Annotated in this window: 32 protein-coding genes and 1 pseudogene (2 of these 33 only partly in view); 17 read left to right on the top strand and 16 right to left on the bottom strand. The window is 60.8% G+C overall.

Annotated features, from left to right (window positions below):
* The 3 genes in view from QSV77_RS18690 to QSV77_RS18680 are tightly spaced (at most 2 nt apart) and all read left to right on the top strand, a layout consistent with a single transcriptional unit that may run on beyond the window.
* Window positions 1-300: the end of an ABC transporter ATP-binding protein gene (locus tag QSV77_RS18690; protein WP_302734626.1), read on the top strand. The gene continues 735 nt to the left of window position 1, outside the view; only the last 300 of its 1,035 coding nucleotides appear in the window; the start codon falls outside the window, past its left edge; it ends in the stop codon at window positions 298-300.
* 2 nt (window positions 301-302) lie between these two features.
* The gene (locus tag QSV77_RS18685) at window positions 303-1,139 is read left to right on the top strand and encodes a glycerophosphodiester phosphodiesterase family protein (RefSeq protein WP_302734625.1); all 837 of its coding nucleotides are present in this window, start codon (window positions 303-305) and stop codon (window positions 1,137-1,139) included.
* Window positions 1,136-1,942, top strand: coding sequence for an inositol monophosphatase (locus tag QSV77_RS18680; protein WP_142843101.1), 807 nt, complete (start codon window positions 1,136-1,138; stop codon window positions 1,940-1,942). The genes QSV77_RS18685 and QSV77_RS18680 overlap by 4 nt, the downstream gene beginning before the upstream one ends.
* A 76-nt stretch (window positions 1,943-2,018) precedes the next feature.
* Here QSV77_RS18680 and QSV77_RS18675 read toward each other — a convergent pair whose 3' ends face one another.
* The 9 genes from QSV77_RS18675 to QSV77_RS18635 all read right to left on the bottom strand — a co-directional run bounded on the left by QSV77_RS18675 (window position 2,019) and on the right by QSV77_RS18635 (window position 11,749).
* Window positions 2,019-2,780: an SDR family NAD(P)-dependent oxidoreductase gene (locus tag QSV77_RS18675; RefSeq protein WP_302734624.1), complete on the bottom strand. Its 762-nt coding sequence runs from the start codon at window positions 2,778-2,780 to the stop codon at window positions 2,019-2,021.
* Window positions 2,781-2,783: 3 nt separating this feature from the next.
* Complete coding sequence (locus QSV77_RS18670; protein ID WP_302734623.1) at window positions 2,784-4,466, bottom strand: SMP-30/gluconolactonase/LRE family protein; 1,683 nt, start codon at window positions 4,464-4,466, stop codon at window positions 2,784-2,786.
* The gene (locus tag QSV77_RS18665; protein WP_302734622.1) at window positions 4,463-5,446 is read right to left on the bottom strand and encodes an NAD(P)-dependent oxidoreductase; all 984 of its coding nucleotides are present in this window, start codon (window positions 5,444-5,446) and stop codon (window positions 4,463-4,465) included. The genes QSV77_RS18670 and QSV77_RS18665 overlap by 4 nt, the downstream gene beginning before the upstream one ends.
* Complete coding sequence (locus tag QSV77_RS18660) at window positions 5,443-6,525, bottom strand: ABC transporter ATP-binding protein (RefSeq protein WP_302734621.1); 1,083 nt, start codon at window positions 6,523-6,525, stop codon at window positions 5,443-5,445. The genes QSV77_RS18665 and QSV77_RS18660 overlap by 4 nt, the downstream gene beginning before the upstream one ends.
* A 2-nt stretch (window positions 6,526-6,527) precedes the next feature.
* Window positions 6,528-7,358 (bottom strand): carbohydrate ABC transporter permease, encoded by an 831-nt coding sequence (locus QSV77_RS18655; RefSeq protein WP_302734620.1) that lies wholly within the window; start codon window positions 7,356-7,358, stop codon window positions 6,528-6,530.
* Window positions 7,359-7,368: 10 nt separating this feature from the next.
* The gene (locus QSV77_RS18650) at window positions 7,369-8,295 is read right to left on the bottom strand and encodes a carbohydrate ABC transporter permease (RefSeq protein ID WP_302734619.1); all 927 of its coding nucleotides are present in this window, start codon (window positions 8,293-8,295) and stop codon (window positions 7,369-7,371) included.
* 83 nt (window positions 8,296-8,378) lie between these two features.
* A complete protein-coding gene (locus QSV77_RS18645) occupies window positions 8,379-9,650 on the bottom strand; it encodes a sugar ABC transporter substrate-binding protein (RefSeq protein ID WP_302734618.1) in 1,272 nt (423 codons plus the stop codon).
* A 24-nt stretch (window positions 9,651-9,674) separates the two neighbouring features.
* Window positions 9,675-10,841, bottom strand: coding sequence for a mandelate racemase/muconate lactonizing enzyme family protein (locus QSV77_RS18640; protein WP_302735271.1), 1,167 nt, complete (start codon window positions 10,839-10,841; stop codon window positions 9,675-9,677).
* On the bottom strand, window positions 10,841-11,749 hold the full coding sequence (locus QSV77_RS18635; protein ID WP_302734617.1) for a dihydrodipicolinate synthase family protein: 909 nt from the start codon (window positions 11,747-11,749) through the stop codon (window positions 10,841-10,843). Before QSV77_RS18635 ends, QSV77_RS18640 begins: the two co-directional genes overlap by 1 nt.
* Before the next feature lie 115 nt (window positions 11,750-11,864).
* Here QSV77_RS18635 and QSV77_RS18630 point away from each other — a divergent pair, with 115 nt between their 5' ends.
* Window positions 11,865-12,776 carry a 2-dehydro-3-deoxygalactonokinase gene (locus tag QSV77_RS18630; RefSeq protein ID WP_302734615.1) on the top strand — a complete coding sequence of 304 codons (912 nt, stop codon included), beginning with the start codon at window positions 11,865-11,867 and terminating at the stop codon, window positions 12,774-12,776.
* A gap of 116 nt (window positions 12,777-12,892) precedes the next feature.
* Here the strand turns inward: QSV77_RS18630 and QSV77_RS18625 are convergent.
* Window positions 12,893-12,994, bottom strand: a pseudogene (locus QSV77_RS18625) (ABC transporter permease); the annotation flags it as partial.
* 198 nt (window positions 12,995-13,192) lie between these two features.
* On the opposite strand from QSV77_RS18625, the gene QSV77_RS18620 reads away from it, so the two are divergent.
* Entirely contained in the window at window positions 13,193-13,681 is a 489-nt protein-coding gene (locus QSV77_RS18620) for an Rrf2 family transcriptional regulator (protein WP_302734614.1), read from the top strand.
* 23 nt (window positions 13,682-13,704) lie between these two features.
* On the top strand, window positions 13,705-14,172 hold the full coding sequence (gene panD, locus QSV77_RS18615) for an aspartate 1-decarboxylase (protein WP_110760109.1): 468 nt from the start codon (window positions 13,705-13,707) through the stop codon (window positions 14,170-14,172).
* A 31-nt stretch (window positions 14,173-14,203) separates the two neighbouring features.
* Here the strand turns inward: panD and QSV77_RS18610 are convergent, their stop codons facing one another.
* The 6 genes from QSV77_RS18610 to QSV77_RS18585 form a co-directional block, all read right to left on the bottom strand.
* A complete protein-coding gene (locus QSV77_RS18610; RefSeq protein WP_110760108.1) occupies window positions 14,204-14,725 on the bottom strand; it encodes an Rrf2 family transcriptional regulator in 522 nt (173 codons plus the stop codon).
* 131 nt (window positions 14,726-14,856) lie between these two features.
* A complete protein-coding gene (locus QSV77_RS18605) occupies window positions 14,857-16,209 on the bottom strand; it encodes an MATE family efflux transporter (protein WP_302734613.1) in 1,353 nt (450 codons plus the stop codon).
* A 31-nt stretch (window positions 16,210-16,240) separates the two neighbouring features.
* Window positions 16,241-19,621 carry an amino acid adenylation domain-containing protein gene (locus tag QSV77_RS18600; RefSeq protein ID WP_302734612.1) on the bottom strand — a complete coding sequence of 1,127 codons (3,381 nt, stop codon included), beginning with the start codon at window positions 19,619-19,621 and terminating at the stop codon, window positions 16,241-16,243.
* A 13-nt stretch (window positions 19,622-19,634) separates the two neighbouring features.
* On the bottom strand, window positions 19,635-20,702 hold the full coding sequence (locus QSV77_RS18595) for an LLM class flavin-dependent oxidoreductase (protein ID WP_302734611.1): 1,068 nt from the start codon (window positions 20,700-20,702) through the stop codon (window positions 19,635-19,637).
* A gap of 39 nt (window positions 20,703-20,741) precedes the next feature.
* The gene (locus tag QSV77_RS18590) at window positions 20,742-25,301 is read right to left on the bottom strand and encodes a type I polyketide synthase (protein WP_302734610.1); all 4,560 of its coding nucleotides are present in this window, start codon (window positions 25,299-25,301) and stop codon (window positions 20,742-20,744) included.
* Between the two features lie 41 nt (window positions 25,302-25,342).
* Window positions 25,343-27,580 carry an AMP-binding protein gene (locus tag QSV77_RS18585; protein ID WP_302735270.1) on the bottom strand — a complete coding sequence of 746 codons (2,238 nt, stop codon included), beginning with the start codon at window positions 27,578-27,580 and terminating at the stop codon, window positions 25,343-25,345.
* A 337-nt stretch (window positions 27,581-27,917) separates the two neighbouring features.
* Between QSV77_RS18585 and QSV77_RS18580 the strand changes: the two genes are divergently transcribed.
* The 11 genes in view from QSV77_RS18580 to QSV77_RS18530 are tightly spaced (at most 37 nt apart) and all read left to right on the top strand, a layout consistent with a single transcriptional unit that may run on beyond the window.
* Window positions 27,918-32,486 carry a non-ribosomal peptide synthetase gene (locus QSV77_RS18580; protein WP_302734609.1) on the top strand — a complete coding sequence of 1,523 codons (4,569 nt, stop codon included), beginning with the start codon at window positions 27,918-27,920 and terminating at the stop codon, window positions 32,484-32,486.
* Window positions 32,483-33,379, top strand: coding sequence for a class I SAM-dependent methyltransferase (locus QSV77_RS18575; protein ID WP_302734607.1), 897 nt, complete (start codon window positions 32,483-32,485; stop codon window positions 33,377-33,379). Before QSV77_RS18580 ends, QSV77_RS18575 begins: the two co-directional genes overlap by 4 nt.
* Window positions 33,376-34,851: an aspartate aminotransferase family protein gene (locus QSV77_RS18570; protein WP_302734606.1), complete on the top strand. Its 1,476-nt coding sequence runs from the start codon at window positions 33,376-33,378 to the stop codon at window positions 34,849-34,851. Before QSV77_RS18575 ends, QSV77_RS18570 begins: the two co-directional genes overlap by 4 nt.
* Window positions 34,852-34,865: 14 nt before the next feature.
* Window positions 34,866-35,105, top strand: a complete 240-nt coding sequence (locus tag QSV77_RS18565; protein WP_110760101.1) for an MbtH family protein — start codon at window positions 34,866-34,868, stop codon at window positions 35,103-35,105.
* Window positions 35,106-35,116: 11 nt separating this feature from the next.
* Entirely contained in the window at window positions 35,117-35,635 is a 519-nt protein-coding gene (locus QSV77_RS18560; protein WP_302734605.1) for a siderophore biosynthesis protein, read from the top strand.
* Entirely contained in the window at window positions 35,632-36,195 is a 564-nt protein-coding gene (locus tag QSV77_RS18555) for a siderophore biosynthesis protein (RefSeq protein ID WP_110760099.1), read from the top strand. The genes QSV77_RS18560 and QSV77_RS18555 overlap by 4 nt, the downstream gene beginning before the upstream one ends.
* Window positions 36,196-36,232: 37 nt before the next feature.
* Entirely contained in the window at window positions 36,233-40,666 is a 4,434-nt protein-coding gene (locus QSV77_RS18550; protein WP_302734603.1) for a type I polyketide synthase, read from the top strand.
* Complete coding sequence (locus tag QSV77_RS18545) at window positions 40,663-47,862, top strand: non-ribosomal peptide synthetase (RefSeq protein WP_302734602.1); 7,200 nt, start codon at window positions 40,663-40,665, stop codon at window positions 47,860-47,862. Before QSV77_RS18550 ends, QSV77_RS18545 begins: the two co-directional genes overlap by 4 nt.
* An 11-nt stretch (window positions 47,863-47,873) precedes the next feature.
* A complete protein-coding gene (locus tag QSV77_RS18540; RefSeq protein WP_302735269.1) occupies window positions 47,874-55,577 on the top strand; it encodes a non-ribosomal peptide synthetase in 7,704 nt (2,567 codons plus the stop codon).
* 4 nt (window positions 55,578-55,581) lie between these two features.
* Window positions 55,582-57,258, top strand: coding sequence for a condensation domain-containing protein (locus tag QSV77_RS18535; protein ID WP_302734601.1), 1,677 nt, complete (start codon window positions 55,582-55,584; stop codon window positions 57,256-57,258).
* Between the two features lie 14 nt (window positions 57,259-57,272).
* Window positions 57,273-57,671, top strand: partial view of a thioesterase II family protein gene (locus tag QSV77_RS18530; protein ID WP_302734600.1) — the 5' portion only. The gene runs 345 nt beyond the window's last position; the window shows 399 of its 744 coding nt (coding positions 1-399); its start codon is at window positions 57,273-57,275; its stop codon lies beyond the right edge, outside the window.

Here is a 57,671-nt window from a genome sequence, read left to right as displayed (position 1 = left end):
TCGGGCGGAACCTTCACCCATGCCGGCCTGACCGTGCCACTGCCCGTCTCCGACGGTCCCGCCATTCTCGCCATCCGCCCCGAGGCCGTTGATCTGACGGCATCCGAGACGCCGCAGGCAAGCGTTCACCGGGTGACCGATTATGGCACCCATGGCCTTGTCGATCTCGATCTTCCCGATGGTGTCAGGATCAAATCGATGGTCGCCCATCCCGATCTCTTCCGGGCCGGACAGGGGGTCGATATCCTGCCCCGCGCCGTCACGGCCTTTCGCGACAACCGGCAAATCTACCGGAGCTGACCATGAACATGCCTATCCTCCTCGAACGTGACGGCCACCGCACCTGGCTCAAATGGCATCGTGGCCGCCGCCGCGCCGCCGATACCGCCTTCACCGGCGAGCGCATCATCGAGGCCATGTGCCTTGGCGCGAGCATCGAAGTCGATCTCGTCATTCACGCCGACCACGGCTGCGCCGTGCTGCATGATCTGACGCTGGAGCGGGAAACCACCGGCGCCGGAAGAGTGCGAGACGCCTCCGCCGCCAACCTGCGCCAGCTGCATCTGCGCGACAATCAGGGTCAGCCCGTATCCTCAAGGGTGATGCTGCTCGAAGACCTCTGCGCCCTGCTCGCCCGCGAGATCATCCATCCCGATGCCCTGCTGCAGCTCGATTTCAAGGAAGACCGGCATGCCCTCACCCCGCAGGTCATCGCCGGTTTCAGCGCAAGCATCGCGCCATTGGCGGGCTCCATGATCCTGTCCGGCGGGGATTTCGACGCCATCGCCGCGCTTGCCGCATCGGTACCCGACCTCAAGACGGGATATGACCCGTGTGAGGACGACACACTCGCAAGGCTGCAGAGGGGCGAAGACTTTTCCAACTTCATCGAACAGGCGCTCGCCACGGCACCGGCTGCCGGAATGATCTATCTCGATTATCGGATCATCCTTGCTGCAGAGGATGCCGGCATTGATATCATCGCCCCCGTCCACGCCGCCGGCCGCCGTGTCGATGCATGGACCATCAACAGCATCACGCCGCAATCGATCACCGATGTCGTGCGGCTGTTGCGGCTCAAGGTCGACCAGATCACCACCGATGACCCGGAAGGGCTAACCGAGGCATTCAGCCGATGACCGTCAACTACACCGCCATTCTGGAAGACATGATCGCCACCACCCGCGAGGCCGGCGCATTGACGCTCCAGCATTTCAGGCGCTTCCGCGACATCGAGATCGGCGTCAAGGGACCGGGCGACTTCGTGTCCGATGCGGACCGGCAGTCCGAAACGCTGATCCGCGAACGCCTGCTCGGCCGGTATCCCTGGGGGTTGACCGGCGAGGAATTCGCTCCGGTTGACGGTTCGGATGCCGAACATCGCTGGCTGGTCGATCCCATCGATGGCACTACAAATTTCATCTATGGCCAGCACTACACCATCACCATTGCGCTGCGCCGCGGCAACGAGACGATCTGCGGGCTTGTCTATAATCCAGTCGCCGACGAGATGTTCACGACGATCAAGGGCGAAGGCGCATATCTCAACGGCGAACGCCTGCGCGTCAATGCCAGCAGCGATATCGCGCTCATGTGCGTCGGCACCGGCCTGCCAACACCCAATCTTTCGCTTTATCCCGGCGCCTACCAGCGTCTGGACGATATTCGGGGCCCAATCGGCGCGGTGCGGGTCGTCGGCAGCGCCGCCAATTCCTGCGCTTACGTGGCCTGCGGCCGGCTTACCGGTTATTACGAGGAGACAGGGTTTGTCGATACCGCAGCCGGTATCCTGCTCGTTGAGGAAGCCGGCGGCATTGTGACGGACTGGTGGGGGCGCGGGCCTGAAATCTATGAGCGGACCGGCACGCTGATCGTCGCCAATGCCGCAACCCACGCCTATCTTCTCGAGCGGCTTCGCGGCGTTCCGCCCAAGGATCCGTGAGCGGCACAGCGCGCGTGGTCAGTACATCCGCCGGCACGTATCCGCCAATATGCGGGTCCTGCGAAGGATAGCGTGATCAGTAACCGCCCGTCATCAGCACGGTTTCACCGGTCATGAAACTGCAGGCCTGCGACGACAGGAAGATGGCGGCACCCACGATTTCTTCCGGCTGCCCGGCACGCCCCATCCAGTTCAGCGTCCGGACGTATTCCGCCCAGCCTTCGGGGTCCTCATCACGACGGTGGGCATTGCGGTCGGTGTCGATGAGGCCGGGCGCGAGTGTGTTGAGCAAGACATTGTCGCGCGCATAATCCCGCGCCTGACTCTGGATCAGATTGTGCTGCGCAGCCTTGGTGGCGGCATAGGCGGTGACGATGCCCTTCGGACGCAGCTGATTGATCGACCCGATGGAAACCACCCTGCCCCATTTGCGGGCCGCCATGCGCGGCAGGGCCGCCTGCAGCATATCCACCGTCGAGCCCAGATTGACCGCCAGCTGAAACGTCAGATCGTCGGGTGTCAGTTCCGAAAGCACGGCGTTGATCTGGGCGCTGGCATTGATGACAAGAATATCGACCGGTGCTATCGCCTCGGCCCGTTCGATGAGATCACGACCGGCACCGGGTTCGGAGAGATCGCCCGCCAGTTCCTGTGCCGTGCCGCCGCTTGCGACGATCCGGTGCTGCACGGGCGCGGCAGCGCCCGGCTTTACGCCATGCAGGATGACGTGGGCGCCCGCGCCCGCCAGCCCCTCGGCAATGGCGGCGCCTATGCCACGGCTGGAACCGGTGACGAGCGCCGTGCGGCCCTTCAATCCAAAGACGCTTTCGAGACGCATCCTTTATCCTTCAAACAGCGAGATGCGCGCGCCGGCAATTCCCGGGCGGCAGGAAAACAGGCCGCCGGAGAGCGGCGCATCGGCGAGTGTGGAGGCAGGCAGGCGCGTGCGGGCGCTGGTGATGAACAGCGTCGACAAGTCCGGCCCGCCAAAGGCGATGCTGGAAGGGCGCGGCACCGGCATGTCGATCACCTGGTCGAGCTTGCCGTTCGGAAGGTAGCGGCGCACGCACCAGCCATCCCAGATGGCGCACCAGACACCGCCTTCCGCATCCACGGCCAGACCATCCGGCCGGCCATCGGCCACCGGAATGCGGGCGAATTCGCGGCGCTGCGACAGCGCGCCCGTCGCCGGATCGCAATCATAGGCATGGATGAGGCCGGGCACGGTATCGACGAAATAGAAGGTCCGGCCATCGGGGCTCCAGCCGAGACCGTTGGAGACGATGATGCCGCCTTCCTTGCGCTCGGATGCGCCATTGGCATTGATGCGATAAAGCGCACCCGTGGGCTTGGAAGCATCGATGCGCATCGAGCCGACCCAGATCGCGCCGTCCGGCCCGCATTTGGCATCGTTCAGGCGGTTATCGGCAATGCCAGCCTCCGGGCTGACGAAGGGGGTCAGCCGGCCGGAGGCGAAATCCAGCCATTCGACGCCATCCTGCGACGCCACCAGCAACCGCCCGCCGGTGACCGGAATGACGGCGCTGACCAGCTTGCCAGTCTCGCAGGTTTCGTTGCGGCCGGTGGCGGGATCGAAGCGGTGCACCGCCGGATGCAGGATATCCACCCAGTAGAGCGCGTTTTCCCCCTCGTGCCAGGCCGGGCTTTCCCCCAGCTGCGCACCCCACGGCAGAATACAGCTGAGTTCGGCGCTGGGGCGGCCCGTTGCCGAACGCGGGCGTGGCCGCGAGCTGATCGCCACGGCCCCGGCTGCACCGGTAATGCGGCGGGCTGCGGCAATCAATTCACGCCCGGCGGGATGGATATTGGAAGAATCCAGCCGCGACGACGGCCCGAGTGCAACGAGCACGCCCATCGGCGTATTGTCACGGCCCATGACAGGGGCCGCGACCGAATTCACGCCCGGCAGATGCTCCTCGTAGGAAATCGAATAACCCCGCGCCCGGGTCAGCGTCAGATCGGCCTGCAGCGCATCGAGGCTGGTAATGGTTTTGGGTGTCTGCAGATCGAGCGTCAGGCGATCCAGCAGCGCACGGCCAACGGCGGGGTCCTGAAAGGCGAGCAGCGCCTTGCCCGGTGCGGTGCAATGCAGGGGAACACGACGCCCCACCTCGACGCGCACCGAAAGACCGTTCGGCGAACGTTCGGCGAGATATTGCGTCATGGTGCCGTCAAGCCGGCACAGCGCAACCGTCTCACCCAGTTCAGCCGCCAGCCGCTCAAGTTCCGGCGTCGCCGCCGAGACGAGATCGAAGCTCTCCCAGACCTTATGGGACATTTCCAGAAAACGCTGGCCCAGCACATAGGTGCCACGGGCCTCATCCTGACGGACGAGGCCATAAGCGATAAGGGTGCGCAGGATGCGCGCGAATGTCGGCTTCGGCAGACCGGAGGCGCGCAGCAGCTCGGCAAAACGCTGCGGTTCCGGCGCATCGGCGACCATGTCGAGCAGGGTCAGGCCCTTGGCCAGCGCCGCCGTGCCGCCCGGCGTCTCCGGTTTCATTGCCTCTGCTCCTTCACGAGTCGCTGCCGCCTTGCGGCCGCCGCGTCGTCCAGCATCCGGTCCATCGTCCATTCCGCTTCAAACCCCAAAGTGTTTCTGATCCGCTCGTTGGACGTATGGTAATAAACGCCGTCGCCGGGAAAATCGACTGTCACGATGGGCAGGCCGGTCAGCGCCGCAATTTTCGGCAGAAGCGCGGCGAAATCGGCCGGCTCATCGGCGCCGAGATTGAAGGTGCCGCCCGCCGCCCCGGGGTGATCGAGAGCAAGCAGAATGCCCGCCACCATGTCGCGCGTATCGGTTATATGCATGCGGAACGGCCGGCCTTTTTCATTGCGCGCCAGAATGTGCGACGGCTCACCGATATCGCGGGACTGGAGCAATTCGGCGATGGCAGTGTTTCCAAAATTCTGCTGCTGGCGAATGCGCGGCCGCAGGAAAAATCGGGGACCGGAAAAGAAACTCTCTTCATCCAGCAGTTCCGCCGCATCCTGCGTATGCGAAAACCGCAGGATCACCGTTTCCATGGTGCCGCTTCGCTGGTGAAAGCGCACCAGCTCTTCGCCCAGAAGCTTGGTCAGACCATAGGGCGAATTGGGGCAAAGCGGATGGTCCTCGGTGACTGGCAGGAACTCCGGCCGGTTTTCCGGATAGACCTCACCCGACGAAGCGAAAACGAACCGCCGCACGCCAGCTGCTGACGCCGCATCCAGAAGCCGGCGCGTGCCCTCGACATTGACGGCGAACATGCGGTCGCGATCCGCCGGAGCCCATGACATGAAGGCGCCAAGATGCAGGACGGCGCTGACGCCCCTGATGGCCTCGGACAATGCCTGCGCATCCTCCAGCGACCCGACGACTTCCTCGCCGCCGGTTGCCGATGGCCTCAAATCAAAACCGCGAACGGCGCGGCCCTGTGCGCGCAAGGCTGCGACAACGGCACGGCCGACACGGCCTGCCGATCCGGTAACGAGAATCATAGCCGTGCTCCGGTCTTTGCATCGAAGAGATAAAGCTGGGCCGGATCGAAACCGAGCCGGAGCGCCTCATTGCCGGGAAGGCTGCCGGTATGCGAGACGCGGGCGATCAGCCCCTTGGACTTGCCCTCCTCGCCATCGGCGACCCTTGCACCTTCCGCATCGAAATAGACGTATTTTTCCGATCCCAGGCTCTCCACCAGCGTCGGACGGACATCGAAGGTAACAGGCGCATCGCCCAGAACGAGATGTTCCGGCCGCAGACCGACAATCACGCTGCCTTGGCGGCCGACGGCACCCGGCAGGGAGACCTGTTGCCCAAACAGGGTAACAGTGCCGTCACGCAGTTCCGCATTGAGGAAATTCATGCCCGGCGAGCCGATGAAACCGGCAACGAAAAGATTGGCCGGATTGTTGAAAAGCTCGTCGGGTGCGGCGATCTGCTGGATGATGCCGCCCTGCATGATGACGACGCGGTCCGCCATCGTCATCGCCTCGACCTGATCATGCGTCACATAAACGGTGGTGACACCGATGCGCTTGTGCAACGCGCCGATTTCGGCACGCATGTGGACGCGCAGCTTGGCATCGAGATTGGACAGCGGCTCATCCATCAGGAAGGCCTGCGGCTGGCGCACGATGGCACGGCCAAGTGCCACGCGCTGGCGCTGGCCGCCCGAGAGATCCTTGGGCTTGCGATCGAGATAGGGTGTCACTTCCAGAATGCGCGCCGCATCATCAACCCGGCGGTCGATCTCGGTCTTGTCGGTGCCGCGCATCTTCAGACCGAAGCCGATATTCTGGCGAACGGTGAGGTGCGGATAAAGCGCATAGTTCTGGAAAACCATGGCGATGTCGCGGTGACCCGGCGCCAGATCCGTCACTTCGTTGTCGCCGATGAAGATCTGGCCTTCGCTTGCCGGTTCGAGGCCGGCGAGGATTTTCAGCATCGTCGACTTGCCGCAGCCGGAAGGCCCGACCAGCACCACGAACTCGCCGTTCTCGATCTCAAGCGAAAACGGCCTGAGCACGTTGAGCGCGCCATAGGACTTGCTGACGTTGCGAATGGAAATATTGGCCATGCTTATTTCTCCGCGCCAGCGGTAAGGCCGCCGACCAAATAACGTTCCAGGAACAGGTAGATTGCGATGATCGGCAGTGCGATGAACACGGATGCGGCGGAAATGTCGTTCCAGTAGGTGACATATTCGCCCTGCATCGTGGTGATGCCGAGATTGGCCGTCCAGTTGTCCGGCGAGTTGACGAGGAAGGTGCGCGCATAGGCATAGTCTGCCCAGCTGAGCACGAAGGCATAAAGTGCGGTGGCGGCAAGCCCCGGCGTGGCGATGGGAAGCACGACGCGCACCATCGCGCCGATCGGCGAGCAGCCGTCGACCATGGCAGCCTGTTCCAGTTCCTTTGGAATGGTGTCGAAATAGCCTTTCAGCATCCATGTGGCGAAAGGAATGATCATTGTCGAATGCGCCAGAACCAGCGTCCACAGGCTGCCGATCAGGCCGAAGCTGGAAAAGATCGAAAACAGCGGAATGACCAGCAGCGTCGCGGGCAGCATCTTCGCCGTCAGCACGAAGAGGCCCATGGTCGCGCCACCCCGCATGGAATAACGCGACAGCGCATAACCGGCGCTGACCGAGACCAGCATCGACAGCGCCACCGAGCCAATGGCCGCCAGCATCGAATTCCAAAGCCACAACAGGATCGGTTTTGCCGCCCAGACGCGGGCGAAGATGTCCCACTGCGGATCGTCCGGCCAGAAGGTCGGCGGCAGGCGGTAAAGCTCATCGGTGCTGGAAAGTGCCGTGACCAGCAGCCAGTAGACCGGAAACAGGATCATCACCAGCGTGAAGATCACAGTCGCGTAAAGGGCAAGGCTCTGTAAAAATGTCCGTTTCATCAAAGCCTCCTCAATAGATCGATTTCGAACGCCGGCCGAGCATCAGGAGGCTCGCGACGATGCAGATCACCAGCGTCAGCACGCCGACGGCGGCGGCACGACCGAAATTGTGATACTGGAAGGCTTGGTCATAGGTCATGATCGACAGCGTCTGGGTTGAACGCAGCGGCCCGCCACCGGTCAGAACCTTGATGATGGAAAAGTCGCGGAATACCCACAGCAGCGTCAGCACCAGCGTCACGCCCAGCACCGGCATCAAAAGCGGCATGGTGATCCAGCGGAAACGCTGCCACACACTCGCGCCATCGACCTTGGCCGCCGCATAATAATCGGCGGGGATGGACTGCAGGCCAGCCAGACACATGATCGAGACGAAAGGAAAACCCTTCCACACCATGGTGATCGCCACGGCCCAGAATGCGGCCGTGGAACTGCTGACCCACGGGATCATCTGATCGGTAAAACCGAGCTTGATCGCCAGCCAGCCGAACAGGCCGAAGGAAGTGTCGAACATCCACGCAAAGATGACGACCGCGATGATTTCCGGCACCGCCCAGGGTAGCGCCATTCCCAGCCGCGCGACGGTGCGGCCCTTGAAACGGTTATTGGCGAGAAGCGCCGTGCTGAGGCCAACCGCGACGCTGCCGGCGGTAACGACGATGACCAGTTTCAGCGTTACCCAGCAGGCCAGCCAGAATTCCGGCGACGAGAACAGCCAGGCGTAATTGCTCAGCGAAAACGGCCGGCTGGCGCCGCCAAGCCTTGGTATCTTGACCTGCTGAAACGAAAGGTCAACGGCCAGCACGAGCGGCCAGACGATGATGGCGGCAACCATCAGGACCGCGGGCGCGATCAGAATATAGCCGAGGAGATGTTGCCGGCTGGGACGCGCAAGATCGAAGAACTTGCGACGCCCAGCCCGAACGGGTTCGGTCATGGATGGTCCTCCTGCCGGATGCGAATGATGGCCATGGCCCTTTACGGGCCATGGCAGGACAACAAGATCAGGACAATGGGGGATCAACCCTTGATGGCTTCGGCCTTTGCCTGCATGGTTTTCGCCACCTCCGCCGGATCGAGATCCTGAATGATCATCCGCTGGCTTTCTTCCATCACCATCTTGCTGAACTCGTTGTAGAAAAGCTCAAGCCCGGTCGGGATGCGGTCGATACCGGCTTCCGACGCGGCCTTCATTGTTTCGATCAGCACCGGAAAATGCGGGATGGTCTTTTCAACACCCGAGACATCCGCCTTCGGGCTTGGTGGGGTGTTGCCGCCAAGGGTGGCGTAACTGCGCTGGAATTCCGGCGTCATCGTCAGCTTGATGAAATCCCAGACCAATGCCTTCTGGTCGTCGGGAATATCGGCAGGCATCGCCAGTACGTTGGACGAGCCGCCAAGCGGCGGATGAAGCGGCGGCGCGACATAAACGATGTCGCTCTTGGCCGAACCCTTTTCAGTCGTGCCATAAAGCCACGGTCCATCGAGCCGCATGGCCATCTTGCCATCGGCAAACAGCTTGCGCACGTCGCTGGCGCTCATGTCCACCGGGCTGATGCCGCTCTTCATCACCGTTTTCCAGCGTGAAAGGCCCTCGACCATCTGGGGCGTGTCGATGGTGATGTTGCCGTCCTTGTCGGTCCAGTAGGCGCCGGCATCGATGATGTAGTTCAGCATTTCCGTCAGATATTGCCCCGGACCACCCTTGGTTTCGTGGCCGGTGCCGAACTGGTCGATGATGCCGTCGCCGTTCAGATCCTTGGTCGTGGCTTTTGCAGCGGCCAGAAACTCGTCATAGGTTTTCGGAACCGCAACGCCGGCTTCTTCCAGCAGCTTCTTGTTATAGGCCATGACGAAACCGAAATAGTTGGTCATGATGCAGACGGTTTCGCCGTTCCATTCGCATTTCTGCTGGCCAGCCCAGCCGGTCATGTCGATGCCATCCTTCTTCAGCCACGGGTCGAGCGGTTCCAGCCAGCCGCTATCGGCAAACATCTGGAATTCGAAGGACGCCAGATGCACGATCTGCGGCGGCTGGTTGGCGGCGAAAAGCGTGGTCATCGTATCCGCGTAGGAACTGCGCTCCGCCTTGGTGAATTCGATCTTCACCCCCGGATGCTGTTTCTCGAAGGCGGCGATGGCGGAATGCCACCATTCGCCCGTTCCGGCATCGTCGGTCTGCCAGGAAATGAACTTCAGCACGGTATCGGCCATGGCGGGCGCAACAACGCCCAAGGTCATCAAAACGGCGGTCGCAGTGCTGAACGCCAGCTTTTTCATTCTTTTGGTCATGGTTTCCTCCTCCAAAAAACCAAATCAGATACGTTCAATCAGACCGAGCGCCGCCTCCGACGGCCTTACCCCAAGTCCCGGTCCCGACGGCAGGTGATACCTGCCTTCGCGGCAATCCATGTCGCCGTCCAGCAGGCGGCGGTTCGGCTCGAAGATCGAGTGCTGGAATTCGTGTCCCTTCAGCATCGACAATGTCGACGACGCCTGCAGGCTGGCGGCAAGGAAGATGCCGGCGCCAACGGTGGCGTGCGGGATCACCTCAATGCCGTGTTCGGCGGCAAGGGCGCCGATGCGGATGAAATTGGTGATGCCCTTATGGCCCATTTCCGGCTGCACGATCGCGATACGGCAGCGTTCGATGCGGGCGCGCATATCCCAATGGGTGCGCCATTCCTCACCGACGGCAATCGGCACGTCGGTATTCTTCGAAACCTTCTCCAGACCGGTAATGTCCTCCGTCCAGACGGGCGCTTCGGCGAACCACGGGTCGAAGGGCTGCATTTCGGCAATCAGTTCCAGCGCCCGTTCCGGTGTCTGGTTCCAGTGCATGTCTGCGGCGATCTTCGCCTGGGGCCCAAGCACCTGCCGGAGATTGGCAATTTCCGCCGCCGGGCCATCATCGGCCACCGGCGTTGCGAATTTGAAGGCGTTGAAACCGCGATCCTGCCAGTATTTCGCCAGTTCCCCGCGCGCCTTCAGCGTTTTTTCAGGCAAGCCGGAAACATAGGCCGGAAACGTATCTACCCCGCCGCCGAGAAGGTCGCGAACCGATTTTCCGGCTTCCTGCCCGGCAATATCCCAGAGCGCAATATCGAGTGCGGCGAGCGCATCGACGTAAAAGCCGCCGGTATAACCGCGCACCCGCATCATGTCGTAGAGGTCGTCATAAACAGCCGAAGGATCGGACCCATCGCGGCCGATCACGAAACCGGCGAGAAGATCATTGATGAGGGCGGCGACCGCGCCGGGGGCGACGATGCCATAGGTCTCGCCCCAGCCGACAGTACCGGCCTCGGTGGTCATGCGCACCAGCACGCTGCGGTCGAAGGTGGGGTAGACCGTGCGATTACCCTTGCGCACGATGTAGCCGTTGGGATTGACCACCTCGCCTTCCCTGAGCGCGCCAAGATAGGGCACCTTGCGCGGCTGGGTCAGCGTGAAGACTTCGACGGTTGCGATGGGGCTGTTCATCATGCGGCCTCCGCGGCAACAAGGCCAAGCTCGACCAGATTGGCGTCAATATCGGCAATGGCCGCCGCATCAAGCTCGGGTGTCGGCGCACGCACGCCGACGCCTTCGATCACGCCGCGACGGGCGAGTACATATTTGGTCAGCCGCATGCGATAGACCGCCTGCAACACCAGAAGCGGCAGGGTGCGGACATAGATCCGGCGAGCTTCTTTCTGCCGCCCGGCAACAAGCGCCCGGTCGATGGCCACATGTTCCTCGGCGATCTCCAGCGCCGGCATGGCCGCCGTAGCACCCCGGGCATATTCGTCGAGAATGTAACGCGCGCCGCCGCCACCGATGACGCCCTTCAGTGTCGAAGGCGCATGGGCGATGATGTGGCTGATGGCCGGGCCGGCGGGAAGCGTTTCTTCCTTGACATAGGTCACCTGCGGCAAGGCGCGCACGATCTCCACGATCGCCTGCGGCGAAAGGTCGGAGCCGCGCGGCGCAGGCGCATTCTGCAGGATGATTTCAACCTCGGGTAGCACCTCGACGATCCTGCCGAGGAATTCGATCAGCGCCGGCGCATCCGTGCCGACCGACTTGGGCGGCTGCACCATCAGGTGGCGAATGCCGAGCACCGATGCCGCCCGCCCATGCTCGACCACCTCGCGCCAGTCGGCCGCACTGGCGCCGGCCACAACAGGCACCCGGCCGGCCACCGCATCCACGACGATCGTCAGCAGCGTTGCACGCTCGGCGGCATTCAAAGCCTCCACCTCGCTGGCGAAACCGGGAAACACGACACCATCCACGCCCTTGTCGAGCGCAAAGACCACCAGCCGCTTCATACCCGCTTCGTCAATGCCGCCATCAGCCAGAAACGGCGTGGGCAGAACAGGCAAAATCCCCTTGAGGCCAGCCACCATCTTTCTCCTCCCAATTAAGTATCATATTTTGATACCTTGAATTCACTAATTGACACTACATAGACTCGCACCCTATGACAAGCCCCAAGATGAAATGAACGAGGAGGTTCAAGACATGGCAGCAGCGGCGACATCGATCATCGTTGATTGGGGAACGACATCACTGAGGGCGGCGCTCGTTGGTGAAGGCGGCGAAGAACTCGATCATCTGGAAACCGCCGACGGTATTTCGAGCCTTGGCAAGGGTGAACATGAGGCGGCGCTGATGACTGCACTGGCACCCTTGTTCTCTCGCCACGGGGCCTTGCCCGTCGCGGCCCTCGGCATGATCACCAGCCGCAATGGCTGGGTCGAAGTCGCTTACGTGCCGTGCCCGGCAGGCCCGGCGGAACTTGCCGCCGGCACGGTGCGCAGGTCGCTGCCGAACGGCTCCGACCTCGTCTTCCTGCCGGGTCTCAACGACCCCGCCCGCCAGCCCTTTCCGGATGTGATGCGCGGCGAAGAAACCCAGATCGTCGGCCACGGCCTTGGCGAAGACGCCACCCTCATCATTCCCGGAACCCACAGCAAATGGGCGCGGGTGAAGGCGGGGCGGATTGACGGTTTCCAGACATTCGTGACCGGTGAAATCTTCAATCTGCTCATCAATCATTCCTTCATCGCGCGCGGTTCAACGCAGCCGCCGGTCGATGATCCCGAGGCCTATCGCTGGGGTCTGAAAGAGGCAAAACGATCCGCCGCCATGCTGTCGCTGCTGTTTTCAGCGCGAACCGGCGGGCTTGCCGGCCGGCTTTCGCCGGATCAGCTGCGCTCCTATGTGCGGGGACTGGTCATCGGGCAGGAGTTTCGGCAGGCCCGCGATGCCGGATGGTATGCGGAGGGAGACGAGGCAGCTATCGTCGGCAATGACGGGCTGAACGATCTCTATCTGGTTGCCGCAGATGTATCCGGGCTCAGGACATCGATTGGCGCGGACGACGTCCTGACGAAAGGGGCGCTCGCCGTCCTCAAACAGACGCTTTCCTGAGCGCCGACCATCGCCGGGTGCAATCCCGACAGATCAGGGTTCAGGCAGAGCCTGTTCCTTTCATGAAACGAGGCGGCCCACAGGCCGCCTCGTTTGGTATCAGCACAAGCCAGACCTCAGGCAGGTCGTTCTTCACCCGTATTCGGCCGCCAGGTGATCAGCCTCTTCTCGGCAATATCGAGAATAAGGTCGATGATGAGACCGAAGACGGCGGGAATGCGGGCCACCAAAGTTTTCACCGCAAACCGCCCGCAACGCGGACGATCCGGTCGCTCGGAATTCCATCCGCCATTTCCCGATACCGCCCTCCGACGCAATATTTTTTTATGACAGGGTCCTAAAGAGCAAATCCTGCTCGTCTAAACAACGAGAGAGAATTTGAACGTCCTGTCTCTCGGTGTGAGGAGAACCATGTGATGTATCTGACCAGGGAATCTGAAATCGCCATCGGCATTCTGACGAACTTCGTACACGAAACAGAGGAAGCCCATACGACGCGAAAGCTTGCTCATCGGCTTGGGGTCACAAAAGATCACGCCGCAAGGGTGGTCGCAATTCTGGTCAGAAACGGACTGCTGCAAAGCAGGCGCGGACGGACCGGTGGCATCGTTCTCAATGTGGATCCGGAAAGTCTTTCCGTGGGCATGATCCTGCGGGCAACACAGCCGACGATTGTCAGGCGGCCGCGCACACGCAATGCCAATCCTTCCGGCACGGCGGGCATTTTCCACATGCTCGCGGAAGCAACCTCCGACTATTTCATCGAACTGGCGGACACCTGCAAGATAACCGATGTCACCCCGACGAAGATCAGCAGTTCAAAGTGTCGCAGCCGACGAATGACGCTGCCAGCGCCATCTGCGGGAGAAACCGAAGCTGTAAGCCGGTTGAATGCGACAATCTGAAATCATGTTGAGGAGAGTTGCATTTGATACGCATCGTCAGAGCCAAGTTACACGGCATCACCGTAACGGGAGCCGATCTTGATTATCACGGGTCGATCACCCTGGATCCCGAGCATTGCGACCTCGCAGGTATCAGGCCTCTTGAATTCGTTGATATCTGGAACAAGCAAAGCGGCGCCAGAATTTCGACATATGTGATTTTCGGCGAGGCAGGATCAAAATGCTGCATCCTGAATGGTGCGGCGGCACGCACCTGCCAGCGTGGCGATCAGGTCATCATATGCTCGTCGTCTTACGTTCAGGAGAGCGCGCTTTATGACACCGCGCCCATGGTCCTCACATTCACGCCGAAAAACGACGTGAAGGATGTTCTGCGCTATCGCGTCAAGGAAACGGCACGTCGTCCCTTCGACTTCTTTATCGAAACCCTGCCCAATGGGCAAAACACCGATATGGAAGACGAGGACGTGGCAGATCGAGCCATAGCCTGAAAAATGCGCCGGACTTAACCGGCTGGCGCGACTAGCTGCGATAGCCGGACTGTCTGGCGACCAGAGGCTGAGGCTGGTCATCATCTGCCATGGAGATCGTTGCCTGGTGGCGGGACGCCATCAGGCCGCAATCCAGACAACTGACACGGAGATTACTGTCAGGAGCAATCAGGTCGGCAACCGTGAAGCGATCGAGAAGACGGGCAAAAAAAGACGATGTCGTGGAGACGATACGGCCAAGCAATGCTTCGGCGTCCGACTGGGGCGACGGGAGGTTATCTGCGCCTTCCCCGAGCAATTCGGGCTGTATCAGCCGCAGCACCTCGGTCAGCTTCACTGCCTCCGGCTCCCTTGCCAGTTTGAGGCCGCCACCGGGACCTCGCTCGCTCAGCAGCAGACCGTTTCGCGCCAGCAGGGCGACAACCTGATAGGTGTGGTCTTTCGTAGAACCGATTTCCTGCGAGACCTTTTGAACCGATACGATTTCGTTCCCCTGTCGCGCGCATACTGCAAGTATGCCAAAGGCGATTTCAGTCTGCCGTTTCAGATGCATCGTTTATGAACGTCCTCATGACGAGTGGGGGATCGTCGATCCGGTTCTCACACTACCGTGTTATATCGCTCCGTTCAATTGTTCCAGGGATATAAGCCGGCCTCCGGCATGCCGTATGGATGATCCTGCCCCTATTGCCTTACCTCGCGCGCGAGCCAGCGCTGCAGGAACAGGCCGCCCTTTATGGTTTCCTCGATAATCAGCGCCCACCATACGCCCGTCACTCCAAGATCGAGGAACGAGCAGAAAAACCAGGCCATGGGAAGGCCGAGCCCCCATGTCACGGTCAGGCTGACGAAAACCGGCCAGCGGACATCTCCGACAGCCCGCAGCGATTGAAACAGGATCGTGTTGAATGCAAATCCGGGCTGAATGAATATCGTCAGAAACAGCAGGCTGCCGACCAATTCGATGATCGCCGGGTTGTCGGTAAACAACCGGGTATAGGGAACCGAGGCGAGCCAGATCAGCGTGGCAAGCCCGGTTGTCGCAGCTGCAGCGATGCTTGCGGACCGGAGAGCCTGACGGGTCGCCGCGTCAAGCTTGCGTTCGCCGAACCGGTAACCGATCAGAACTTCGTTGCCCTGACTGATTGCCATGACGACAACGATCAGAAAAGCCATGGCAAGCATCGTGTAAGTGCGCCCCAGCACGGCCTCGACGCCGAATCTGGCGACCAGCCCCAGAAGAATGATCTGGTAAAAACTGTAGGCGATGTAATCGGTCACGCTCGGCAAAGCGATTGCGATCATCCACCGGGCCGTCGCCAGACGCGCAATCGTATCGGCAAGCGAAAAACGCAGCCCGAGCTTGCGCACCAGAACCGGCGTCAGAACGGCAGCGGTCAGCAGGCGAACGCTCAGGGTGCCGATTGCCGCGCCCGTCACGCCCATGCCCGGCAGAGGCCCGGCTCCCAGAATGAGAACCCATTCAGCAAGGAGATAAAAGGCCGATACCCCCACCCCGAATGCCAGGATCAGCCGGCTGTGACCGAATGCGCGCAGGCAGGCCAGACCGGCAGCAATGAAGCCGTTAAAGACCATGGCAACCGCGACGATGTCCAGATAGAGGCCAGCTTCAGCACTCAGCGACGTCGAACCCGCCAGTTGCTCAAGCACGAGGGGTCCCGCAACGATCAATGACAGCCCAAGCGCAAGACCAACGATCGTGTTGGTCAAAAGCGCGACCGCAACCACCTGCCGCGCCGCCTCCACCTCACCCCGGCCAAGGTGCCGGGAAATGACGATGACGGCGCCGATGCCGATAAGTCCGGATAATTCAAACGCTATCAGCAGAACCTGTTTGGCGACAGCAACGGCGGCCGCGGCTTCTGCCGAATAGGCGCTTATGATCGCCGTATCGGCCAGATTGACGAAGAAGCTCAGCAGCGAATGAAGCAGGAGCGGAAAGCTCAGCTGGAATAAGGTGGGCTTTCCATGCGTCTTGATGTCTTCTGTCCCGGCGGTTGCGGCGCCCTGTTCCATCGCTGTTATCCTGATCGGCTTCATGGACAGGTCAGGCGAAATTGCCTGACCTGATGCGCCGCTGCAATTGCCGTTCCCGCCCCTGCACTCTGGTGTCGCTTCGCCCCCGTCCACTCTCCGATGGCTCGGCTTTGCCCTGCTGCAGATCGATTATGTGGCCAGCCAGCGTTTGCAGTGTCGGAAAACGGAAGAAATCCGTGACTTCCAGCTCGATGCCAAGCGCATCGCGAACCCTCGCGGGCATGGCGACGATCAGCAGGGAATCGCCTCCCAGCTCGAAAAAATTGTCGCTGACGCCAATATCGTCGCGCTTCAGCATCTGCTGCCAGACGGCGTGCAATGCCTGTTCGACCCGGTTTCCCGGAGAGCTGATTTCGGAAACCGACCTTTCCGAGCGATCCGGCAGCGGCAGCCGTTTGCGATCCACTTTGCCATTCGCATTCATGGGAAACTCTTCCAGAAGAATGAAATGCGACGGCACCATGTAACGCGGCAACCGAGCCGAAAGCGCCCTGCTGAGCCGGATACCCATGGCACCCTTGTCGACCTTGCCGGAGCGATCCTCAAGGAGAACATAGGCCAGAAGCTGCTCCCTGTTCGCATCGAGCAGAACCAGAACCTGATCGACGCCCTCTTCTTCCTGAAGCAGGCTCTCTATTTCTCCAACCTCGATGCGATAGCCGCGCAATTTGATCTGGAAGTCGGTTCGTCCGACGAATTCCAGATTGCCGTCCGGCCTGCGCACGACAAGGTCACCTGTTTTGTAAAGGCGGGAGCCCGGCATCAATGTCCGGTCATATGGATCGGGAACGAATTTTTCGGCCGCAAGCGCCGGCCGGTCCCAGTAGCCACGGCTGAGGCTTATGCCACCAATATGCAGCTCTCCCGGCACGCCTTCGGGAACGGGATCCATATAGGCATCGAGGACGAGGAACGAGGTGTTATCCAGGCGGCCGCCGATCGGCACCTTGCCGCTTCTGGAATGTGCCTCCTCCACCAGCAATGCACCAGCCCAGATCGTCGTCTCGGTCGGGCCATAGACATTCCAGAGAGAACCGATCTTTTGAATGAGCCGGCCGGCAAGCTGGGCATCGAGAGCTTCGCCGCCGCATAGTCCGGTGAGGGATTTTTTTCCTTCCCAGCCGCTGTCCAGCAGCATTCTCCATGTGGCGGGGGTCGCCTGAAAATGCGAAATATCATATTCGCCGATTGTCCTTCCCAGCTTCTCGGGTTGAAGCAAAAGGTCCGGTTCGCGCATGACGGCCGTGGCGCCGACGCTCAATGGCCAGAGCATTTCCAGAACGGAGATGTCGAATGCCGGCGTCGTCACCGAAAGCATCCGGTCTCCAGCCCCTATACCGGGGTGGCGCGCCATGGACTGGAACTGATTGAGCAGGCCCGTATGCGTAATCGGCACTCCCTTGGGTCGCCCCGTGCTGCCGCTTGTGTAGAGAATATAGATGTCACTGTTATCAGGCATCGCCGGAAGCCGGGCATCCGGCTGATCTTCAAGATGATGAACAGGATCGATGCAGGCAATGCCAGGGAAAAGCCCCGCATTGTCAGTCAGCACCAGAACCGCCGCGGCATCCTCCAGCACGTAACCGATCCTGTCTGCCGGGTGGCGCGGATCGATCGGAACATAGACCGCGCCGGCCTTTATGATCGCAAGGAAAGATATGATGCAGCTCGCCTGCCCCGGCAGCGAAACCGCCACGCGCATTCCCGGTTTCACCGGCCGGTCCAGTGTCAGAAGCGCTCTTGCGAGATTATTCGACGCCTCTTCGAGCTGACTATACGTCCAGCTCCTGTCCACGCATTCAATGGCAATCTTTTCGGGATGGAGACGTGCCGCACCGCTTATCAGGTCGTGCACCCCCTTGACCGGGAGAGGCCGCGCCACGAGCGCGCCCGCCGACAGAAGACCCTCACGCTCGCCGGCGGAGATATATTCGAAGGTCGGTAAAAGCGCGTCGGGGGAAGCAACGACCGACCGCAGCAGGTTTTCAAAATGCTCCAGCTGCCGCTCCATTCGCACCGCCTCGAACCGGCCGGACCGGTACTCGACGGTGACGAGCGCGCCCGATGCGCGTTCCATGATCATCCAGCTCATGTCGAGCTTTGCTTCCGCGACCGGTATCGCTTCCTGCCTCACCCGCAGGCTGGCATTGCCCAGATCGAAGCCCTGCGCATTCTGCTGCCTGTAGCCCTGGGTCTGGACCTGAAAGGAAATCTGGAATGGCGAATTTTCCACCCCTTCGCGGTTGCTGCCCAGCACATCCATCAACTCCGCAAAGGGAAAGTCCTGATGTTCCAACGCGTTGGCGAAATCTTCCTGTATGCGCCTCGCCCAGTCCCGGAATGACATGGCCGGGCTGAGATCATTGCGCAACACGATCGTATTGGTGAACAGGCCAATCAATCCCGCCAAATCGGGATCGCTCCGACCGGCAACGGGGACGCATACGGCAAGGTCACGGCGACCGGTATAGCGATGGTGCAAAAGCTGGAAAACGGCGGCAAACACCACAAAGGTCGTCGTACCGAGCCTGGCGGCCAGAGCAGACACTTCCGCCATCAGATCCTGCGAAATCTCCTTCACCAGCGTTTCGCTGGCCATGTCAGCCGTTTCATGGCGGGGATAGTCGGCTGGAAACTCCTGCGGCTCGAGATTTTGCAGCCGGTTGACCCAGTATTGTTTTTGCCGCTCGTAATCCTTCGTGCCGGACCATTTTTGCCTGGCGCGGACAAAGTCGCCATAGGATTGCGGCAAGGGATCGAGAACCGGTTCCTGACCGTTCGCCACAGCAGCGTAACACAACGAAAATTCACGCATGAGAATGCCGCGCGACCACCCGTCGGCAACCGTATGATGAAAGACGAACACAAGAATATGCTCGTTTTCTCCAAGCTGCAGCAGATGCGTGCGCATCAGCGGCGCCTTGGACAAATCGAAAGGGGTGCGGGCGATCCGGCCTATCGCCTCGTCACAATCGGAAGCAGACATGTTCCGGCAATCGGAAACGACCAGTTCGGGCGCCATACTGCCGTGAACCTGCTGCCACGGCCTTCCCTCTTCGAGCGGAAATGCCGTGCGCAACGGCTCGTGCCGCGCGACGAGAATTTGAAGCGTGCGGATGATGGCGTCGTGGTCCAGCGGGCCATCAATATGCCAGCTGAACGGAATGACATAGGCCGAACTATCAGGGTAGATCTTCTGCTGCAGCCAGAAATGCATCTGCGATGACGTCAGCGGCAATCGCCCGGCAACATCCGCATCGCCGTCGTCAGGCGCAACATCCTGCCAGGACATGCCACGTGCTTCAAGCTGCGAGCGCAGCCTTGCCCGCTGCTCCGGGTCAAGATTTGCGATGCGGTTACGCAATAGAGCAATCGTTTCGGCATTCGACATCATCGCAAATCCTTCAGACCGCTCTGGCAACACGAACCGGCGGGCGGTTCGCTTCCACGAGTTTCAGCAGAAATGGCAGGCTGTCCATGACGAGCTCGTAATCCTGAACGAAATCGATCAGGCAGGCGATTTCATCGACGCCCATTTCCGCCAATGTATCCACCGTCGACTGGCAGCTTTCCGGCGTGCCGATCAGCGACCTGCCTTTCATGAAACCCTCGATGCCGAATTCGATCAGGCTGTCGAGGTCGTCATCGCTGAAGTTATCGAGCGTAATGTCGACACCCATGCTCCGCCCAAGGCCTTCGAGAAGATGATAATGCGTGCGAAGATAATCTCCGAAAGGTTTGGAAACATTTGATTTTACCTTACCGGTATCATCGCCCAAAAATGTGTGGACCATCATGCTGACGGTTCCCGCCGCCGGATCATGCCCATGTTTTTCCCGCGACTTGCGGTAGGCCTCGATCTTCGGCGCAAGCGACTCCGTCGTCTCACCAAGCAGGGCCGTCAGAACATTGAGGCCGCGGCGGCCTGCTTCGATGAAAGTCTCTGTGGACTGGCATGCAACCCAGAAGGGGATGCGCGACTGCACGGGCCGCGGCAGGGTTTTTGCGTCAACGATGTTACCGTCCGCATCCTCGAATGCGACCGCCTCGCCGGCGAGAAGACGGCTGATCTGTTCATAAGAGCGCCACATGGTGCTGCGGCGGTTCCCGTGCGGTTCCTTCGAGAAAACGAATTCGTCTTTGGTCCAGCCGGCCGCAATCGCAATACCTGCCCTGCCGCCGGACAGATTATCGACGACCGCCCATTCCTCCGCCACGCGGGCAGGATGATGCAGGGCGGCAACGACGCTTCCGGCCCTCAGCTGTACCTTGCGCGTGACCATCGCCAATGCGGCACTGACGATCGAGGGATTGGGGTAGAGGCCCCCAAATGCGTGGAAATGCCGTTCCGGCACCCACAGTGCCTCCAGGTCATTCGCATCCGCAAACTGTGCGCTGTCCATCAACAGGCGGTAGTTTTCCTGACCCGGACGCGACCCGTCACCGTCAAAATAAAAAAGGCTGAATTTCATCAGAATGATCCCGATTGTGTGTGAGCGTTATCGGCGTCTTCAACGCCCGGCCTCGACGTCATCAAGCATCGAGGCAAGCATATCCGCCTCATGGTTGCGGGCGTCGAGACCCTCCTGAATGACCCTGGCGAGGCCGGCGGCCGTCGGTGCGTCGAAAAGCAGGGCCCGCATTGGAATTTCAACGTCGAAGCGCTTTCGAAGCCGGGCGACGACCTGGATGGCGAGCAGCGAATGCCCGCCGAGTTCGAAGAAATTGTCGGCAACGCCGATACCATTTATCCCTAGGAGCTCCGCCATGATGGCGACGACTTCTTCCTCAAGCGGCCCCTGCGGCGCGGCATAGGCGGCCGACACCCCGCTGCGGGCGGATTTCTGGCCGTTCGCCGTGGCGTCGTCGGAACCCTGGACGTCCACTGCCGGACGGTTTTCGAGATCATAGGGCGTGACGACGATTGACGCCGGCGAAGCCTGCGAAAGCACCAGCGCCGTGACCTGCCATACCTCCTCCGGGGTTATTTCCCGATGGGCCGCATGGCCGGCCTCCGGCGCGTGAACCGATGCGCAAGCATCCCAGTTGACGGATTTCCAGACCGGACCGGACGCGTGCTTTTTTGCGGAGACGAAAGCATCCAGATAGGCATTTTCCGCAGCGTATCGGCCAAGGCCTTTGCCACCAACGATCGATGAGAGCGACGACTGGACAAGGACGAAAATGTCACCGCGCTGTCCAAGAACACGATCAAGGGCGTCAATGGTGCCGGATTTTACGGCCTGAAGGCTTTTGGTGTCGAAATTTTCATTGCCGAGCAGCCCGAAATACTGGTCCCCCATCGCGGCTGTGTGGAAAACACCCTTCACGGTGCCGAGGCTTTTTTCTCCCTCCTCCAGTGAGGAGCGAAGCCATTGCGCCTCACTCACATCCCCCGAAAAGAGAAGATAGTCCCTGCCGGGGGTTCCGAGCGATCTGAGCGTCTGGATGAAAAGGCTGACCGGATGACGGGGGCTGTGAGATGCAAGCCAGCGCTCCCAGTCCGGCACCAGCGGAATTCCCGTACGACCCGCCAGAATGACTTTTGCTCCAGCTTTGATGAGCGCGCTGGCATAGACAAGCCCCAGCCCTCCCAGAAGTTCGCCTGTGACAAGATAGGTTTCACCGGGCTTTGCAATGGAACCGGCTTCAACATCGCTGAGTTCGACCCGCTCATGGGAGAGCGCGAACAAAATACCGTCGCGAAGGGCATAAATCTGCTCCCCTTCGACCAGAGGCGAAGAGACGGCATCCCGAATATATTTTGCGGCATTTGCGTCCGGCAGGCCCTGAACATCGATACTGCGGCACGATAGTCCCGGCAGTTCCTGGCTCAGCATCCGCGCCAACCCGTTAATCCGGGCTTTGGCGGGCTGAACCTCATCGGCGGCAAAAATACCGTGCATGGACCTGCCGATGAATGTCACATCCGGACGCTGGTTGCCACCGGCAAGCGTTCCGGCAAGGGCAAGCGCAAAATTCCACGCGGCGTCCGGCAGGTCCATATCCGCCAAGCCGAAACCGCTGATGATCTGATCCGGCGTCCAGTTCTTTTTGGCGAGATCGTCGAACAGGGCAAGGAGATGCTCGGCGCTCGCCGGATCGATCGTATAGGCTTTCTCCGAAGCGCTGAATGTCGCTCCCTCACCCACAAGAACCGCATCGATCCCTTGCGGAATTTCCGGAAGAGCCGCACCGAAAACAAGCCAGCGACCTTTGACGGCTGCCGATACGCCGATTTTCAACGGCCGCGTCTTCCACACCGGCTGATGGAACCATTCGGCCATCGGTCTGTGGGTTGCGGCAGCAGCCGTTTCCCGCCCAACCGTGGGTGGCGCAATCCAGTATGATTGCCGCTCGAAATGATAACCCGGCAAACCCACACGGCGGCGCGGCGATCCGTCGTCAAGCGCCTCCCAGCGGACATCGATGCCCGCCAGCCATAGCTGTCCGAACGCCAGCAACGCATGGTCGGCAGCGTCGGCCGTTCCGGCCGCATCCGGCAGGGACGTGACAATGCGGCAATCATCATTCGCCTGCTGGCGCGCCAGCCTTGAAAGCGTCGAGCCGGGCCCGACCTCCAGCAGAACGGGAGCGGAAAGTTCGAGAAGGTGTTTCATCCCGTCGCTGAAATTTACCGCCCTGCGAAGATGTTCGGTCCAGTATGCCGGGCTGCGGGCCTCTTCGGCCCGCAGCCAGTTTCCCGAAAGATTGGACATCACATCGATTGCCGGCGCAGAGAGAGCGATGCCGTCGAACAGGCCCGCAAACTCCTCGAGAATCGGCTCCATCGCCGCACTGTGAAACGCATGCGATGTCCTGAGCAGCCGGCAGCCGGCCCCGTCCTTCTCCAGCCGTTCGGCAAAACGATGCAGACCCTCCATGTCGCCAGCAACAACGCAGCTGCCCGGGCCATTCACGGCAGCTATTTCCAGCCCCTCATCCAGCCGGGCGCGCAGATCAGCCTCAGGCAGCATCACCGACAACATTCCGCCGGCGGCGCAACCCTGCATCAACCGCCCCCGTGCCAGCACGAGGAAAATGGCATCCTTCAGGGAGAACACGCCGGCGAGGCAGGCGGCGACATATTCGCCAACGCTGTGGCCAATCATGGCCCGCGGCTGCAAACCCTTGTGCATCCACATTCTGGCCAGCGCATATTCGATGGCAAACAGCGCAGGCTGGGCACGGTCCGTGCGGTCCAGCCCGGTATCGGAGGCATCCGGCCCTGCAAGAAGCAACGCCCGGATTTGAAGATCGTCCGGTATCAATGACAGGCATTCATCGAGTGCTGCCCGGAAGTGCTCTTCGCGCTCATAGAGTGACCGGGCCATTCCCACATGCTGGCTGCCCTGCCCCGGGAACATGAATACCAGGCTTGGGTCATGCTGCGGGATCTGGCCTGTGACGTAACCGGGCCCGGAGGCGGCTTTCAGTCTCTCGGCGGCGTCGGATAATGTCGTCGCAAGCGTGATGGAACGGTGGTTGAAGGTCTCTCGTCCCGTCTGCAGCGTATGGGCAACATCGGCAAGGGACACCCCCTGATGTTTTCCGGTTTTCGAAAGCGCATCCGAAAGGGAAGATTGCATTGCGGCGAGCGAGGCCACCGAACGCGCCGAGAGCGGCAGCAGCAACGCGCCCGTCTCGCCTTCCGCCGATTCCTGTCGTGCGGGCGCTTCCTCTATGATCACATGGGCATTGCTGCCCCCCATGCCAAATGCGCTGATGGCGGCACGGCGCGGCCTGTCGGCATCGGCTTTCCAGTCGGATTTGCCGGCCGCCACCCGGAAGGGGCCGCTTTCAAAATCGCAGGCGCTGCTGGGCGTCGTGAAGTTGCCGCTCGCCGGCAGGCATTCATGCCGCAGGGCAAGGACAGTCTTGATGAGCCCGCCAATGCCGGCCGCGGCATCCATATGCCCGACATTTCCCTTGAGCGAACCGATGAGGCAAGTCCGGCCTTCGGCGCGAAGCGACGGCCCGTAGATACGGTTCAGCGCGGTCAGTTCGATCGGATCGCCGATCGCGGTCGCGGTCGCGTGGGCCTCCACATAATCCACTGCCGAGGGAGCGATGCCCGCATTGGCCAGCGCCTTCTTGAGAACAGAGGCCTGGCCTTTGACGCTCGGAGCCGTCAATCCCACCTTGGAGCTGCCGTCGTTACCGATCGCCGACCCGGCAATAACGGCATAAACCGTATCGCCGGCCGCCTTCGCATCGCCAAGGCGCTTCAGGATCACGGCGCCAACACCGTTGGTGAATATGGTGCCGCTGGCAGCCGCATCGAATGGCCGGCATTGGCCATCGGGGGCACCGATGCCCCCTGCCTCATAGAGATAACCGGCAGGCCTGGGCTGGCCAACGGAGACAGCACCTGCCACCGCCATCTCGCATTCGCCCAAAAGCAATGCCTGAACGGCGAGATGCACCGACACCAGACCGGTGGCGCAGGTTGCCTGAACGCCCACACTCGGCCCCTCAAGATCGAGGTGGTAAGCCACGCGCGATGCGATCATGCCGGAAACATTGCCGAGCCCCGCCTGCAGCGGTGCCACGCTGTCGCGCAGGGACGGGTCGGAATGAATATGGGTGAAGTGATAATTCAGCGAACCGCCGGCATAAACACCCGTGCGGCCCCGGCTTTTCCCGCTTCCATAACCGGCATGTTCCAGCGCGTTCCAGGCGCATTCCAGAAATACCCGTTGCTGCGGATCAAGCAGCTGGGCTTCCCTTGGCGCATAACCGAAAAACCCGGCATCAAAAGCGGTCGGATCGCTGAACCCACCCCAGACCCTGACATAGTCGGACTGCCCCGACAATTGCGGATCGATACCGGCGCTTTCGAGATCCGCATCCGTGACCGCCGTCAATCCTGAGCCGCCACCGGCAAGCAGCTGCCAGAACCCGTCAATATCATCGGCACCGGGAAAACGGCCTGCGAGGCCGATGATCGCGACGCGCTCATCATGGCGTTTCTGGAAAATCTCCAGACGCTCCCGGGCGTCGCGCAATATTCCGAGCAATGTCGCCTGATCGGGCTGACTGCCGGCCCCGGCCTGTTGTTTTACGTTCATCGGCGATGGCTCCGATCATCGATTGCATGAAAAGCGTGAGATTATTTTCGGCCTGTTCCAGCCTGCAGAAGTGATGACAGGGCAGCCAGTTCGGACGACAGGTCGCTTTCTTCCCCCGCGTCGTCCGACCGGGAATTCTGCGCCGGCGTCTCCTGCACTTGCACCGTTACCTCGGGGGCGATGAGATCGCTGCACAGATGCTCCACCAGCGCATCGATCGTCGCGTGCTCGAAAAACAGCGTCGGTTGCGTTCTGATACCCAATTCACGCTCCAGCGTTCCGGCAAGGCCGACAAGCGCCACGGAATCCAGTCCGAGATCAAAAAAACCGGCATTTGCAGCGGGCAGGGTTCCGGCAGGAAGACGGGAAAGCCATGAAACTTCCTCCCTGATCCACTGCCGAAGCAAAGCCGGATGCCGGGATCGGTCAACCCGAGACAATTGTTGCGCCCAGTCGACAACTGCACCCGGATCGGCAACCGGCGTGAAACTCGCCTGCGGGGTGGCCTCCCAACGCTCGACCACCTTGAGATTGCCGGTCAGCAGATCCTGGCGGCAGGCAAAACGCCGGACCTTGCCGCTCGGCGTGCGCGGCAGGCTGCTGGGGCGGATGAGGACGATGGTGGCAAGCTTGAGCTTGTGAACACGGGAGATGGCCCCGCGAATGGCGTGCAGAACGGCTTCGGCATCCAGATTGCGCAGACCATCACGGGTAAGCTCGCAGACGAGACCGACCTGCTCCTCACCATCCACATCAAGCGCAAAAGCACCCGCCCGCCCCTGTGCGAGCGCGGCATGCGACGAGAAGGCGGTCTGCTCTATGTCCTCGGGGTGATGGTTCTGCCCCCTGATGATGATGAGATCCTTCAGGCGGCCGGTAATGAAATATTGCCCGTCATGGCGAAAGCCAAGATCGCCCGTGCGGCGCCAGCCACCCTCGCCGGCAACTTTCTGGTCAAAGCTTTCCGCGCTTGCTTTTGCCCTCGCCCAGTAACCGGGCGTGACATTCGGACCACGGATCCACAATTCGCCGACCTGCCCATCGTCGAGCAGCCGGTTTTCCTCGGGCTCCATGACAACGATCTCGATATCCGCCCCGGGACGTCCGCAGGCCGCAAGTTCGATTGCATCATGCTCATCCGCACCAGCGGGGAGCGGCAGCGCCGTTCCCTGGTTCGCCAGCGTTTCACGCTCGAAGCTCCGCAATTGCGGCGGATCAGACGGGGCATTTCCGGTCAGGAAAAGCGTGGCTTCGGCCTGGCCATAGCAGCAATAAAAGGCTTCGTGCCGAAAGCCATGGTCGGCAAACAGCGCGCTGAAGCGCCTCAGCGTATGCGGGCGCACCGGCTCCGCACCATTATAGGCGATCCGGATCGTGGAGAGATCAAGCTGCGCGGCGGCTTCTTCACTGTAGCGGTCCGCACAATGCTCATAGGCGAAATTCGGTCCGCCGATAATGGTTGCCCGGTTTTGCGTCGCCAGTTCAAGGAACCGCAGCGGCCGTCGCAGAAAGCTCGCTGGCGCCATGATCGACACCGGAAATCCGTTGAAGATCGGTGACAGGATGCCGTCGATCAGCCCCATGTCGTGATAATGGGGCAACCACGTCGCGGACCGATCCTCCGGGCCATAATGAAACGCGAGGCTGATCTGCCGCAGGTTGGCCATCAGATTGGCATGCGTGACCATGACGCCTTTCGGATCACTGGTCGAACCGGACGTATATTGCAGAAATGCAATCCGGCTGCCGTCGAGAACCGCTGGAAGGCTCGAGGAAGGCGTAAGATCCTGCAGCGGAATATTGGGATCGGCGCCTGACGGTGCAAGGCAAAATCCATGGCCAACGGCCCTCTGAAGCGGTTCCAGCAGCTCCTTCAATTCGGCGGCGCATACTATTCCCGAGATGCCGGCGTCTTTCGCAATATGCAACCAACGGTGTATTCCCTCATTCCGCCGCGGCGCCGGGACGGGCACCGGAACGGCACCGGCATGCAGGCATCCGAGAAAGGCCGCGATGAAGGCGAGACCCGGCGGGTAAACGACGAGGACCCGGCCGCCCTGCCCGACAAGACCCGTTCTGGAAACCTCGTCAGAAACAATTTTAACGCGAGCGTTCAATTCTCCCCACGTCCAGCCATCACTGCGACTTTCGTCGACCGCGCCTGGATCGTCAGGATAAAAACGGAAGGCCTCATCTGCTGGACGGTCGGCGGCGATGTCCTCAAGCCTATGTATTATTGTTATAAAATCTCTTTCCCCAGATGGCTTTCGAGCGAACATCGGTATGATCTGCATCTGAAAAAGCTCCTGACGTCGGGACATCAATATTCGCGACGAGCAACCATAGGATGCTCACCGTTCCAATTGCCCATACTTATCCGCCAGCGGCAGTCGTCGCTGCTCGCCGCGTCTCGATGACAACAATTACCTCTTGCATATAATTCTTGAATCGCCTAGTCAAGAATAAGAAATTGAAATTGACGACCGGTTTCAGGCAGCTGAATATGCAATTGATAGTTGTTTTGCCGATGAGAACACTGCTGCTTGGCGCCAGCCTGAAAGGGCTTGTCGCTGGTTCTCCGGATCGCGCGAAGCCGATACAGCCAAGGGACGGCTTATGAATTACATCGAGCCAGTCGAAACCCTCATAACCCGGCTTCATCAAAACAATATCCGTGTCTGGATCGACGCCGGCAGCCTGAAATGTTCGGACCCTGACGGTCGCCTGAACGATGCCGTGATGAGCGAAATCCGGACCAGAAAAAACGACATTCTGGCATTCCTCAACATGGCGCACGCGGAAGCCGGTGCACCCGGCCAGACCAATATTCCTGCCCGCCACGAGACCCGCCCGCCGCTTTCATTCGCCCAGGAAAGACTGTGGCTGATCGACCAGATCTATCCGGGCTCTGCATTGCATCACATCTGCATTGCGCTCGACGTTCAAGGCACCCTCGACCTCGATGCGCTGAGGGCGGCGCTTGCCGCTGTCATGAACCGCCACGCGGTGCTTCGCGCCCGCATATACAGCGACAAGGGCGTGCCCGGACAAACCATATCCGCAGATTGTGACACGCCTTTTTCCGTCGTCAGTATTTCACCTGCCGATGCGGCAATCGAAGATGTCATTCATGCGGAAACGAGCAGACCCTTCGATCTTGCCGCCGAACCGCCCATCCGCCTGCTCGTCGTCAAGTGCGGCGACGGCCGCCATGTCCTCGTTTTTACGCTGCACCACATATGCGCCGACGGCTGGTCCACTGAAATCCTGCTGAAAGACCTCGGCGCGTTTTACAGCGCGCAGGTGTCCGGCAGCGCGACGCCGGAAGCTGCGTTGCCGATACAATATGGCGACTTCGCCGCATGGCAGCGCCAGCGTCTGGCGGCGGAAACGGCAGGAGCGCTCGAGGAATTCTGGAAGCGGCACCTTTCGCAGCCTTTGCAGACAACGCAGCTGGTAACGGACATGGCGCGCACCGCAGGCCATGGCCATGCAGGTGAACTGCATGACTTCTCGATCGACAAAGCGACGGCCGATTCCCTGCGCAAGATTGCCGCCGCGCATGGCACAACGCTGTTCACGGCGCTTTTTACCGCCTTTAACCTGCTGATCCACCGCTATACCGGGCAGACCGATCTGGTGATCGGCACGCCCGTCGCCAGCCGCCCGCATGTGGAGACGGAAGATCTGGTCGGGCTGTTCGTCAATCCTCTTCCCGTCAGATCGCGTGTCGATCCCTTCGGCAATTTTGAAAAGGCCCTGCGGCAAACACATGAGACCCTGCAACAGGTCATCAGCCATCAGGACATGCCGTTCGAGCGCATTGTCGATATGGTCGGCGTGCAACGCGACCCCGACAGCCATCCGCTGTTTCAGATAAAATTTCAGCTCGACGCAGCACCACGCGAGCGCATCCGGCTTCCCGGGCTGGAAATGCGCCGGCTGGGACGCCAGGACAAGGTTTCGAGGCTCGACCTGTGCCTTGATCTGCGCGAGACGGAGGCCGGGCTTTCCGGCACGGTCGAATACAAGACCGCACTATTCCACGCCGAGACAATCGGCCGGTTCGCCAGCCATTTCCAGCAACTGCTGAAATCCATCGTCGCCAACCCCTCCCTGCCGATCGCAACCCTTGCGCTTTTGACACGGGAAGAACAACAGCAGCGGGTTTGCGACTTCAACAGCACGGCGCAGGAAAACGCTGGCCCGCACTACTTTCATGAGCTGTTCGAAGCGCATGTGGCGCGCGCGCCGGACGCCGTGGCACTCATCATGCCGCGCGCGGAAACTGATGATACCATGACATATGGCGAACTCAACGCGCGCGCAAACAGGCTGGCGCGGCTGTTGCAGTGTAAAGGCGTTACGCCGGAAACCGTCGTCGCAATCTCGTTGCCGCGCGGTTTCGACATGATCGTCGCCTGGCTTGCGGTCTGGAAAGCAGGCGGTGCCTATCTGCCTCTCGATCCGGATTATCCCGCGGAGCGGATTGGCGCGATGCTGTCGGATGCACGCGCCCGGCTTGTCGTCAGCCACAGCTCGATCGATCTCCCAGCGACAGCCGACCGGCTCAATCTGGATGAGGATTTCCCCCACCACGAACGCGCCGACAATCTTGAAACGGTGACGCATCCGTCACAGCTGGCTTATGTGATCTACACGTCGGGATCGACAGGCAAGGCAAAGGGCGTCCTCGTCGATCATAGCGGGCTGATCAATCTGACGAGGGACAAGATCCGCGCCTGCGACATCAGGCCCGGCGATTGTGTGCTGCAATTCTTCAGCTTCAGTTTTGATGCCTCCATTCCCGAACTCGTCATGAGTCTCGGCGCCGGCGCCAGACTTCTCCTTCTGCCCGGATATGCGACGCTTCCCGGCGCCGAACTGGCCGATATCCTGCACACGCGACAGGTAACGCACCTGACGATGACGCCATCCGCCCTGCTTTCCCTGCCGGTCGACGATCTGCCATCGCTGCGCACCGTTCTGGTCGGGGGAGAGGTTCCGATGCCGGAACTCATCGAAAGATGGGGAAAGAACCGTCGTTTCATCAATGCCTATGGCCCCACCGAAACCACCGTCAATGCCAGCATGGTCGACATGGGAGGCGGGCGCGCCGGCCTGCCGGTGCTGAGGCCTGCGGCAAACAAGCAGCTCTATGTGCTGGACGATAATCTCGAGCTGTTGCCCTTCGGCGTGCCGGGAGAACTTCATATCGGCGGTTGCGGCATTGCCCGCGGTTATCACGACCGCGCGGCGCTGACGGCCGAACGTTTCGTTCCCGATCCATTTGCCACAAACGGGAGAGCGGGCGTGCTCTACCGCACCGGCGATCGCGCCGTGCTGCTTGCCGATGGCCGGATACACGTGTCAGGGCGGCTGGACAGCCAGGTCAAGATCCGTGGATACCGCATTGAGCCCGGGGAAATAGAGGCCGGCCTGCTTGCCCACCCGTCCATCGTTTCGGCGACGGTGGCGGTACGTGACGACGGACGCGGCGGCAAAAGGCTCGCCGCCTATGCGGTTCCCCAAACCGATCAGGACGTGGCAACCAGACCCACGCCTTCGGAAATCCGCGCATGGCTGGCAAACCGCCTGCCGAAATTCCTTGTGCCCGACACGTTCGACTGGCTTGAGGCGCTGCCGCTCACCGTGAACGGCAAGATCGATCCCTCAAGGCTTCCCACGCCGCGCGCCGAAACAAACCCCGATAGCCGGGCGCCGGAAGGCGCAACGGAAACCCGGATAGCCAGCGCATTCGGGCATGTTCTGAATATTGAGCAGGTTGCCGCAACCGATGACTTCTTCGCGCTTGGCGGCCACTCGCTGCTGGCCACGCGTTTCTGCGCCGTCGCAAAGGAAAAATTCGGCCTCGATATCGGCGTTCTCGATCTTTTCAACGCCTCCACGGTGGAAGCGCTGGCGAACCGCCTGCAGACCAGAGACGACAGCGATAGCGGCAGCGACGAAGAAGCCCTGCTGCTGAAGCGCGACATAAAGCTGGATGACGCAATCCACCCGAGTGCAACGGCAAGAGCGGAATGCGGCACCGCTCACGTCTTCCTGACGGGCGCGACCGGCTTTCTCGGCACCTATCTGCTCCACGAGCTGCTTCGCGACCCGGCGAGAAAAGTCACCTGCCTGGTGCGTGGCGATGACGGAATGAACCGCCTGCGGCAGGCCTTCCGGCAATATGACCTGCCCCAATCCGTGCTGACGGAGCGTGTGACGGCATTGTCGGGCGAGCTTTCCAAACCAAATCTCGGGCTAGCCGCGGCAGACTACGACCATATTGTCCGAAATGCCGATTGCATTTTCCACAATGGCGCGGAAGTGCACCATCTGCATCGGTATGAGCGGTTGCGCGAGACCAATGTGCTTGGAACCCGGGAAGTTCTGAAACTGGCCTGCGCCGGGGCGGGGCGGCATGTTCATTACATCTCGACACTCAGCGCGCTGACGCCGCGCCGCGGTTCCGGCAGCGATGCCAGGCCTGTCTGCGAACTGGAGAGCGTGGAAGGGTTTGCCCCACCCGCCGGCGGTTATAACCGGAGCAAATGGGTGGCGGAGCATCTCGTCAACGAAGCCGGAAAGCGGGGATTGCCGGTGACGATCTACCGGCCGGGAGCGATATCCGGCGACAGCGTTACCGGCGCCTTCAACGGCTCGGACATATTGTGCCGTCTGGTGCAGGCCTATCTTTACACCGGCACAGCGCCGGAAGGCGAAAGGCTGCTCGATATGCTGCCGGTCGACCATGTGGCCCGGGCGATTGTCCATCTTTCCGGCAAACCGGCTTCGGCGGGACAGGTTTTCCATCTCATTCACTCCTCCCCCGTTTCAAGCGCCCGGCTCTTCGAGGCCTGCGAAATGGAAGGGATCGAGCTTGAGCGGGTTTCGCAGCGGGAATGGCAGGACATGCTGGGCGATGTGGCGCGTGGAACGCCAGACCACCCGCTTTATCCATTGCTGGGACTGCTGCGCTCGCCTTCCGCCGCCGGCAAGAGCGATGAAAAACAGACGCGCAACTTCGATTGCCACCTCACGCAGGCGGCAATGTCCGACGCACCATTCCGCGAACCGGCCCTGACATTCGAGCTTTTGCGAACATATCTGCGCGCATTTGCCAAGGCCAACTTTCTGAACGCGACGTCCGATGACGCGCGAAAGCAGGGTGAACGATGAGCACAGTCATATCAAGCGAAGCCGGCAATTACGACCATTGGGCCTGGCTCTACAACCACACGCTTGGCCCGCGCTATAGCGAGCAGAAGATCGAGCCCCTGGCACGCGCGGTTCTTTCGCAACTGCCCGACGGCGCTTCGGTTCTCGATCTCTGCTGCGGAACGGGGCACCTTGCAAAGCTGATGGCTGCGCGCGGATATGCCGTGACCGGGCTGGATGGTTCGCAGGACATGATAAACCATGCCCGCGGCAATGCGCCCGATCTTGAATTCGTTCTGGGGGACGCCAGGGATTTCACCGTTGAACACCCCTTTGACGGCGTGGTGTGCACCAGCGCATCGTTGAACCACATCCAGAATACGGAAGACCTACAGAAGGTTTTTTCAAGCGTTCACCGTTGCCTGAAGGATGACGGAATTTTTGCTTTCGACATCAACCATCCCGGCCAGATGGTGCGCTACTGGCGCGATGTGCCGGCTGAGGGTGAACTCACCGACGATTATGCCTGGCTGATCACGCCTCGTTATGATTCACGGTCGAACGAGGGGTCCTTCACGGTTGAAATCCATACGAGGTCAAAAGAGGCGGGCTTCTCCCCGGTGGAGGCGGCATACAGGCTGGCGGCCCGGCTGCTTTCCAATCGCCGGCGGCTCGCTCTCATCGCCCGCTTCGGCATTCCCGGAAAGAACTGGCAGCGCCACTCCGTGACCAACCCTGTTTGGGGGCACAATCTGGAAACCGTGACCGAACTTCTCCGGGCATCGGGCTTTTCGGTGAAAATGCGAAGCACCGATGGCGGTCCGGTGACCGACGAGAGGGCGGTCTACTTCCTCTGCACGAAGATTGCCGGCGACAGCGCGGGGCAGGAAGTCACACAGGAGGCCGTCGAATGAATATTCACAACAATGCCGGCCCAGCAACTGCCCCCGCGACCGACCCTGTCACCACAATCGTTGCCAGCTTCAATCTCAAGACACCGGGTTCGAAGCGCGCCGCCGCCTATAACCGGGATTTCCTTTCGGACAAGAGCTCGATCGGCCTTCCCTTCACGATGCAAACCAAAGAGGCCCTGTATCCCATCGTCGCCACCCACGCGGAAGGCGCCTATTTGCAGGACATCGACAACAACAGATATGTCGATATTCTCATGGGCCTCGGCACCAATCTCTTCGGCCATAATCCGTCCTTTATCCGCACGGCAATCGAAGCGCAGCTGGCCAAGGGCTTTGCACTTGGGCCGCAATCCGATCTGGCCGGCGAGACCGCGGAACTGTTTTGCCGCATCACCGGAAAAGACCGCGTCACATTCAGCAATACCGGCACCGAAGCCGTGCAGACGGCCATGCGCATCGCCCGTGCCGCAACGGGGCGCGACAAGATCGTGCTGTTTACAGGATCGTATCACGGCCATTCCGACCCTGCCCTGCATAAGGCGACCAAACTGGAATATATCCGCAGGGGCGCGTTGCTGCGGTCTCATCCGGCATGGCTGGTGGCGCTGAAGCCGCTCCTGAAACGCATGGTGCTGACGAAGGCAGTTCCCGGCTTTTCGGGCGTCGCCCCTTCCTCCGCCCGCGATATCGTGCTGCTGGAATACGGCAATCCCCGCTCCATCGATTATATCAGGCGTTACGGCGAAAGGCTTGCCGGCGTGCTCGTCGAGCCCGTTCAAAGCCGGAACCCCGAACTACAGCCGCGCGAGTTTCTGCATGAGTTGCGAAGCGTGACCGAAAAGACCGGAAGCGCGCTGATATTCGACGAGATGATCACCGGCTTCCGCGTCGCACCCGGCGGCGCGCAGTCCCATTTCGGCATAGATGCTGATATTGCCACCTATGGCAAAATCGCAGGCGGCGGATTGCCGCTGTCGCTCATCGCCGGCAAGGGGCGGTTCATGGATTTCGTCGATGGCGGAGCATGGGCTTACGGCGACAGCTCCTTCCCGAAAGTGGCCCCGACATTTTTTGCCGGAACCTATTGCCGCCATCCGCTGGCGCTCGCAGCCGCAAAGGCGGTTGCGACGCGGTTGCTGGAAGACGGACCGGCCCTGCAAGAAAGCCTCAACGCCAGGACCCAGGCATTCGTGGAACGGCTGAACGGCACGCTCAGGGATGCGGGGTTGCCCGTTGCGTTCATGAGCTTCGGTTCGTTCTTTGCCATATCCGCTGGCCGCAGCCGCATCTCGCCGCAGGCTGTCACTGCGCTTTCCTTCCTTCTTCTGACCTCCGGCGTCCACCTTCGTGCCGGAGATCGCGGCGGTTTTCTCTCAACCGCCCACAGCGATGACGACATCACCTTTGTTCACGACGCTGTTCTGCAAGGCCTGACGGCTCTGGCGGACCACCGTCTTCTCGACAGACATTGATCGGAGTGACCACCATGAGTTCCCAGACCCCGGCTGAAGACCTGCACTACAACGTCGTGATCAGCGACGAGGAGCGATATTCAATATGGCCGGTCTACAAGGCGGTCCCGACAGGGTGGCGACCAAGCGGCTTTTCCGGATCGAAGCAGGCGTGCCTCGATCATATCGAGGTTGAGTGGACCGACATGCGCCCCTTGAGTTTGCGGCGGTTGATGGACGGCGAGGCCGTAAACACAACCAGCGTGCAAGAATAGGACGTGACCCCATGGACGATCAACCATGGCCAAGCCCGGTGCCCCGCGAGGACGCCGGACCGGACAGGGACTGGCTTGCGCAGGATGCCATTCTTGATCTGCTCCTGCCGGAGGCACTGGCACCGGTAATGGTGCCGGAAGAACACGAAAGAGCCCGCCTGCAGCACATCATCTGCGAGGCGCTCGAAGCGTTCACGCTGCATCATCCCGAATGCCGCGCGCGCATCGCCGCGCTTCTGGGCAACATGGAAAAGCCGATGTCAGACCCCGGCGTCGTGGATATCAGCGGCCTGCCGCTGACGTCCTTTCACGCCAATGACTATGACCGGTATTTCCGCGTGAACCGCATTACCACTGCACAGCCCGCCCATGTTCTGCTGCGCAGCTTCCTGCAGGTCGCGCTGTCGGTTACCGATCTTTTCTGCCGGGCGCCACACCTGTCGGAAAAGGCCGCTAGAGCCCAATTTGATGGTTTCGAGGTTCATGCAAGGCTTCTTGCAAGGTGCTTTGGCGTGGAGTGTGCGAGATGACCATTGCTTCCCCCTCGCCTTCCCGGATCTGGCGCGAATTCCACTGGGCGTTTTTCATGAACGTGCAGGGGCTGGTTCTGTGCCTTCGTCGTTTCAATATGCAGGTGCATGAGGGCGACCATGCCGAAGCGGACAGGGAATTGCGGGCCGCCGCGGTGCTTCTGCGCACATCTGCCAGCTCCATGGACCTCGCCGCCAGCTTCAGCAAGGCGGATTACGAAAATACCATCCGCGTCTCCATGACGCCGCCATCAGTCGAATCCGATGATTTCAGCGGGCTGATGTCGTTTGACCATGCCGTCCTCATTCAGGTCTGGCGTGAAATGAAGGACGTGTTCGCCACCCTGCCGGTCGAACTCCATGACGCACATGCGGAATTCGTCGCAGCCTACAAATATCTGGCGGAAGGGCATGTCGGCGTCTGCTCACGTTTCGTCGGCTCCGACGCCGGAAGCCTGCGATACGGCGACCGGAAGGCAATCGATACGCTCCAGCGTTTCGAACGCGGTCGCCTCGGCATGATCGATCCGCCCAAAAAAGGCTGCCCGTTCCACAAGTAACGTGCGTGTTCAATTTCTAATCCAGCGAGAACTGCATATGTCCGACTATACCAGCGCTTCAAACCAGGATCGGAATGCCTTTCGGGTCGCCGTCATCGGTATGGCAGGCCGCTTTCCGGGAGCCTCCGACATTGAGAGCTTCTGGGATAATCTGGTTCATGGCCGGGAGTCGGTCAAAGAATGGACCGACGAGGAACTCAGCGCGCTGGGTGTTCCGCCCGAGCAGCTCATCGATCCGGATTTCGTGCGGGCTTCAGCGCCGCTGGAGGGCGCCGACCAGTTTGACGCTGAATTTTTCGGCTACAGCCCCAGCGAGGCGGAAATTCTCGATCCGCAGCAGCGGCTGTTTCTCGAATGCGCCTGGGCGGCGCTGGAGCGCGCCGGATATCAGGGCGACACTTTCGACGGTTCCATCGGCGTCTATGCCTCGAGCGGCTTCAATACCTATCTCCTGAACCTGCACGCCAATGCCGCGGTGCGCCAATCGATCAGCCCCTTTGAACTGTTCGTCGCCAACGACAAGGACTTTTTGGCGACGCGCACGGCTTACAAGCTCAATCTGCGCGGACCGGCCATGACCGTGCAGACGGCCTGCTCTTCATCGCTTGTTTCCATCCATGTCGCGGCCCAGAGCCTCATTGCGGGCGAATGCGATATTGCGCTTGCGGGCGGCGTGACGGTTTCCCGTTCGCACGGATATGTAGCGCGCGAAGGCGGAATATTGTCTCCTGACGGGCATTGCCGGGCATTCGATGCGGATGCCGCCGGAACCGTTCCCGGCAGCGGCGTCGGCGTCGTCGTGCTCAAGCGTCTTGAAGATGCGCTTGCAGACGGCGACACGATCGATGCTGTCATCATCGGTTCGGCCATCAACAATGACGGCGCGCTGAAGGCGAGCTTTACCGCGCCGCAGGTGGACAGCCAGGCCATGGTCATAAGCGAGGCCCACGCCGCCGCAGGAATACCAGCCGATTCCATCGGTTATATCGAAGCGCATGGCACGGGAACATCGCTGGGCGACCCCATCGAGATTGCAGCGCTGACGCAGGCCTTTCGCAAGACGACGACGCGCACCGGATATTGCGCCATCGGCTCCGTGAAAACCAATATCGGCCACCTCGATACCGCCGCAGGCATTGCAGGCTTCATCAAGACCGTGCTTTGCCTCAAGCACGGCAGAATTCCCGCAAGCCTTCATTTCAAACAGGCAAACGCGAAGATCGACTTCCCGGCGAGCCCCTTTGCGGTCAATACGGCCCTGCGAGACTGGGATGCGGTGGAAAGCCCCCGGAGAGCCGGCATCAGTTCTCTCGGTATCGGCGGAACGAATGCGCATCTGGTGCTGGAAGAGGCACCAACCGACGCAGGCGCGCGCGCCAGGACACAACCGGCATCGCCGCAGCTTCTGGTATTTTCAGCGCGCAACGATGCGGCGCTCTCGGCACTGCTTTCGGCACAGGCGAAAGCGTTCGAGGCGAACCCGGAACTTGCGATCAACGACGTTGCCTTCACGCTGCGTCATGGCCGGAAGGCTTTCAGCCATCGCCAGTCGCTGGTTGCGGATGATCTGGCGTCAGCCGCGGCGGAACTGCACCGTCTTGCTGCGCAAAAACCATCCATTGCCGGCAGCACGCCGCCCCCGGTTTTCCTGTTTCCCGGACAGGGAAGCCAATATGCCGGAATGGGCAAGGATCTCTACGAGCGGGTGGAGCTTTTCCGTGCGCCTTTCGATGCCTGCGCGGATCGTCTTTCCAAGATCATGCAACGCGATTTCCGCGCTGATCTCTTTGCCGGACATGAGGATATCCATAATACGGATTTTGCCCAGCCGGCGCTGTTTGCCGTGGAATATGCCCTTGCAAAGGCATGGATGGCGCAGGGTGTGATACCACAGGCGCTCCATGGCCACAGCATCGGCGAATATGTGGCGGCCTGCCTGGCGGGCGTCTTCGATCTGGATACGGCACTTTCGCTTGTGGTGGCGCGCGGCCGGTTGATGCAACAGGCCGCTCCCGGTGCAATGCTTGCGGTCGTTCATCCCGACGCGCCGATCGACCGCTGGATTAACGTGGACATCGCCCTGGCGGCCAGCAACGCGCCGGGCCTCAGCGTCGTTTCAGGCAGCACGGACGCCATCGCAAGGCTTGAAACGGAACTCAAACAGGCGCGTTACGTGACGCGGCGGCTGAAGACCGGACATGCGTTCCATTCGCCGATGATGGCGCAGGCCGCAGCGCGCTATCTGGAGGAACTGCGAAATGCCAGGCTTTCCCCGCCATCCATTGCGATGATCTCCAATGTGACGGGAACCTGGCTGAGCGCCTCGCAGGCGACGGATCCGAATTACTGGGCCAGACATTTGGAACAGACCGTGCGTTTCGACGAGGGGATGCGAACCCTTCTCGGCATCGACAATACAGTCTTCATCGAGGCCGGACCCGGCTCGGCACTGTCGGGTCTCGTAAGCGAACAGGCTATCGCGGAAGACCGGATCATACCGTGCCTTGGCCGTGCCAGACCGGAAAACGAGACGGGCCAGTACCTTGCTGCACTGGGACAATACTGGCGGACCGGGGGACATCTCGACTGGCAGGCCGTATCGGCTGAAGGCAGCCGCGTGCCACTCGCTACCTATCCGTTTCAGGGGCAGCGTTACTGGATTTCCGCCCAGACGGCAGAAAACCAGGCGCCCGTCTCCACCGCCGTCGACAGCGCCAGAATCTATCGTCCGACATGGCAGCGCCTGTCGCCGGCAACCCCGGCAGATTGCAGAAACCGCCGTGTCCTGATCCTTGATGAAGGACGCATCGGCAAATCCCTCGCCGCACGGCTGGAAGGCGCCGGCGCTCAGGCCTATCGCGCCATTGAAGGCGACAGGTTCGACGAGTGCGATTTCCGCTGCTTCAGCCTTGCCGGACATTCCGCGGCGGATTTTGCCCGGCTGCTCGATACCCTGGGCGAACGCGGGGCTCTGCCACAGGACATCCTATATCTTTGGCCGTTGAAGCCCGGCCGGCGGGACGAGGTTACGACCCTGCTCAATCTCGTGCGGGCGCTCACCGCACAGGGGCACAAAAGTAATCTGACGCTGGTGACCAATGGCGCAACGGATGTTACCGGCCTGGAAAATCTCGACGAGCTGCAGTCTCAGTTGTCGGGCATCCTGAAGGTTGCGGGCCAGGAATATGAAGACCTGACCTGCAGGCACATCGATATCATGGTCGCGCAGGACATGGCGGATCAGGCGGTTGCGGACCGCCTCTTGGCGGAATTCAACGGAACCGGTCCAGCGATCGCCATAAGGGGCCCGCATCGCTGGTCGCATGGATTTGCGCCACTAGAACTGCCTGAACCGCAGGCATCCGCCCGCCTGAAGAAAAACGGCATTTATCTCGTGATCGGCAATATCGCCGAAGGTGTCGGCACCGTCTGGCTGGATCATCTGGCGAAAATATCCGGCACACGCCTGTCCGTGCTCCAATCCATCAAGGATGCGGAGACCGCCATTCAGTTGGACGCAGCTCTCGATACGCGCCGGATCGACTGCAATGATCCTGCTGCCATCGGCGCGGCACTCGATGAGGTGGTGTCGAGGCATGGCCGGATCGACGGAATTTTTCTGAGCATGCCTCAGGCAAACCGGCACGCGGCAGCGCCGCTCTCAATGATGGACGACACACATCTCACCTACAATGAAACGGTTCGCATCGCGCCGCTGCGGGCACTCATAAAGGCGATGGAGCAACGGCGGGCAGGTTTCTGCTGCATTCAGTCATCGCTCGCGACCGTCATCGGCGGTGTGGGCTTGGCCGCCTATACATCGGGATATCAGGCGGTGGAGCTGCTTGTGGCTGCCCAGTCGCGCAGCGCGAGAATGCCCTGGTTTGCCATTGGTTATCCGCTCATCGATGTGCTGGCCGCCGGCAAACGTTCCTCGCTCGACACCAACGCCTATGCGGTTGCCTCTGATGATGCCTGGGACCTGACGAGAAGGATCATCGAGAACGGCATTACCGGCACAACGATGCTTTCGCGCAGCGACATCACCGTTGCACCGACGGCGGTCAAGAAGGCGCAGCTGTCGAAAGCGCCTGTTTCGGGCCGTGCAAGGCCGGCGATGGCCACACCCTTCATTGCCCCGCGCACCCACACCGAAACCACGGTCGCGGGCATTTTCGAAGAACTGATCGGCGTGAGCGGGATCGGCGTCGATGACGGGTTTTATGAGCTGGGCGGCCACTCGCTTCTGGCCATCCGCGTTGTCGCCAAGCTCAGGGAAACATTCCCGGTCAAGATCGAAATGCGCGAACTCCTCTTCGAAAACCCGACGGTCGCCCGCGTGGCGAGCATGATTACCGCCCATATGCCTGATGAAGGCGACCTGGACGAGATGGCAGCGCTGTTAATGGAAATCGAAAGCCTTTCCGACAGTGAAGTCCAGAGCGCGCTTGGAGGAGCAGAAGCACGATGAACGAATTCTACGCCAAACTCGCGAACCTTTCGCCCGAGCGCCGTCGCCTCATAGAGCAGCGTCTTGCCGAGCGAGGATATCAGTCGGCTCTCGACTCCGTCATTCCGGGACGTGAGGAAGGCGATGGCGATCGGCCCCTGTCCTTTGCGCAGCAGCGCCTGTGGTTCATGCAGCAGCTTGAACCTGACAACACGGCTTACAATATGCGCAGCATCCTGCGGTTTCGCGGGAAACTCGACAGGACGGCGCTGGAAGAGGCGCTGGCGAAGGTCGTACAACGGCATGAACCGCTGCGAACGCGCTTCATTCCCGGCGCCGACGGCTTTCCGGAACAGGATATTCTGGCGGCCGGCGACGCGGCAATCGAATTCCTCGACCTCGCGCAGGACACCGATGCGGAAGCCACAGCCAAGCAGCACATCCTGCAACGGCTTTCCGAACCCTATGATCTGAGCCATCCGCAATTGCGCGCAATGCTGGTGCGCCTTTCGGCCGAAGATCATCTGCTGGCGGTCGGGCTGCATCACATCGCCGGCGACCGGTGGTCGATGACCGTGCTCGCCCGTGACCTCGCGGGCTTCTACAAGGAGACGACCGGCCAGTCACACCATCTGCCTGATATTCGCGTTCAATATGCCGACTGGGCGATCTGGCAGGGAAAGATGCTGCGCGGCCCGGTGCTTGAAAACCAGCTCGCATACTGGAAAAAGGCGCTCGGAACGGATCTGCCGGTGCTGGACCTGCCATTCGACCGTCCGCGACCGGCCATCGCCACTTTCCTCGGCGCGCAATTTGCGGTTTCCGTCGACCCTGCACTTTCAGGACAGCTGAGGGCGCTGGCACGGGCACATAATGTCAGCCTCTACGTTCTGCTTCTCTCCGCTTTCAAACTGGTGCTGCATCTCTATTGCGACAGCGACGACATCGTCGTGGGCAGCGAAGTCGCAAACCGCGACCGGCCGGAAACCCAGGCGATGATCGGCCCTCTGGTCAACACGCTGGTGCTGCGTACCGATCTTGCGGGTAATCCGGATTTCTCCGGCCTGCTGCAGCGCGTCGGCGAGACCGTCCGCACCGGTCTGGCGAACCAGGACGTGCCTTATGAGCGGATCGTCGAGGCTCTCAATCCAAAACGCTCCCTGTCCGAGATGACGCCGCTGTTTCAGGCAAAATTCGATCTTCAGCACAATCTGGCAAGATTGCCTGAACTCGACGGTCTTGCCATCGAGACACTGCGCCTGCCCGATGGTGCTGCAAAAAACGAAATCCGCTTCAACCTCGAGGACAATGACCCCGACATCGGCGGCAAGATCGAATATGCAACCGATCTCTTCAATGAGGAGACGATCGCCACGATCTGGCGGCGTTTCGAACATGTATTGCGCACGATCGCCGAGGACCCCGCCCGCCGGATATCGGAATTCTCCCTTCTTTGCGACGACGAGCATCAGGAGCAGATCCGCCGGTCTGCCGGTCAGGCTCTGGCACAGAGCGGGCTTTGCCTGCACGAGATGCTGACGGCGCAGGCGGCGCGCACACCGGAAAAATCCGCAGTGGCCAGCGAACATGGCAGCCTCACCTACCGGAAGCTCGATCAACGAAGCGACGCGATTGCCGCTGCGCTCGCCGCCGGCGGGTTTGGCCGTGGCTCCATCGTCGGCGTCTGCATGCAGCGCACGCCGGATCTCATCGCGGCCCTGTTCGGTGTGTTGAAAGCCGGCGCGGCCTATGTGCCGCTCGACCCGGACTATCCGTCCGAGAGGCTTGCCTTCATTGCACGGGATGCGGCCATCAGGGTCGTCCTGACGGATAGCGACCGGCTGGCATTCGACGCCACGGATGAACTGACCCTCCTTGAGGTCGGCAAACTTCCCGATGCGGTCTTTTCCGCAGCTCACGCCTGTGATCCGGCCGATCTCGCCTATATCATCTATACATCAGGCTCGACGGGACGACCGAAGGGCGTGGCGATCACGCATGGCAATGCCGCCGCCCGCATGCAGTGGACCGGCAGCAATTTCACCGGTGACGAGCTGGCAGGTGTCCTGGCATCGACCTCAGTGTGCTTCGATCTCTCCATATTCGAGATTTTCGGCACGCTTTCCTGCGGCGGTCAGGTGGTTCTGGCCAACACGCTTTTCGATCTGCCGCGTTTGCAGCATGTCGCCGGGGTCAGCTTGATCAACACCGTTCCGAGTTTGCTGCGCGAATATCTGCGCCACGACACGCTTCCGACATCCGTCCGCACCATCAATCTCGCCGGGGAGCCGCTGCCGCCGGTCCTGCTTGAAGAACTGGCGAAGAAGGCACCGCAGGCGCGCATACACAATCTCTATGGGCCTTCGGAAGATACGACTTACTCGACGGGTGCGATGGTTTGCGCCGTCAACGGGGAAAAAACGGTTTCCATCGGCGCACCCCTGCCCGGAACGGAAGCCTATGTCCTCGACCGGGCCGGACGTCTCCGGCCTGACGGTCTTGCGGGCGAACTATATCTCGGCGGAGCCGGTGTCACCCGCGGATATCTGCGACGCCCGGGCCAGACGGCCGAGCGTTTCGTTCCGGACGCTTTTTCCGGCAGGTCGTCCGCCTATCTCTACCGCACCGGCGACCGGGTCAGACGCCGTGCGGATGGCGCGCTGGAATTCCACGGACGTCTCGATAATCAGGTCAAGATCAGGGGCCTGCGGATCGAGACCGGCGAGATCGAGCACCGGCTCGAGGATATCGACGGCGTCAACGAGGCCGTCATTGCAGTCATAGGCGATGAAGCAAGCCCGGAACGCAAGCTGGCCGCCTATATTTCGCTCGATGCTGGGCGACAGCTGACAGTGGACGACATCCGCTCTGCACTGGCAAGGCAGCTGCCCTCCCACCTCGTCCCGGCCTTATGGACCATCCTGCCGGCCATGCCGCATCTGCCGAACGGCAAGATTGACCGGAGCGCCCTGCGCGCACTTGAAATAAAGACGCCAGAGGGAAGCGGTACCGCGCCGCGAAACCAAATCGAGGAACGGCTTGCAGCCATATGGCAGGACGTCCTTCAAACCAGCATGATCGATGTCGAGCGCAGCTTCTTCGAGATGGGTGGCCACTCACTCCTCGCCATCAGGATCATTGCCCGCATCAAGGCCGATTTCGGGGTTTCACTGCCGCTGAAGGCAATTTTCGAGACACCGACAATCGCTGGGCTGGCAAACCGGCTTGATAATGAGGCCGCGGACGCCCTCAACGTCGACGGGCTTGCGGTGGTCCATAATCCTGAAGACCGCCATGAGCCGTTTCCGCTGACGGATATCCAGCATGCCTACTGGATCGGCCGCAACCAGGGTTTCGAACTCGGCAGCGTCGGTTCCCACGGCTATCGGGAATTCGATATCGACAATCTCGATACGGGTGCTCTGGAAAACGCCATAAACGGTCTTGTCGCGCGCCACGACATGCTGCGCGCGATCGTCGATGCCGACGGGCGGCAGCGCGTGCTGGCAGACGTTCCCCATTACGCGCTGCCGGTCGTGGACCTGCGTGATGCGGCCGATCGGGCCACGTGCCTGTTGGACATCAGAAACAGGCTGTCTCACAATATTTTCAAGGCGGACCGCTGGCCGCTGTTTCACATCGAAGCTGCCCGGCTCGATGAAAAAACGACGAGGCTGTTCGTCAGTTTCGATGTTCTCATCGGTGACGCCTGGTCGCTGAAATTGATGGGCACCGAACTCGCAGCGCTCATGCAGAAACGTGCGCTTCCCGAAATCGGACTGACATTCCGGGATTATGTTCTGTTTGAGAAATCCGCGCATAACAGTGCAGCCTATGAGCGGGCGCGGGAGCATTGGTCTGCCCGGATAGCCACCCTGCCAGCCTCACCGGATCTGCCGCTTGCATGTAACCCATCGCAGATCGAGCATCCGCGCTTCACGCGTCGCCGGGGCCGGCTTGCCGCGAAAGACTGGTCACGCTTCAAGGAACTGGCCCAGAGCGCCGGCCTCACCCCGACAGCCGCGATCATGACGATCTTTGCGGAGGTTCTGGCGCGCTGGAGCAGGCGTCAGGATTTCACCCTCAATCTCACCGTCTTCAATCGCGAGCCGGTTCATCAGGACGTGGAAAAGATCGTCGGCGATTTCACGGCGTCACTCCTGCTGGGGCTCGATTTTTCGGCCCGCGCCGACTTCACCACGCGTGCCCGTCAGGTTCAGCTGCGCCTGATGGAAGATCTGGAACACCGGCTTTTCAGCGGCGTTTCCGTGCTTCGTGAGCTGGCGAAACAGAACGGCCGCTCCGGCGGCGCCCTGATGCCCGTGGTTTTCACCAGCGTTCTGGGCCAATCCTCGAGAGACGACAACGCTCCGCGTCTCGATACACGACTGGTGGACAGCGTCAGCCAGACGCCGCAGGTCTATCTCGACCATCAGGTTTCCGAAGATCAGGGCGAGCTCGTCTATAACTGGGATGCGGTCGAGGAACTTTTTCCGCCTGCCATGCTGGACATGATGTTTGCCGCCTATGAGACCCTGCTGCGGGCGCTGGCCAGCGACGACGCAGCATGGCGGACCGAGCCTGATATCGCTGATTGCCAGGCGTTCGAAACGCTGAACAACAGGGCGAAAATCGCGCTTCCCGACGACACGCAGCTACTGCATGAGGCGTTCTTCCAGAGAGCTGCGGAAAGCCCTGACAAGATCGCCGTCTGTGCAGGCGGCATCGAACTGACCTACGGACAGGTGGCCGAACGGGCGCTGGCGCTGGCGGCTGATCTGCAGAAGGCCGGAGCAGGTCCGAACGACCGGGTTGCCGTTTCTCTGCCGAAGGGTGCAGGCCAGGTGATCGCCTGCCTCGGCATTCTGGCAAGCGGCGCGGCCTATGTGCCTGTTGACCCCGACCTGCCTGCACAGCGGCGTTTCGAGCTTGTGGAAGACACGGCGGCCGATCTCGTCATCGCCGAAGGGGGCGACTGGCCGCAGCGGGTAACCGTGATCGCGGTCCCCGAAGATGGCGGAGCCAGACCTTCACCCTCAGTGACCAAACCATCGGATCTCGCCTATATCATCTTCACCTCGGGTTCGACCGGCAAACCGAAAGGCGTGATGATCGATCATCGCGGTGCGCTGAATACGATCCTCGACATCAATCGCCGCTTTGGCGTTTCCACTGAGGACCGGGTTTTCGCGCTCTCGTCGCTGAGCTTCGATCTCTCTGTTTACGATATATTCGGTCCGCTTGCGGTTGGCGGCGCCATCGTCATTCCCGTACGCGAGGAAGTGTCGGACAATGCCGGCTGGATGAAGCTTCTACTGCAACATCGGGTGACTGTATGGAACTCGGTGCCGGCCCTTGCGCAATTGCTGCTGGCCGAGTTGCCGGCGCTCAAGGAAAAACCACCCCTGCGCCTGATCATGATGAGCGGAGACTGGATTCCCGTCAGCCTGCCTCCCTCCCTGAAAGCACAATTGCCAGATGCCGATCTCATCAGCCTCGGCGGGGCAACCGAAGCTTCCATCTGGTCGATTTTCCACCCGATCGGGGAAGCACTGCGGGACTGGACGAGCATCCCCTACGGCCAGCCGCTGGCAAACCAGCGCTGGTATGTCCTCGATGATCAGGGGCGGCCCTGCCCGCCATGGGTCACGGGCCGGCTGTTTATCGGCGGCATCGGTGTTGCGCGAGGCTATTGGGGGCGGCCGCAGCTGACCGCCGATCGCTTCATTCCCGACAGTTTTGCGGACGAAGAAGAGGCTGAAAACGGCGCGCTGCTGCTTTACGAAACCGGCGATCTCGGGCGGCTGCGGCCGGAGGGACTGCTGGAGTTTCTGGGGCGTGAAGATTTCCAGGTGAAGGTCAACGGCTTCAGGATCGAGCTCGGGGAAATCGAGACCGCGCTGCTGCAAAATGAAAATGTCGCCGAAGCCGTGGTGACGACGACAGGCCAGCCACCTGCCCTCGTTGCCTATATCGTTCCAGATACCCAAGGCAGCCTCATCGGCAAACTGGAAGCGAAGGCCGGCCGGTCAGGCGATGGCAGGTTGGGCGATGCCGGAAGGACCGTCGATTTGGCCACGCCGGACGGCCTGTTCCACGAAGCGATCGCCCGGCAAAGTCATCGCCGGTTTTTGACCGCCCCGGCGGAGCTTCAGCGCATCGGCCATCTGCTCGCCAGCATACGGGCCTTCGATGTCCCCGGCACACCGCTGAAAAAGGCCCTCTACCCGTCCGCGGGCGGACTTTATCCGGTTCAGACCCATATTCTGGTCCAGGACGGCCGGATCGACGGGCTGTCCGCCGGCTGGTATCGTCATCATCCCGCCGAACACCGGCTGGAATTTCTGGCGGCCGTTTCGCAGGAACAGATCGCGGCAATCGCCGGTAAAAGCGACGATATCGTCAGGCCAAGCGCTTTCCTCGTGGTTTTCACCGGCCTCAAGGCGGCCATGGCGCGCAGCTACGGGCAAAAGGCCAGAGACTTCTGCCTGCTGGAAGCCGGCCATATGGCGCAGGTGATGATGTTGCATGCGCCGCGTCTCGATATCGGCCTGTGCGCGGCCGGCGGCGTCGATCTCTCCGCTGTGGCATCGGCTCTGGCAACCGAAGAAGACGAGGAGCCGCTTTACGTGCTCGCCGGCGGGTCCATCGATCCCGCATGGAGCACACAGTGGCAGGCCTCCGCGCAAATGCGGGGTGAAACCCTCTCTGAGCGGCTGCGCGCCTTTCTTGCCGCAAAACTTCCCGCCTATATGGTCCCGCGCGAATTCGTGATCATGGAGCGGCTGCCTCTCAGCGCCAATGGCAAGGTTGACCGAAAGGCCCTGCCCGCACCCGGCGCGAGGGCACGCCACAGCGTTGCTCCGGCAACGGAAAACGAGGCCGCATTGCTGGCGATCTGGCACGAGCTCCTGTCCAGTAACAGCGCCGGCGTGGAGGACAACTTCTTCGAAGCGGGCGGCGATTCCTTGACGATCATGCAGCTGCTGTCGCGCATAAGGCAGGAGTTTTCGGTGCACCTGACCCTCGCTCAGCTCTTCGGGGCCACCACCGTCAAAGCCCAGTCGGAATTGCTCGGCTCTCTTTCACCGTCCCTGCCGGGCGGCGTGGAAGCGGGAATTTTCCCGATCGCCGCGCAGACATCCGTAAGCGACCTTTCCGATGATGACGTGGATAAAATGCTGGAGCAGCTGCTCTCCGGCCAAAAGGACCAGTAGACGTGAACACGATGGATATTTCCCGACTGACCGCAGATGAAAAGCGCCAGCTTCTGCAGCGCATGATGGCCGGACAGCAGGCATCCGAAAAAAAGAATTTCCGCCTGAGCCATGCTCAGGAACGTATCTGGTTCGTCGAGCAGATGCAGCCCGGCTCAGGCGCATATTCAATACCTCTGGCCATCAGGCTGAAAGGTCCGCTCGACCGCGACAGGCTGAAGGCCTGCTTCGATATCGTCGTAGAGCGCCATGAAAGCCTGCGGACGGTTTTTAAGGTTATTGACGGAGAGCCGTTCCAGGTCATTTCCTCCCGGTCAACGGCAGACTTCAGCTTTCACCAACCGGGCGATGACGAGACCGCACGCGATGCCGCCATAAGCCGCTTCGCGCGGGAGCCGTTCGAGCTCTCGCAAGGTCCGCTGTTTCGCGTTGGCCTGTTTTCCGTCGCACCTGACGAGCATATCCTCGTCATGGTCATCCATCACATCATTTCCGACTACGCCTCGTTGCAGATCCTCATCGACGAGGTCCACAGGCTCTATAGCGCGTCCGGATCTCCCTCCACCGGCCAGCTTCCGGCACTCGATATCCAGTATCGCGACTATGCCGAATGGCAGCGCAACGGCACTGCGGAGCTTTCCGGCCAGGTCGATTACTGGCGCGAACAGCTTCGTGATGCACCGCTGCTGCTTCAACTTCCGTTCGATTTCGCCCGGCCGGTGACGCAGGCGTTTCGCGGTGCCCGGCACAAGTTCCACCTTGGGCCGGAACTCTCCGCCGCCATCAAGGATCTGGCGAGAAGCCGGAAACTGACGACATTCATGGTGCTGCTGGCGGCCTATCAAATTCTGCTCGCCCGCCTTTCGAGATCCGACGACATCTGCATCGGCACGACGGCATCGAACCGCAACAGAGCGCAGACCCGCAACCTCATCGGGCTGTTCGTCAACAATCTCGTCATGCGGACCCGCCTGCAACCGAATGACACTTTCGATGCGCTGCTCGAACGGGTCAGGGAGACAACGCTTGAAGCCCTGTCCAACCAGGATGTCCCCTTTGAGCAGGTGGTGGATGCGCTGAATGTCGAGCGTGACATCGGCCATAACGCCCTCTTCCAATCGACTTTCGTGCTTCACAATGCGTCGGGTGCAACTTTCGACCTCGGCGATATCAAGGTCACGCCGATCGCGCTCGATTCAGGCGCCTCGCGTTTCGATCTCAGCCTCGACATGCACGAGGGACGAGGCACCGAAGGTTTCAGCGGCATTTTCGAGTTCAATACCGAACTTTTCCTGCCTGAGACGGTGGCACGCTTCTCAGACTATTTCATGAGACTGCTCGGCGGGCTCGTGTCGAATCCCGGCGGTCGCATCGCCGAAATCGACCTGCTGGACGAGACAGAGCATGCGGCCATAGCGGCTGCCAACCGGACGACCACCGCCTTTCCATTGAGAGATGTCGCAGCGCTGCTGGAAGAGACGGCAAAGGCGCGCGGCTCGTTTGCGGCCGTGCGCTGCGGCGACCGGCAATATTCCCATAGTGATATCAATGATGCCGCCAACCGCGTGGCGTCCGGTTTGCGTGGTCGCATCGGCAACGGCAAATCCCATCCCCGCATCGCCATCTGCCTGCCGCGTTCCGAAAACCTCGTCATCGCCATCCTCGCGGTGCTGAAACTCGGAGGCCATTATGTGCCTCTCGACCCCGGGCACCCGGCGGAACGGCGCTCACTCATTCTCGAGGACTGCGAGCCTGACATCATTCTCGTCAGCGAGGCTGACGATGACGCTGCGAAAGCGGCATATCCTTCCGATTGCATGGCGATTGAACCTCTGCTGCGCGCAACCGGCTCCTTCGGTAATCCGCACCGCGAGACGTTGCCTGACGATTTGGCCTATATCATCTACACATCGGGTTCGACGGGCAGGCCGAAAGGCGTGCCTATCCGGCAGAAAAGCCTGGTCAATCTTCTGACCAGCATGGCGAGACGGCCGGGCATGACCGCTGAAGACCGGTTCCTCGCCGTCACCACGCCGGCCTTTGACATCGCCACCCTCGAGCTTTTGATGCCGCTCATGGTCGGCGGCCTGCTGATCATCGCCGAAGCCGATGATGTCTATGACGATATGGCCCTTTCGGAACTTATCCGGAACCATGACGCGACGATGATGCAGGCAACCCCCGCGACATGGCGACTGATGGCCGATGCCGACTGGAAGGCTCCGGCGGGTTTCAGGATGCTTTGCGGCGGCGAAGCGCTCGAGCCGGGCCTTGCCCGCCGCCTGCTGGAGACCGGTAGCGAATTGTGGAACCTCTACGGCCCGACCGAAACGACCATCTGGTCCACCTGCACTCGCATAACCCCCGGACATCTGGAGCTTCCAGCCCTGCCGATCGGCGAGCCGATCGCCAACACGCAGCTGCATTTGCTCGATGACGCGCTGATGCCGGTGCCCGCAGGCGTCGTCGGAGAACTGTATATCGGTGGCGAAGGTCTGAGCCCCGGCTATTTCAACCGGGACGATCTGACGTCGCGCGCATTCGCCGAGGGCCCAGCCGCAGGCTCGAACGATCGGCCTGAAGCGTCAAGGCTATACCGAACCGGTGACCTGATGCGGCGTTCCGCCGCCGGACACCTTCTTTATGTCGGCCGCGCCGATTTTCAGGTCAAGCTTCGCGGTTTCCGCATCGAACTCAGCGAGATCGAGGCGATCCTTGCCTCGCAGTCATCCATCGAACAGGCCGTCGTTACCCTTTGGCAGGATGAGGAAGGCTCGGGCAATCTTGTCGCCTATTGCCGCCACGGGACTGGCGTGGTGGACGAGGAAGCGATCCGCAACGCGCTCGCGTCACAGCTTCCCTCCTACATGCTTCCCTCAGCCTATGTCTGGATGGACAGTTTTCCATTGAACGCCAATGGCAAGATCGATCGCAAGCGGCTTGAACGACCAAAACAGATCGTCTCGTCAGCCGCCTATGCCGCTCCGCGCGATGGCACCGAGCAGATGGTTGCGGCTATATGGCGTGAATTGCTCGGCGCCGAGAAGATCGGCCGCGACGACAATTTCTTCACGGTTGGCGGCCATTCCCTGCTGGCGACGCGGATGCTGGCGCGTTTGCGGACGTCATTTGCCGTCGACCTGCCGCTGCGCACCATTTTTGAGAAACCCAGACTTGCGGAATTTGCCGGTGCCGTCGATGCGCTGGTGGCCATCACCGGACGCGGATCGGAACCGGGTTCATCCGGACTGGCAAAGCGGAACCATACCGGCCGAACACCGCTATCGCATGCACAGAACAGACAATGGGCGCTGGCGCAGCTTGAACCGGACAGCCCGCTTTATAATATTCCGTTTGCCCTGAAGATCAGGGGACCGCTCGATTTCGCAATCCTCTCGCATGCGCTGGAACTGACGGCGCAAAGACAGGATATCCTGCGCAGCCGGTTCGTCTCCGTCGATGGCAAGCCATTCGTCGAGACTGACCCCGAGATGACATTCCGGATCGTGCCGGAAGAGATCGGCGATAGGGAACTCGAGGCCGCCCTGCTCGATTGCGCGCGCCGGCCATTCGATCTTGCCGTTGCTCCGCTGCTGCGCATTCACGCCTTCCGCACCGGCCCGCAGGACCATGTTCTGCTTTTCATATTGCACCACATCATCGGTGACGCCCTTTCAGCGGAAATTCTGCTCAACGATGTTGCTGAGTTTTATGTATCCCTCTTAAAGAAAACCGCACCGCCAGACGGGGCGCTGCCGCTGCAATATGCGGATTTTGCAATCTGGCAGCGGGAACAGGACACGAAGGGCGAGGTCGATTATTGGCATAAAACACTTGCGGGCGCTCCGCCGCTGCTGGAGTTGCCGACGGATTTTGTGCGGCCCGCCATACAGGGCTTCTCGGGTGACAGCATCCGCTTTTCGCTCGATGCAGTTTTGCTCGCAGGATTGCGAAAACTCTGCGACCAGCGAGGCGCTACCCTCTTCATGGGAATGCTGACAGCATTCTCGACGCTGCTCCAGCGCGCCAGCGGCATGCGCGATATCGTCATCGGGACACCGATATCCGAGCGGTTCCACCCCGATCTGGAAAACATCATCGGGATGTTTGCCAACACGCTGGCGATCCGATTGCAGACCCAGGGCGGCGAGAGCTTCAACGAAGCACTGAAGGCAACCCGCGACACGGCATTAAGCGCTTTCGCCAACCAGGCCGCGCCGTTTGAGAAAGTGGTTGATGCGCTCTCACTTCCCCGGACATGGAGCCATAACCCGCTGTTCCAGGCCATGCTCGTCTCGACCGTCGAAACCCGGCGCGAAGCCATTTCGCTTGCCGGCATGGATTGGGAAAGACTGGTGCTTCCCGATACGTCGTCGCGTGTGGACCTGACATTGTTCATCCATGAAACAGCGCACGAACTTTCGTGCCGTCTGGAATATCGCAGCGATCTTTTCCGCCGCTCAACCATGGAATCTCTTGGTGATGCGCTGGTCGCCCTGCTTGAAAAGATTGTGGAACACCCTGATGTGCCACTCGACAGGTTGTCCCTGCTGTCGGGCAGCCAGCAGAAAAGGCTGCGGCAATGGAACGAGACGGAGGCGGCATTTCAGCCGCAGCGGCGCTGCCTGCACGACTTCGTGAAAGCGAGTGCTGACGCCAATCCGCAGGCAATAGCAGTCACTGATCAGGACCGAAGCCTGTCCTATGCCGAACTTGACCGAAGAGCCGACCGGCTCGCCAGCGGGCTCACCGCAGCCGGCATAAGCAGTGGGAAACGCGTCGGCATTCGCCTTGAAAGAAGCGTGGGGCTGGTGGTCGCCATATTGGCAGTTCTTCGCACCGGCGCGGCCTATGTGCCGCTCGACCCGCGTTACCCCGCCGACCGCATAGAATTCATCGCCGCGGACGCCGATCTGGCACTCATTCTGGTCACGACAGAGGATGATATTTCGGCTGTCGGACAGAATTTCCGCTGCATGACGCCGGGTATGGTGGAAAGTCTGGCAGGCGGCGCCGTGCCGACGCCAGCGACGTCAGGCTCCGATCTTGCCTATATCATCTATACATCAGGTTCGACCGGCAGGCCGAAGGGTGTGGCCATCGAACATCGCAACGCCGTTGCTTTCGTGCAATGGTGCCTGCACAGCTTCACCGGCGACCAGCTGTCCGGCGTGCTCGCCTCCACCTCGATCTGCTTTGATCTTTCGATCTTCGAAATATTTGCGACGCTTGCGGCGGGTGGACGCATCTTCATGGTGGACGATCTCTTCGCTTTCCCGAGCGCACCGTTTTCAGGTGAAGTAACGCTGGTGAACACCGTTCCGACGCCAATGTCCGAGCTGCTCAAACTCGGGCCCCTGCCGGAGAGCGTGAAAACGGTTTGCCTTGCGGGAGAGCCGCTGCCGCGTGAACTTGTCGCGCGGATATACGCCGACGACCATGTCGAAAGCCTCTATAACCTGTACGGCCCCTCGGAAGACACGACGTATTCGACGGTGGCGCCGGTGCCCAAATCGGGAGAATGGTTCGGCATCGGCGTGCCGATTGCCAATACCCGCGCCTATGTACTCGACGGCGAGTTAAACGAGGTGCCGGTTGGAGTTCCCGGTGAATTGTTCCTGTCCGGCAGTGGGCTGGCGCGTGGCTACTGGAACCGGCCCGGCCAGACCGCCGAGCGTTTTCTGCCCAACCCTTTTGCCGATTGCAGCGAACACCGCGTTATGTATCAGACCGGCGATGTCGTGCGCAGACGTGATGATGGTGGCCTCGATTACATGGGGCGCGGCGACCGGCAGTTGAAGCTCAACGGTTTTCGTATCGAACCGGGTGAAATTGAGGCTGTATTGCTTCAGCAGGAAGGGGTGCACGAGGCCGTTGCCGGGCTCTGGCGCGACGCCTCCAATCATCCGCGCCTGGCAATGTGGATTGCCGGTGATCCTGCCCTCGAAATCGCCAAACTTGTCGCAATTCTCCGGCAACGCCTGCCCGAGCATTTCATTCCCGTGCTTGCGACCAGGCTCGACGCACTTCCACGCCTGCCGAATGGTAAGCTGGATAGATCCGCGCTGCCGGACCCGGCAGCCCATGGCGAGCGCTCCGGTGAAATTGCAAGTCCGCTCAATGACCAGGAAGACGTGCTGGCGCAGATATGGCAAGGCTTGCTCGGTTGCGGAGACATCCGGCGAAACGACAATTTCTTCTCGCTCGGCGGCGATTCCATCCTTGCCATCCAGCTGGTTTCACAGGCCCGCCAGAAGGGGTTGAGGATGACCCCGCGCGACGTGTTCCTCTACCCCACGCTCGCATCGCTCGCAGAAGCGACATGCACGGAAAGCACTGCGACGGCCGAAAACGGTCATGCCGATGGCGACGCTACGCTCGGCGCGATTCAGCGCTGGCTTCTGGATCAGGACCTGCCCGATCTCTCCCACTGGAACCAGGGACTGATCCTGAAACCCACCCGATCTCTCGATCTCGACCAGCTCGAAAAGGCGATCGCCAGAGTTCTCGATGAACATCAGTCGCTTCGCGCCAGATTTTTGCGTGAAAACGGGCAATGGCAACAGAAATTCGCCCCTCTTTCGGCGATGCCCCTCATGCAGCGACTGGCCGCCACGGATGAGAACGACGTCACGGATTTTGCCAGAAAGCTCCACGCCAGCGTCGACCTTGGTGCCGGGCCTCTTTTCGGCGCGATTTTCGCGACATTGCCCGATGGTTCCGGGCGCCTCATCCTCGCGGCCCACCACCTCATCGTCGATGGCGTGTCCTGGCGAATGATCGTCGCGGATATCGAGCGGCATTATCTGGAAACGGGCACCATCCGCTCCGGGGCGGTCACGGCGGGCAGCTGGAACAGCCGGCTTTCGCGGTCGGTGCTTTTCGATGGAGAGGAGGCATATTGGCGCGGCATCTGCGAAGAAGACGTGCAGGCGCTGCCGCTCGACGACCAGAGTGGCAGCAATACTCAATCGGATGCGGTGACGTACCGGCAGACGATCGATGCCGAAACAACAAGGCAACTGCTTCGGGATGTGCCGGAATGCTTCAGCATCGCCTCGAACGAAGTTCTGGTCGCAGCCCTTTATCTGGCGCTGCGGCAATGGAGCGGAAAGCCACGCCTGCGCCTCGAAATGGAAAGCCACGGCAGACCGCATCTGTTCGAGGATATCGACATTTCCGAAACGGTGGGGTGGCTGACCGCGCTTTATCCCGTATTGTTCGATACGCCCGATGACGCTACGCCAGACCGCCTGCTTCTCGACGTCAAGGACACCCTGCGGCGAATTCCCAATAATGGCGTGGGTTTCGGTGTTCTGAAATATCTTCGCAACAGGGGTGGGCATTTGGACTACGGCCAACCGCAGGTCCGCTTCAACTATCTCGGCCAGATGGATGCCATGTTCGGCGCCGACAGCCTGTTTGCTCCCTCCGGCATCACCTCCGGTCCGATGTACGGCCCCGGCAACCCGCGCGATACGATCCTCGAGATCAATGCCATGGTGGTGCGTGGCGAATTGCAATTGCAATGGGTCTATGGCGCGCAGCTGCATTCCGGGGACACCATCAAGATGCTGGCTGGCCATTTCCGGGACAATCTTGAAACGCTGATCCAGCATTGCCTTGATGGTTCAGGTGCTGGTTACAGCATTTCTGATTTCCCGTTGATGGATCTCGGCCAGGACGAACTCGACAATCTGCTAAAGAGCTTGTGACACAATGGACAATCGCCCGCTTGAAAGCCGCCGCCGCCCGGCTATCGAAAACATCTATCCGCTGTCACCGATGCAGGAAGGATTGCTGTTCCACTCCATCGCCACGCCTGACGAAGGCGTCTACGTGCCGCAGATCGTCCTGCAACTGAGAGGCGCGATCGATCCGCAAATCATGCATGATTGCTGGAGCGAGATGGTGTCGCGCCATGCCGTTTTGCGCACTACATTTCACTGGGAAGAAAGAGACGAACCCTTTCAGGTGGTCCACGGCGATGCCAGCCTCGCCTGGTCGCAACTGGATTGGTCCAGTCTTGATGTAGAGGAGCAGCAAAGCCGCCTCCGTGCGCTTCTGTCCACCAACCGGCGGCAGGCTTTCGATCTGAAGGCCGCTCCGCTGGTCCGCCTGCAATGGATCGACTATGGCGGGGGAAATTCGCGTCTGGTACTTCAGTATCATCATATTATTCTCGACGGATGGTCGGCGGGCCGCATCGTCGAAGACGCCTTCAGGACCTATCAGAGACAGCGCGGCTCATCACGTCCGCCGCTACCCGCACCACGGCCCTATGTGGATTATATTGCCTGGCTGAAAAGCAGGAAGCGTGATGCGACGCGTGCGTTCTGGACGGACTACACTGCCAGCATCGACGGACCGTGCAGGATTACCCGCGACGCCACCGGCGGCGAGGCGGATTTCTCCAGTCATCACCTCGCCTGCGATCCCGCAGTTTCCACGCAGGCGGCAAAACTGTGCAGGGACATGGGGATTACCCCCAATACCCTGCTGCAGGCCGCACTTGCCATCGTCATGGCCCGAAAAACCGGCAACAGACATGTCGTCTTCGGTGCGACAACGGCCGGGCGTCCACCTGAACTACAGGGTGTGGAACACATGGTCGGCCTGTTCATCAACACGCTGCCGGTGTGCATCGACGTTGAAAAGGGCAACCTTGCCCCATGGCTGCAGACATTGCAGAAACGCCAGTCCGCCTGTGCGGAGCATGACTATCTGCCGTTGCGCGAGATACAGGCCGGGCGGGGCGATCTTTTCGACTGCCTGCTGGTCTTTGAAAACTATCCCGTGCCCCGAGACATATCGGCGGAAGCGACATTCGCCGTGACCGGCGTCGACGTCGATGAATGGACCCACTATCCCCTCACCCTGTTTGCCGCTGCCGACGCCACGAAGATCGCGATTTCCGCCCGATACGACAGGCGCAGTATTGCCGTGCAGGAGGTAGAGGCTTTCCTGAATGAGCTGGGGGAGACAATCGGCGAGATGGCCAGCGGCACTCCAACGGTTCCGCACGTATCCGATACGGATGCAAGGCCGGTGCATATCGACAGGCCTGCGCAGTCTTCGGCGGAAACACGCAATGATCTACCCCTCTCCGCTTCGTCTCCGGCTACCGCCTGGACGGAAACGGAAGAAAGGATCGCCCGGATCTGGGCAGAGGTTCTCAAAGTCGAGGCCGAGCGCAATAGCGATAATTTCTTCGACCTCGGTGGCCATTCGCTTCTGGCTGCCCGGGTCGTCAACCGGGTACGGCGAGAATTTGCGATCAATTTTCCCGTAAAAGTCCTGTTCGACCGTCCGGTCCTTGCGGCATTTGCAGCATTCATCGACGCGCTGAAAGCAACCGCCGCGCCCGTGGGCGAACACAATGCGATTGAAATATGATACAAGGACACACAATGACAGTTCGTCCCAGGTTGATCTGCCTTCCGCCAGCCGGCGCCGGCCCGAGCCTGTTCCGGTCATGGGTTCATTCTGAGAGCGTCTTTGACGTCACCCCAGTCGCCCTGCCGGGTCGCGAAGCGCATTTCACCAAGCCGCTGCCGCACGATATCCAGAGCCTTGCGGAACATGTGGGACACGAAATCTCCGGGCTGCTTCAGGCCCCCTATGCCCTGTTCGGTTACTCCATGGGCGCTGTGGTGGCCTATGAGCTGCTCCGGCACCTCTCCATCCGGGGCCTGCCGCTCCCGGAAGCACTCTACATTCTGGGCTCGAACGCGCCCGACCGTGTTCTCGAAGGGCGTGAGCCCATTCACGTCATGACGCGCGAGGATTTTCACCAGTCGCTGGTCGAA

Source organism: Agrobacterium sp. V1, from assembly GCF_030518355.1.
Lineage (GTDB): Bacteria > Pseudomonadota > Alphaproteobacteria > Rhizobiales > Rhizobiaceae > Agrobacterium > Agrobacterium cucumeris.
This window is presented reverse-complemented; position numbering and strand designations above follow the sequence as displayed.

Coding starts and splice junctions, on each gene's coding strand:
- QSV77_RS18685 (WP_302734625.1), top strand. CDS start 303: ATGAACATGCCTATCCTCCTCGAACGTGACGGCCACCGCACCTGGCTC.
- QSV77_RS18680 (WP_142843101.1), top strand. CDS start 1,136: ATGACCGTCAACTACACCGCCATTCTGGAAGACATGATCGCCACCACC.
- QSV77_RS18675 (WP_302734624.1), bottom strand. CDS start 2,780: ATGCGTCTCGAAAGCGTCTTTGGATTGAAGGGCCGCACGGCGCTCGTC.
- QSV77_RS18670 (WP_302734623.1), bottom strand. CDS start 4,466: ATGAAACCGGAGACGCCGGGCGGCACGGCGGCGCTGGCCAAGGGCCTG.
- QSV77_RS18665 (WP_302734622.1), bottom strand. CDS start 5,446: ATGATTCTCGTTACCGGATCGGCAGGCCGTGTCGGCCGTGCCGTTGTC.
- QSV77_RS18660 (WP_302734621.1), bottom strand. CDS start 6,525: ATGGCCAATATTTCCATTCGCAACGTCAGCAAGTCCTATGGCGCGCTC.
- QSV77_RS18655 (WP_302734620.1), bottom strand. CDS start 7,358: ATGAAACGGACATTTTTACAGAGCCTTGCCCTTTACGCGACTGTGATC.
- QSV77_RS18650 (WP_302734619.1), bottom strand. CDS start 8,295: ATGACCGAACCCGTTCGGGCTGGGCGTCGCAAGTTCTTCGATCTTGCG.
- QSV77_RS18645 (WP_302734618.1), bottom strand. CDS start 9,650: ATGACCAAAAGAATGAAAAAGCTGGCGTTCAGCACTGCGACCGCCGTT.
- QSV77_RS18640 (WP_302735271.1), bottom strand. CDS start 10,841: ATGAACAGCCCCATCGCAACCGTCGAAGTCTTCACGCTGACCCAGCCG.
- QSV77_RS18635 (WP_302734617.1), bottom strand. CDS start 11,749: ATGGTGGCTGGCCTCAAGGGGATTTTGCCTGTTCTGCCCACGCCGTTT.
- QSV77_RS18630 (WP_302734615.1), top strand. CDS start 11,865: ATGGCAGCAGCGGCGACATCGATCATCGTTGATTGGGGAACGACATCA.
- QSV77_RS18620 (WP_302734614.1), top strand. CDS start 13,193: ATGTATCTGACCAGGGAATCTGAAATCGCCATCGGCATTCTGACGAAC.
- QSV77_RS18610 (WP_110760108.1), bottom strand. CDS start 14,725: ATGCATCTGAAACGGCAGACTGAAATCGCCTTTGGCATACTTGCAGTA.
- QSV77_RS18605 (WP_302734613.1), bottom strand. CDS start 16,209: ATGGAACAGGGCGCCGCAACCGCCGGGACAGAAGACATCAAGACGCAT.
- QSV77_RS18600 (WP_302734612.1), bottom strand. CDS start 19,621: ATGTCGAATGCCGAAACGATTGCTCTATTGCGTAACCGCATCGCAAAT.
- QSV77_RS18595 (WP_302734611.1), bottom strand. CDS start 20,702: ATGAAATTCAGCCTTTTTTATTTTGACGGTGACGGGTCGCGTCCGGGT.
- QSV77_RS18590 (WP_302734610.1), bottom strand. CDS start 25,301: ATGAACGTAAAACAACAGGCCGGGGCCGGCAGTCAGCCCGATCAGGCG.
- QSV77_RS18585 (WP_302735270.1), bottom strand. CDS start 27,580: ATGTTCGCTCGAAAGCCATCTGGGGAAAGAGATTTTATAACAATAATA.
- QSV77_RS18580 (WP_302734609.1), top strand. CDS start 27,918: ATGAATTACATCGAGCCAGTCGAAACCCTCATAACCCGGCTTCATCAA.
- QSV77_RS18575 (WP_302734607.1), top strand. CDS start 32,483: ATGAGCACAGTCATATCAAGCGAAGCCGGCAATTACGACCATTGGGCC.
- QSV77_RS18570 (WP_302734606.1), top strand. CDS start 33,376: ATGAATATTCACAACAATGCCGGCCCAGCAACTGCCCCCGCGACCGAC.
- QSV77_RS18565 (WP_110760101.1), top strand. CDS start 34,866: ATGAGTTCCCAGACCCCGGCTGAAGACCTGCACTACAACGTCGTGATC.
- QSV77_RS18560 (WP_302734605.1), top strand. CDS start 35,117: ATGGACGATCAACCATGGCCAAGCCCGGTGCCCCGCGAGGACGCCGGA.
- QSV77_RS18555 (WP_110760099.1), top strand. CDS start 35,632: ATGACCATTGCTTCCCCCTCGCCTTCCCGGATCTGGCGCGAATTCCAC.
- QSV77_RS18550 (WP_302734603.1), top strand. CDS start 36,233: ATGTCCGACTATACCAGCGCTTCAAACCAGGATCGGAATGCCTTTCGG.
- QSV77_RS18545 (WP_302734602.1), top strand. CDS start 40,663: ATGAACGAATTCTACGCCAAACTCGCGAACCTTTCGCCCGAGCGCCGT.
- QSV77_RS18540 (WP_302735269.1), top strand. CDS start 47,874: ATGGATATTTCCCGACTGACCGCAGATGAAAAGCGCCAGCTTCTGCAG.
- QSV77_RS18535 (WP_302734601.1), top strand. CDS start 55,582: ATGGACAATCGCCCGCTTGAAAGCCGCCGCCGCCCGGCTATCGAAAAC.